The following is a 56,428-nucleotide window of genomic DNA, read 5'->3' as shown; positions in this document are numbered from 1 at the left end:
CCGCGCACCTCTTCGACGCCGAAGGCCGCCGGGTCGGACGGGACCTGGGCGAGCGATGCATCACGGTCAAGGCCGACCAGCTGCGCCGTGTCCCCGAGGTGGTCGCGATCGCGGGCGGGCAGCGCAAGGCGGCGGCGATCGACGCGGTGCTGCGGTCGGGGCTGGTCACCAGCCTCGTCACGGACACCTCGGCCGCCGACTACCTGATGACGGCGGGCACCACCCCCAAGCCCGCGCTGAGCCGCGCGGACCCGGACGGTCCCTGACCGGGATCATGGCATCGCCGCGGCAGCCGGGCTGACAACGCTGCCGCGGCGGGTGGGACGGCCTCCGGGCCGCCTCCCCGGCAGGGTCTCCTCGGCGTCCGTCCCGTCAGCGCTCCGATGCCCGTGCACGGTACGGGAGTTGGTGACGAGCCGGATCGGGGGGGACAGGTGGTGCGGCCCTCAGGAACGGGCCGGCAGGGCCGCGTCGATGAGGACGGCGGCCGCCTCCCGGGCGACCGCGCCCACCGACGGGTCGCGGTCCATCCGCGCGGACACCCCGCCACCGTCGTACAGCAGGTGCAGCCGGCGGGCGAGTGTCTCGGGGTCCGGGGCGCCCGCGTCCCGGGCGAGGTCGGTGAACAGGGCCCGGACCCAGGCCCGGTACGCGTCGGAGGCCTCCTCGATGGCGCTGCCGTGCTTGGCCTCCGCACTGGCCGCCACGAAGGCGCACCCGTGGTAGTCCTGCTCGGTGAACAGCTCGGCCTGCGCGTCGAAGACGGCCAGCAGCCGGTCCCGCGGGTTGTCGGCGCCGTCCACACCGCGCAGCAGCCGCTCGGTCAGCTTGGCGTGCCGGGAGTCGAGGTAGGCCCGGATGAGCTGTTCCTTGCCGCCGAAGGTGTTGTACAGCGAGGCCTTGGCGACCCCGGCGTGCTCGATGATCCGGTCGATCCCGACCGTCTGCACGCCCTCCGCGTAGAACAGCTCGTTCGCCGCCGAGAGCAGCCGCTCCCGTGCGGTGGGGGCCTTGGCAGCGGTCGACGTCTTCGTCATGCCACTCACGTTCCCGTCACTTCCAGACTTCCAGACTATGGCTGACCAGACCGGTCTACTCAGTCAGCGTGCCCGCGTGAGGCCCTCGGGCTGCTCCGCCCGGACCGACGCCGCCTGCGGGCCGCCGGACGCCACCTTCACCCCGGGCCCGCTCTGCGGCCTGCCATGCCGCAGCAGCAGGGCGGACAGGGCCAGCAGCGCCAGGGCGATGACCACCGCGCCGTACTCCTCGGAGGTCGGGACCAGCCCGCCCCCGTGCACCACCAGCGCGCCGGCGGCGACCGAGGGGACGCCCATGCCGAGGTAGGCGACGACGAACAGCAGGGACAGCACGCCCGAGCTCTCATGGGGCTTGGTCAGCGGCAGCACGGTGCGGATGCCGCCCTGGAAACCGCTGCCGAAGCCGACGCCCGCGACGGCCGTGCCGGCGAAGAACAGCGCCGGTGCGCTCAGGTCCACGGCGACCAGGGTGAGGGCCACGCCGGCCACGAGCGCGCCGATGCCGGTGTACATCATGGTCGCGGCCTGTGCCGTGCGCAGGGCGAAGACCGAGGCGGCCGCGACGAACGCGAGGACGAAGAGGCCGAGGCCGCCCCAGACGGCGGAGGTGGAGCCGACCAGGGTGCGGACCAGGGCGGGGCCCAGGGAGCCGTAGAACCCGGCGAGTGCCCAGACCGCGAAGATGACGGGGGAGGCGGCGAGGACCGCGCCGCGGACCGTGCGCGGCAGCCTGATCTCCGGCACCAGGCTGGCCAGGGCGCCCGGCTGCCTGGTGACGGTCTCGTCGATCAGGGCGACGGCGGCCGCCTGGGCCACGAACACGGCCAGCAGGCAGAGGTAGATCGCGTGGGTCGGGGCGGGCAGGTACTGCACGACGAAACCGCTGATCAGAGAGCCCGTCGCGGTGCCGAGGCCGGGGGCGAAGGCGTTCGCCAGGGTGCCGCGGGAGCGGTTGATGTCCATCATCGCGGCGCCGACGGCGCCGAGGGCGGCGCCGGTGGACAGGCCCTGGACGACGCGGGCGACGAGCAGTTCGCCGACGCCGCCGGCGGTGGTGAACAGCAGCATCGCGGCGGCCTGGGCGGCGATCGCAGCGATCAGGACCGGGCGGCGGCCGACGTGGTCGGACAGCTTGCCGAGGACCAGGAGGCCGGAGAGGACGGCGATCGCGTAGACGCCGAAGACGACCGTGGTGGTGATCGGGGTGAACCCCCATTCGGCCTGGTAGGTCGCGTAGAGCGGGGTGGGCGCGCTGGAGGCGGCGAGGAAGGAGACGACGACGGAGGCGAGCAGGTAGAACGCGGCGCGCGGCGGGATCGGCTTGCGCGTTGCCCTGGGGCGCTCGGCGCGCGCGGCCTGCGCGATTCGCTCGGTGCGCTCGGTGCGCTCGTGCGGTGCGAGATGGTTCATCGGAGATCCTTCGCGGGGACGGGGCCGAAGATCGTCGGTTCGGAGGTTCTTGTTGAGTAGACCGGTCTGTCTACCTGGCCTGGTCAACCGCATAGACAGGTCTGTCTATTCCGTCGGGCGAAGGATTCTTCGGAAAATTCTCCGCGCCGCAGCCGCGCTCAGGCGGCGTCGCCGGTCGCACGGGAAGCGCGACGGTACGCGGTGGGCGTGCTGCCGACGGCGTCCCGGAAGCGGGCGCGGAGGTTGGCGCCGCTGCCCGGGCCGCTCCGGGCGGCGCCCTGCGCGGCCAGGTCCTGGAGGACAGTTCCGGCGCGGCGGAAGCGGCCCGCTCGGCCTGGCCGCGGCAGGGGCTGGTCGAGGACTTCTCCGGCATCGTCGGGAAGACCGACGTACCCGTGCTGGTGCTGGTGCTGGTGCTGGTGCTGGTGCTGGTGCTGGTGCTGGCCGGCGGCGCGGACAAGGTCGACCCGCCGCAGGTGCTGCGCGAGCACCTGCTCCCCCTGCTCCCCAACGCGACCCGCACCGAACCGGACGGCGTGGGCCACCTGTCCCCGCTGGAGGAACCGGACCTGGTCGCCCGGCACCTCGAGGACTTCGATGCGCGCTCCGTGAGCCGTGCCGGGCGGCCCGGTTCGGCACGGGCGGCCCGGTCCTCACCCGTTCATGTGATGCCGGGGCGACAGGCACTCATGACAATCTCGACGCCGTCACATGGAGCGTCTTCATCGGCTGGACGCCGTCAACCCCGAGTATGTGTACGACAGTACGACAGGCCGTGCGCCGATCGCATCGGGAGGACGCGTTGACCACCGAACCCCAGTCCGTGCCGGGAGCCGAACCGCAGCCGGTGCTCGGTCCGTTGACCACCGCCGCGATCTTCCTGGTGCTCACCGTCCGCCCCGGCGGCGAGGAGACGGCACGGGAGGTGCTGGGCGATCTCCGCGCGCTGGAGCGCAGCTTCGGGTTCGGTACCCCGGAAGCCGCGCTGAGTTGTGTGGCGGGGGTCGGCTCCGCGGCCTGGGACCGCCTGTTCGACCACCCCCGCCCGGCGGGCCTGCACCCCTTCCGGCCGCTGCAGGGGCCCCGGCACACCGCGGTCGTCACCCCCGGCGACCTCCTCCTGCACATCCGGGCCACCCGGTTCGACCTGTGCTTCGGTCTTGCCGCCGAGATCATGCACCGGCTGCGCGACGCGGTGACCGTCGAGGACGAGGTGCCGGGCTTCAAGTACCTCGACGCCCGCGACCTGCTGGGTTTCGTCGACGGCACCGAGAACCCGGTCGGCGCCGCCGCCCGCCGGGCCGTCCTGATCGGCGCGGAGGATCCCCGCCATGCCGGCGGCAGCTATGTGGTCGTACAGAAGTACGTCCACGACCTCGGCGCGTGGAACGCGCTGCCCACCGAGACGCAGGAGCGGATCATCGGGCGTACGAAGGCCACCAACCTCGAACTGGAGGAGCCGGCCTCCCACGTGGACCTGAACACGATCACCGGACCGGACGGCGAGGAACAGCAGATCCTGCGGGACAACATGCCGTTCGGCAGCCCCGGCCGCGGCGAGTTCGGCACCTACTTCATCGGGTACGCCCGGACGCCGGACGTCATCGAGCACATGCTGCGCAACATGTTCCTCGGCACCGCCGACGCCCCCCACGACCGGATCCTCGACTTCTCCACCGCGGTCACCGGCACACTCTTCTTCGTGCCGTCCGACGACTTCCTGGACGATCTGCCGGCGCTCCCCGGAGCCGGCGAGAAAGGACAGTGACACCGATGTCCGCGCATGTGATCGTGCTGCCGGGCGGCGGCTACGTGCAGCACGCCCAGCACGAGGCCGAGCCGGTCGCCGAGTGGCTCACCGGACTGGGGCTCGGCCTGGCGGCGAGCGTCTTCCGGTATCCCCTCGACGTCCGGCATCCGGTGCCCCTCGAAGCGCTGCGCGCCGAGATCCGGCGCCTGCGCGCCGAAGGGGCCGACCGGATCGGGCTCGTGGGGTTCTCGGCGGGCGGGCATCTCGCGGGTCTCGCGGCCCTGGCCGCGGACCACGACGTACGGACATCCGTGCAGTTCGCCGTGCTCGGCTACGCCATCACCTCGATGGAGACCGAGACCTACCGGCCCTCCCGGATCGTCCTGCTGGGCGAGGACGCCTCGCCGGAGCTGCGCCGGGCCACCTCGCTCGACGCGCTGGTGACCCCGACGGCGCCGCCGTTCTTCCTCTGGCACACGGCGGAGGACCCGTACGTCCTGCCGGAGCACACCTACCGCCTGGCCACGGCCCTGGCCGCCAACGACGTGCCCCACACCGTGCACGTCTATCCCCACGGCCCGCACAGCCTGGGCCTCGCCCGCGGCGCGGGCGAGGCCTCGACCTGGACCCGCTCGGCGGCGGCCTGGCTGGCCGAACAGACCGGCCCCGCAACCCCTCCTGGACGCCACTGACATGACGACGAGTCCGCATCTGGTCACGCTCGACCTCACCGGGGTCGCCGACAAGGCCGGCCTCATGGAACGCGTCGCCTCCGTCCTGGGTCTGCCCGGCTGGTTCGGGCGCAACTGGGACGCCCTCACCGACAGCCTGCGCGACCCCTCGGTGTGGCCGCCGGAAGCCGCCGGCCGCGGGCTCCTGGTCGTCGTCACCGGGTGGCAGGGATACGCACGGACCCGGCCGGACGAGTGGGAGACCGCCCGGCGGGTGTTCACCGGCGCGTCCGCCGACGAACCCGCGCTGACCATCGCCCTCGCCCTCGGCTGACCTCGCCCTGTCCCTCGGCCGGCCTCGTCCCCGTCCCTCGGTCGGCCTCGTCCCCGTAGGTTCCTCCAAACGAGCTCTGACCTGCCTGGACCTTCGTCCCGGGCATGACGTACCGGTCCGCATGGGAGAATGAAGTACGTGCTTTTCCCCCTGGCCGGCCGGTCCGGGGGTCACCTCTGATCGACCGGGATGTGCGGCACGTGCGTTTCCTCAATGACATCCAGCCCCCGTACGACCTGACGTACGACGACGTCTTCATGGTGCCGAGCCGCTCCGCGGTCGGCTCGCGTCAGGGCGTGGACCTCAACTCGCCGGACGGCACGGGCACCACCATCCCGCTGGTCGTCGCCAACATGACCGCGATCGCGGGCCGGCGGATGGCCGAGACGGTGGCCCGGCGCGGCGGACTCGTCGTGATCCCGCAGGACATCCCGATCGACGTGGTCACCGATGTCATCACCTGGGTGAAGAGCCGCCACCTGGTCCTTGACACCCCGATCGTGCTGGCTCCGCACCAGACCGTCGCCGACGCGCTGGCCCTGCTGCCGAAGCGGGCGCACAACGCCGGTGTCGTCGTCGACGAGGACGGCCGCCCCGTCGGCGTCGTCACCGACCGGGACCTCACCGGCGTCGACCGCTTCACCCAGCTCGCCGAGGTCATGTCCCGCGACCTGCTGCTGCTCGACGCGGACATCGACCCCCGCGAGGCCTTCAACAAGCTGGACGGCGCCAACCGCCGCTACGCCCCGGCGGTCGACCGGGACGGCAAGCTGGCCGGCATCCTCACCCGCAAGGGCGCCCTGCGCGCCACCCTGTACACCCCGGCGACCGACGCGCACGGCAGGCTGCGGATCGCCGCCGCCGTCGGCGTCAACGGCGACTTCGCGGACAAGGCGAAGCAGCTGCTCGACGCGGGCGTCGACACGCTCGTCATCGACACCGCGCACGGCCACCAGGAGTCGATGATCAGCGCGATCAAGCTGGTCCGCGGCCTCGACCCGGACGTCCCGATCGCGGCCGGCAACATCGTCTCCGCGGAAGGGGTCAAGGACCTCGTCGACGCCGGCGCGGACATCATCAAGGTCGGCGTGGGTCCCGGTGCCATGTGCACCACCCGCATGATGACCGGTGTCGGCCGGCCGCAGTTCTCGGCGGTCCTGGAGTGCGCCGCCGAGGCGCGCAAGTACGGCAAGCACGTCTGGGCCGACGGCGGTGTCCGGCACCCCCGTGACGTCGCCATGGCGCTGGCCGCCGGTGCGTCCAACGTGATGGTCGGCTCCTGGTTCGCGGGTACCTACGAGTCCCCGGGCGACCTTCAGCAGGACGCCGACGGGCGGCTGTACAAGGAGTCGTTCGGCATGGCCTCCGCGCGGGCGGTACGCAACCGCACGTCGGACGAGTCGGCCTACGACCGGGCCCGCAAGGCGCTCTTCGAGGAGGGCATCTCCACGTCCCGGATGTTCCTGGACCCGTCGCGGCCGGGCGTGGAGGACCTGATCGACTCGATCATCGCGGGCGTGCGGTCGTCGTGCACCTATGCCGGTGCCGGGTCCCTGGAGGAGTTCGCGGCGAAGGCGATCGTCGGGATCCAGAGCGCGGCGGGGTATGCGGAGGGGAAGCCGCTGCACGCGAGCTGGAGCTGACCGAAGCGTTGTCGGGTGACGGTGCGTTGTGGCTGGTCGCGCCCGCGCGGCGGAGCCGCGCATCGATACGGCCCCGCGCCCCTGTCGGGGCGAACAGGCGCGCCCGTGCTCTACTTCGTGTACGGCTACCGCCGGTCCCGTCCTGCACCACCTGAGAGCTGAACGACCCCTTGCTGAACGATCTCGACGAACGCATCGTGCACGCCCTCGCCGAGGACGCCCGCCGCTCCTACGCGGACATCGGGCAACTGGTCGGCCTCTCCGCGCCTGCCGTCAAACGGCGCGTGGACCGGCTGCGCGCCACCGGGGCGATCACCGGATTCACCGTACGGGTCGACCCGGCGGCACTCGGCTGGGAGACCGAGGGGTTCGTCGAGATCTACTGCCGGCGCAACACGTCCCCGGAGACCATCCAGCGGGGCCTGGAGCGCTACCAGGAGGTGGTGGCCGCGTCGACGGTCACCGGTGAGGCCGACGCCGTCGTGCAGGTCTTCGCGTCCGACATGCGGCACTTCGAGAGGGTGCTGGAGCGGATCGCGGGGGAGCCGTTCGTGGAACGGACCAAGTCGGTGCTGGTGCTGTCGCCGCTGCTGCGGCGCTTCTCGTCGGGCGCGCCGGGCTGAGCCGGGCGTACCGCTGCGGTGCCTCCGGTGGGGTTGCCGGGGCGTTCGCGGGGTCTGATGTACTGGGGTGATGCCCCTGCCTCAGATGGACCCGTTGGATCTGCGCGTCATCGCGGCCCTCCAGGTGAACGGCCGGGCTTCCTGGCGATCGGTCGCGCAGGCGCTCGGCGAGGGCGAGCGGACGGTTGCCCGGCGGGGGACGCGCCTGCTGGAGAGCGGGCTGGTCCGGGTGGTCGGGCTGGAGAACTTCGCCGAGACGGTCGTGGTGCGGCTGCGCTGCCGGCCCGGCCGGGCGGCAGAGGCGGGCCGGGCGCTGGCGGCCCGTGAGGACGCGGTGTTCAGCTGCCGGGTGACCGGCACGGACGACGTGGTGGCGGAGCTGCAGTGCCCCGCGGCCCGGCTGGCGGAGCTGACCGGCGAGGAACTGTCCGCACTGCCCGGCGTCGCGGCGATCGCCACCGACCCGGTGCTGCACTACTACCGCACCGCGCGGGAGTGGCGCCCGGGGCTGCTGACGGCCGCGGAGGCGGCGGTCCTGGAGCCGGCGGCGGTGCCGGTGCAGGGGCCGACCCCGGCGCCGGTGGACCGTACGCCGGACGAGCGGGCGATCCTGCGGGCGCTGGCCCGGGACGGGCGCCTGACCCTGGAGGAACTGGCGGCGCTGGCGGGCGTGTCCAAGGCGACGGCCGGGCGGCGGCTCGAGGCGCTGCAGAGCAGTGCGCGCCTCGCGATCAGGGCCGTGGTCGAACCGGCCGCCCTGGGCTTTCCGGTCGAGGGCCTGCTGTGGGTGCGGGTGCGGCCGGCGGCGATGGAGGAGACGGCGCAGCGGCTGCTGAGTCTGCCGGCGGTGCGCTATCTGGCCGCGCTGGCGGGCGATTTCCCGCTGCTGGTGAACACCGCGCACGAGTCGCGGGAGGAGCTGCAGCGGTTCCTCGTCGACTCCGGGTGGGCGCGGGAGGTGGACCAGGTGCGGACGACGCTGGTGGTGGAGTCGCTGCGCAGGGCGGGGCCGACGGGATCGTTCACAACAGCGCCTCGCCATTGCGTTTTGACTCAGTCGAGCCGGACTGTGTGTCTCTTTGACTCATACCTTGCGTCCGGATGTCGATATTTCTCACACACTCCTTGACGGTGTTTTCCGGCCGCGCCTAGCATCCCGTGCCGTGGAGAGGAATTCCGTGCTGACCGCCCGCCGCGAGGTCGACCTGTGTCGCGTCGCGAGCGCCTGCTGTTGTCACGTGCGCTGACGCGCCCTCCCGGACACCTTCCCGGACCCGCGCCGGCCTGACCCGGCCCCGGTCCGCCTCCGGACCACCGCTCCCACCCCGTCCCGCGTTCGCGCGCCCTTTCGCGCGCCCCGCGTCCGCCCGGTCCCGCCCAGGGCTCCCGCGTGCCCGGACGCCGGCCCGGACCTCCCGCTGCGCGCCACTCCCGCTGTGCGCCACACCCTTCACGGAAGACACCCATGTCCGTCGACGCCTCGTCAGAATCCACCACCTCCCGCCATCCCGAGGACCCGGCCCACCCGGGCCTGGCCGCCGGCGCGGTCTCCGCCCTCGACGTGTTCGGCCAGTCGCTGGCCGCCACCGGCCCCAGCATCGCCATCGGCGGCACCATCCCCGCCGTCTACCTCACGGCGGGCAACGGCTCGCTGTGGTCGACAGCCGTGGGAACCGTCATCGCCCTGCTGATCGCCTGGGTGGTCGCGCAGTTCGCGCGCCGGGCCGCCAGCGCCGGTTCCCTCTACAGCTACGTCTTCCTCGGCCTCGGCCGCGGGCCCGCCTTCGTCACCGGCTGGGGCCTGGTCGTCGGCTACGTCGGTATCGCCGCCGCCTGCCTGGTCGGTGCCGCGGTCTACCTCGGGGCGCTGCTGGAGTCAGCCGGCGTCCCGGCGACCGGCACCACCGCCCAGCTGGTGCTGCTGTTCCTGGCCGCGGCCGCGGCCTCGGTCCTGCCGGTGCGGGGCGTCCGTCTGTCGACCCGCTTCGGCATCGTGGTCGAGGCCGTCTCGCTGCTGGTGATCCTGGTGGCGCTGGGTGCCGCCGTGGTCCACTTCGGACTCCGGTTCGACACCGCCCAGTTCACCGCGAAGGGCATCGACCTGAACACCGTGATGCCGGGCGCGGTGCTCGCCGTGGCGGTGTTCGTCGGCTTCGAGTCGGCGGGATCGCTCGGGGCCGAGTCCCGTGAGCCGTTCCGCGCCATCCCGCGCGCCGTCATCGGGACCGTCCTCGGCGCCGGCGTGCTCTACCTGGTCAGCACCTACGTCCAGGTGCTCGGCTACGGCTCGGCCGCCGACCTGGCCACCTCCGCCGCCCCGCTCAACGAACTCACCCGGGCCTCCGGAGTGGGCTGGCTGTCCCCGCTGCTCAACGCGGGGATCGTCGTCTCCGCCGTGGCCTGCGGCTCGGCCGGCGTCAACGCCGCCGCACGCAGTCTGTACAACCTCAGCAGGGAGGGCGTGCTGCCCGCCCTGCTGGGCCGCACCCACCCGGTGCACCGCACCCCGCACCTGGCCGTCCACCTGCTCGGTGCCGCCTCCGGGCTGCTGCCGCTGGTGCTGATCGCCACCGGCAGCGGCGAACTGGAGGTCTACGCCTGGACCGCGGCCTTCGGCACCTTCGGCTATCTGCTCGCCTACCTCCTGGTCGCCCTCGCCCTCGCCCTGCCGCTGCACCTGCGCCGCCGCCGCGAGCCGGTCGCCGCGGTGGCCGTGGTCAGCGTCCTCGCCGTGCTGGCGATCGGCTACGTCACCTACAAGAACCTGGTGCCCGCGCCCGCCTGGCCGGTCGACGTGCTGCCGTACGCCTTCGCCGGGATCGTCCTGGCCGGCCTCGGCTGGTACCTGTCCCTGCTGCGCCGCGACCCGGACCGGGCCCGCGCCCTGGGCAGCCGTACGATCAGCGCCCATCCGAGCGCGACGGCCGAGGAGCAGCCCGCATGACACAGCAGCAGCCCGACGACTCCCTGGCCGCGGCGCTCGCCGACGGCTCCCTGCGCGAGGTCGAGGTCGCCTGGTCCGACCCCTACGGCCGGGTACAGGGCAAGCGGATACCCGCGGCCCGCTACCCCGAGGCCGCGGCCGGCCGCGGCGTCGCCTTCTGCGACGGCTCGCTCGCCTGGAACGCCCTCGGCGAGGTGCAGACCGGCGCCGGACTCGGCGCCCCCGAACGGGGCTACCCGGACGCCTACGCCGTACCGGACCCGGCCACCTATCGGCCGCTGCCCTGGCGGCCGGGGGCGGGGCAGGTGCTGTCCGACGTGTACGGCCACGACGGCGCGCCCTCGCCGGCCTCGCCCCGCGCGGTGCTGCGCCGGGTCCTGGACCACCTGGCCGGGCTCGGACACAGCGTCCGTGCCGCCCTGGAGCTGGAGTTCTATCTGCTGCGCCCGGACGGCGGCCCGCTCCCGCAGGGCCTGCACGCCTACTCGCTGGAGCTGGCGAACGAACTCGACCCGCTGCTCGGCCGGTTCACCGACGAGCTGACCGCGTTCGTGCCCGTCGAGAGCGTGCTCACCGAGTACGGGCCCGGCCAGGTGGAGCTGAACCTCGCCCACCAGGACGCGCTGACCGCCGCCGACGACGCCTTCCGGCTGCGCTACGCGGTACGTGAACTGGCCCGCCGCGAGGGCCTGCTGGCGACCTTCATGGCCAAGCCGCTGAACGGGCAGTCGGGCAGCTCGGCCCACATCCACCTGTCGCTGTGGCAGAACGGCGAGCCCGCCTTCGCGCCCGAGGCGGGAGCGGCGAGCAAGACCGCGCGTGCCGCCGTGGCGGGGCTGGTACGGCACCTGCCAGGGCTGACCCTCTTCGGCGCGCCCACCGTCAACTCGTACAAGCGCTTCGAGCCCGGCGGCTTCGCCCCGCACCGGGCCGACTGGGGCGGCGACGACCGTACCGTCGCCGTCCGCTCACTGGTGGACACCCCGAGGTCCAGCCGGATCGAGCTGCGCACCCCCGGCGCGGACGCCAACCCGTACCTGGCGCTGGCCGCCGCGCTCGCCGCCGTCGCCGCGGGCCTGGAGGACGGCCTGGACCTGCCACCCGCGGACCGGGACCCGGCGCCGCTGCCCGCCACCCTCGCGGAGGCGGCGGCCGAGGCCCGAGCCGACCGGCGGCTGGCCGCGCTGCTCGGCGAGGACGTCGTGTCCGACTACGCCGTGCTCGCCGACTCCGAGTGGCACGACTCCACGACCCGGGTGACCACCTGGGAGACCGACCGCTATCTGAGGAACCTGTGAGCACCACCGAAGACCCGAAGCGCGGCCCGCACCCCACCACCCCGCCCGAACTGCTCGAAGAAGCCGCCCGGTTCCCCGCCCTGCGGGCCGTCTTCGAGCGGCGCGCCCGGCGCTTCCCGCTCGGCGGCACCCTCACCGGCCCGCTCGCCTTCGACTCCGCCCGGGAGCCGCTGGCGCTGAGCGCCGACGAGGAGGCGGTGCTGGTCGCCGCCGCGTCCGGGATCACCGGGGTGGTCCGCGAGGAGTGGTCGTTCCTGGACGAGGAGGGCCGCACCACCGGCGGCGACAAGCTCGCCAGCTTCACCGGCCGCACCTACCCGAGCCCGCTGGCCAACCACTCCACCGAGGTGTTCTGGACCAACGACGAGGGCACCTACCTGATCCCCCAGCGCGACCGCCGCCCGGACGCCTATCTGCAGAACCGGACCACCGACGAGCACCGCGGCTGGCTCGGCAACGCCGTGCGGCTGACCGAGGGCCGCCTTGACATCCCGCGCCGCCGCCCCAACCTGTTCGCCTTCAACCGGCAGAACATCAACCTGCCCGGCACCACCCTCTTCATCCCGATCGCCGACCTGACCCGGCAGTGCATCTCCGCGCTGCTGCTCTACTTCGACCGCCCGCACGGCTACTACCTGGTCGACCAGCGGCTCGGCAACGAACCCCTGCGCCCCTTCGCCGAGTCGGGCCTGCTGGACGACAGCCACCCGGTCGACCTCGCCGACTTCGAGCGCTGGCAGATGGTCGACGCGAACGGCGTCGAGTCCGGCCTGGTCGTCGCCAACCTGATGACGGCCACCCAGGCGCTGGGCCTCGGCGGCCACCCGTTCAACGGCGGCAAGGGCCGGGTCACCATGGGCGGCGAGCGGCACTGGCACGCCATCGGCGGCGCGGGCCCCGCCGGCGGCCTCGGCTTCCGCTTCCACCGGGTGCCGGACTGGGCGCCGGTCGGCGCGGGCGAGGAGATCCCGGTCGGCCTCGACGGCCTGTTCGAGGGCGCCGTACCGCCGTACCACGCCACCGTCGAGGACGCCGTCGACTTCGTGGTGGCCCTGCGCTGGGGTCCCACGGGCACCTTCACCGGCGGCGGACCCACCCCCTGGACCGACCCTGGCCTGGTCTCCCGGATCCCGCGCCCCTCCGCGGAGGCGATCGCGGCCGTCAAGACCTGGTTCCGCTACGTCTGGGACCACTACGGCCGGTTCCCCGCCACCATCGACCCGTTCCTGACCACCGTCTGGTACCAGGCGCACCACCTGGACACCGCCTTCTACGACGCCTACTACCCCGGCGAGGCCCTGCCCGCCCACGTCCGCGACCACCTGGACAGGTGGCACCGCTGATGCCCGAGCAGACCGTGCACGCCGTCGACCTGACCGACAACGACCGCTACGCCGAGGCCGTCCCCTACGCCGACTTCGACCGGCTGCGCCGCGAGGACCCGGTGCACTGGCACCCCGAGCCGGACGGACCCGGATTCTGGGCGGTCGTCGGATACGAGGACGTGGTGGCCGTCTCCCGGGACACCGCGACCTTCTCCTCCGAGACCGGGGCCACCGCCCTGGAGGACCTGGACCCGGACGCCCTGGCGACCCGCAAGTCCATGCTCGACATGGACCCGCCGCGGCACACCCGGCTGCGCCGCACCCTGGTCGGCGACTTCACCCGCCGCCAGGCGCTGCGCCACGAGGAGGACATCCGGGAGGTCGTACGGCCCCTGGTGCGGGCGGCACTCGACCGGGGCCGGTTCGACGCGGTCGAGCACCTGGCCACCGCCGTGCCGATCCGGGTGCTGTGCCGGATGCTGGGCGTGCCCGCCGCGGACGAGCCGCTGATGGTCGAGCTGAGCGACCGGCTGATCGCCAACACCGACCCGGACCTGAGCGAGGTGCAGCCGGACAGCCCCGAGTCCGAGCAATACCGGCTGCTGCCGTTCCGCAGCCCCGCGGCCCTGGAGATGCACGCGTTCGCGAACGCGCTGCGCGCCGAGCGCACCGCCCGTCCGCTGGACGACGTGGTGACCCGGCTCGCCCAGGCGCGGATCGACGAACTGCCGCTGAGCGAGCAGGAGTTCCAGGCGATGTTCCTGCTGCTCCTGGTGGCGGGCAACGAGACCACCCGCTCGGCGCTGTCCCTCGGCATCCAGGCCTTCCTGGACCACCCCGGCCAGTGGGAACTGCTGCTGGCCGGCGCGGACCTGGGCGCGGCGGTGGAGGAGGTGCTGCGCTGGACCACCCCGCTGCACCACTTCCGGCGTACCGCGACCCGCGACACCGAGCTGCGCGGCCGCCGGATCCGGGCGGGGGAGAAGGTCGTGGTCTGGTACACCTCGGCCAACCGGGACGAGGAGGTCTTCGCCGACCCCTACCGCTTCGACGTCACGCGTGACCCCAACCCGCACATCGCGTTCGGCCGGGGCGGCCCGCACCGCTGCCTGGGCGAGCACCTGGCCCGGGGGGAGATCCGGGTGGTGTTCGAGGAACTCCTGGCCCACCGGGTGACCCTGCACGCCGACGGGCCCGCCCGCCGGGTGCGGTCCAACTTCACCAACGGCCTCAAGTCGCTTCCGGTACGGGTGCACCGGCACGGGTGAGACGGCACCGGTGCACCGGCACGGGTGAGACGGCGCCGCTCCTACTCCGCGGTCTTCCTGGCCAGGGCGTTGTTCCCGATGGAGTTGTGCACGCTGAAGCTCACCGCGTCCGAGCGGTAGCGGTCGTCAGACCACTCCACCGGCCGGCCCTCGCGGGTCGTCGTCACGCGCCGCACCCGCAACAGCGGGCTCGTACGGCGGATGCCGAGCAGCTCCGCGTCCTGCGCCCCCGCCGCCACCGCGTCGATCACGTGCTCGCCGTACGCGAAGACCAACCCGGTCTCCTCGTACAGGCGTTGGGTGACGGACGGGCACTCGGGCTCTATCGCCTCGACCGCCGGCGAGATCCAGTCCGCGTACACCGTTCGCTCCAGCAACACCGGCTCGCCGTCCAGGCCCCGCACCCGGAGCACGTGCAACACCGGGGTGCCGGCGGGGAGCTGGAGGCGGACCGTGTCCTCCTGGGCGGCGGGCCGGTAGTCCTGGGACACCACGTGTCCCGTCGCCTCGCGGCCCATCGCCTTAGCCCACTGTGCGAAGCTGCGCAGCTCCGCGAAGCTCTGGCTGCGGCGGCTGGCCAGCACCACCCGGCGGGCGCCCTGGCGGGAGCCGATCAGCCCTTCGGCGGTGAGTGCGGCGACCGCCTGGCGGACCGTGCCGCGGGAGACGGCGTACTCCGCGGCGAGCTCCGTCTCCGAGGGCAGCCGGCTGCCGACGGTGTACTCCTCGCGGTCGATGGCCTGCCGCAGCTCGTCGGCGATCTCCTCGTGTCGCGCCGTCATGCTTCCCCTCTGGATAGGCCGCTGTGCACAGCGTGACCAGCCTAATCGACGTTCCTGGGTGATTCGTGTCAGCCCCGGACCGGCCAGGACTGTGCAGGGAATTGGGGGCCAGGGTTTTTCCGGAGTTCACAGTCCCGACATCCGCACCGGGCGTACTGTGAGCCAACTTGTTCAGACAAGTTCGCCCGGCGCCGGCCACAGCGCCACCCACCCTCGTGTGTACTCCTGGAGAGACCGTGACCGTGTCCCTGCCGAGAACCGCCCTCCTCGGCGGCTCCCTCGCCGCCGTAGCCGCGCTTGCCCTCAGCGCCTGCGGCGCCGCCCCCGACAACACGTCGTCCACCACCTCCGACGGCAAGAACGCCGCCACCGCCACCTCCGCCGCCGACCTCGGCGGCATGGACAAGCTGGTCGCCGCCGCCAAGAAGGAGGGCACGCTGCACATCATCGCGGTGCCCCGCGACTGGGCGAACTACGGCGCCATCATCGACGGCTTCAAGAAGAAGTACGGCATCAAGATCGAGGACGAGAGCCCCGACGGCTCCAGCCAGGACGAGATCACCGCCGTGACCTCGCGCAAGGGCCAGGACCGCGCGCCGGACGTGCTCGACCTCGGCTCCTCGTTCGCGCTCAGCGCCGCCCAGCAGGGGCTGCTCGCGCCGTACAAGGTGACCTCGTACTCCGACATCCCCACGGGCCAGGCGGACCCGCAGGCCCGCTGGTACAACGACTACGGCGGCTACATCTCCATCGGCTGCGACGCGAAGCGGGTCAAGACCTGCCCGACCACCTTCGCCGACCTGCTCAAGCCGCAGTACAAGGGCCAGGTCGCCCTCAACGGCAACCCGACCAAGTCCGGTTCGGCGTTCGGCGGCGTGTACGCGGCGGCGCTCGCCAACAAGGGCTCCTTCGACGACATCCAGCCCGGCCTGGACTTCTTCGCCAAGCTGAAGAAGAACGGCAACTACACGCCCGTCGAGTCCACCCCGGCCACCGTCGAGAAGGGCGAGACGCCCATCTCCATCGACTGGGACTACCTGAACGCCGGTTACGCCGACGAGTTCAAGTCCAAGGGCGTGGACTGGAAGGTCACCATCCCGAGCGACGGGCAGTACGCCCAGTACTACTCGCAGGCCATCAACAAGGACGCCCCGCACCCGGCGGCCGCCCGCCTGTGGCAGGAGTACCTGTACAGCACCGAGGGCCAGAACCTGTGGCTCAAGGGGTACGCGCGTCCGGTCCTGATGTCCTCGATGGAGACGGCCGGCACGCTGGACAAGACCGCCGCCGCCAAGCTCCCCGCGGTCACCGGCACGCCGACCTTCCCGACCGAGGCCCAGCAGGACAAGGCCAAGACGGTCATCGCGACGGGCTGGTCGAAGGCCGTCTCCGGATGACGGCCACGCTCACGCGGGCCGACGTGGCGTCCGCCGCTTCCCAGAAGCGGCGGCGCCGCGCCCCCGGCTGGCTCGCGGTCGTCCCGCTCCTCGCCTTCACGGCCATCGCCTTCGGGCTGCCGGCCGTGGCCATGCTGAACGGCGCGTTCACCGTCAAGGACCCGACCAGCGGGGTGTCCTCGTACACCGGGCGGAACCTCAGCGACTCCCTCCAGGGGCCGTACCTCACCGCCCTCGCCGGCAGCGTCAAGCTGTCCGCGCTCTCCGCCCTCATCGCCGCCGTCCTCGGGCTGCCGCTCGCGCAGGCCGTCGTCAGCTCGCGCTCCCGGGTACTGCGCGAGGCCGTCCTCACCGCCTCCGGAGTGCTCGCCAACTTCGGCGGCGTGCCGCTGGCGTTCGCGTTCGTCGCGACCCTCGGCAACGCCGGTGTGCTGACCACACACCTGCACCTCACGGACCACGGCTGGAACCTCTACAGCTTCTGGGGCCTGGTCCTCGTCTACCTGTACTTCCTGATCCCGCTGATGGTCCTCACCATCACCCCGGCCCTGGACGGACTGCGCGCCCAGTGGCGGGAGGCCGCGCTCAACAACGGCGCCACCGGCGTGCAGTACTGGCGGTTCGTGGCCCTGCCGGTCCTCGCGCCCTCGCTCCTCGGCGGGCTCGTACTGCTCTTCGGCAGCGCCTTCGCCGCCTACGCCACCGCCGCCGCGATGGTCGGCAGCGCGGTCCCGCTGGTCACCCTCCAGATCGCCGACGCCATCTCCGGCAACGTCCTGGTCGGCCAGGAGAACGTGGCCCTCGCCCTGAGCCTGGACATGGTGCTGGTGGCCGGTGTGGTGATGGCCCTGTACCTGCCCCTGCAACGACGGAGCGCCCGATGGCTCGACGCCTGACCCCCTGGCGCTGGGCCGTCCTCGGCCTGGCCGCCCTCTACTTCCTGGTCCCGCTGGGCGCCTCCGTCGTCTTCACGGTCGACGTGCCCGGCCAGGGCATCACCTTCGACGCCTACAGCCAGATCCTGTCCGCCGACGGCTTCCTCTCCAGCCTGGTGCTCTCGCTGGAACTGGCCGTCGCCACCATCGCCGTCGTGCTGCTGCTGATGGTGCCCGCCATGGTCGCCCTGCGGCTGAGCGCGCCCAGGCTGCGCCCGGTCGTCGAGATCCTCTGCTCGCTGCCGCTGGTGGTGCCGCCGATCGCGTTCGTCGCCGGCATCGCGACCGTGCTCAAGTGGGGCCCGGACTACCTCTCCAAGACCCCGCTGTTCGAGACGTTCGTCGCCATCCAGAACCCGACCTTCCCGGTCGTCCTGGTCCTCGCGTACGTCGTGATGGCACTGCCCTTCGTCTACCGGGCGCTGGACGCCGGGCTGCGCGCGATCGACGTGCGCACCCTCGTCGAGGCCGCCCGCAGCTGCGGCGCCAACTGGCCGCAGGCGCTCGTGCGGGCCGTGCTGCCCAATCTGCGCGGGGCGCTGCTCAACGCGGCCTTCCTCACCCTGGCCCTGGTGCTGGGCGAGTTCACGGTCGCCTCGCTGCTGGGCTACCAGCCCTTCGCCGTGTGGATCTACAACGTCGGCGGCTCGCAGGCCCAGATGTCCGTCGCCGTCTCCGTGCTCAGTCTCCTGGTGACCTGGGCCCTGCTCCTCGCGCTCGCCGGTGCCGGCGGCCGTGACCGAACCGCTTCCTCCCGGGGATGACACACCATGACCACCGCCACCCTTGAGAAGGCCGCGACCGTCGAATTCCGGTCGCTGCGGCGCGAGTTCGGCGCCACCGTCGCCCTCGACGGACTCGACCTGACCGTACAGCCGGGCGAGTTCCTGGCCCTGCTCGGCCCGTCCGGCTGCGGCAAGACCACCGCGCTGCGCATGCTCGCCGGCTTCGAACACCCCGACTCCGGCGCCGTCCTGGTGGACGGCGAGGACGTCACCCACGTCCCGGCGCACCGCCGTGACGCCGGGATGGTCTTCCAGTCGTACAGCCTCTTCCCGCATCTGAACGCCGTCGACAACGTGGCCTTCGGGCTGCGCATGCGCAAGGTGCGCACGAGTGAACGGCGGTCGCGGGCCGCCGAGTTGCTGGACCTCGTCGGGCTCGGCGACAAGGGGGAGCGGTTCCCGCACCAGCTCTCCGGCGGCCAGCAGCAGCGCATCGCGCTCGCCCGCGCGCTCGCCCTGCGGCCGCGGGTACTTCTGCTGGACGAGCCGCTGTCGGCGCTCGACGCCAAGGTCCGCCTCAGCCTCCGCGAGGAGATCCGCCGCCTCCAACAGGAACTCGGCATCACCACGCTGTTCGTGACGCACGATCAGGAGGAGGCGCTGTCCATCGCCGACCGGGTCGCCGTGATGCGCGCCGGGCGGCTCGAACAGTGCGCCGAACCCGCCGAGTTGTACGGTCGTCCGGCCACCGCCTTCGTCGCCGAGTTCGTCGGCACGATGAGCCGGATCCCGGGGACGCTCAAGGAGGACACCGTCGAGGTGCTCGGGCAGCGGCTGCCGGTCGACGGCCAGGCGCCCGGCGCGGGCGAGGTCGACGTCCTGGTCCGGCCCGAGGCGGTCCAGGTGCGCGCGGACGGGGCCGGTACGGCCACCGTCGTCGCCACCGCCTTCCTGGGCGCGGTCGTCCGGGTCACCGTACGGCTCGCCGACGGCACCGAGGCCAAGGCCGACCTGCCCGCCCACGAGGCCGCCGAGCTGGGTGCCGGATCCGCGGCGAGCGTGTCCCTGCCCGAGCGGCCGGTGCTCGTGGCGGAGCGCGCCCAGAAGTAGCGCATCCACCAGCCAGTAGTGCATTCACCAGCCATCAGTGAGGAATGACAACAACGTGACCCCCCACCCACGACTCCCGCTCCAGGCCGTCCTGTTCGACATGGACGGAACGCTCGTCGACACCGAGCGACTGTGGTGGGAGGCGGTGGAACAGGTCGCCGGGCGGCCGCTCACCGAGGCCGACGAACCGGAGGTGCTCGGCCGGCCGGTGGAGTACACCGCCGGCTGGCTCGCCGCGGCCACCGGCCGCCCGGCCGCGGCTCTGGCGGCCGGGCTGCACCGGGAGTTCGCGGACCGCGTCCGCACCGGCATCGTGCCCCGCCCGGGCGCCCTCGACCTGCTGGACGCGCTGGCCGCGGCCGGCGTCCCCACCGCCCTGGTCACCGCGTCCCCACGCGCGGTCGCCGACCTCGTCCTCGACGCCCTCGGCGCCGGCCGGTTCGCCACCTCGGTCACCGCCGACGACACCGGACGCACCAAGCCGGCCCCCGATCCGTACCTGGCCGCCTGCCGCGCCCTCGGCGTCGACCCGGCGGCCTGCGTCGCCGTCGAGGACACCGAGACCGGGGTCGCCTCGGCCGAGGCCGCCGGCTGTGCCGTCCTGGCCGTGCCCTCGCTCGCCCCGATCGGCGGCGCGCCCGGCCGGACCGTCCGTGACACGCTGGTCGGGGTCACCCCGAAGGAGCTGAACGAGATGGCCGCACCGGAACTCCGGGTGATGTCCTGGAACCTGTGGCTCGGCGGCAGCCGGATCGACGACCACCGTGCCAAGCAGGTCAAGGCGATCATGGACGCGGGCGCCGACGTCGTCGGCCTCCAGGAGACCGCCGGGACCAGCGCGCGGGAAATCGCCGAGGCCCTCGGCTGGCACCACCACACGGCGGGCGAGAACCTCGGGATCATCAGCCGCTTTCCGATCACCGCCCGCCTCGGCGACCCGGACGTCGGCTTCTACGGAGCCGCCGGGGTGCGGATCGCCGTCCGGCCCGGCCACGAGGTCGAGATCTGGACCGCGCATCTGCACTACACGCCGTACGGGCCCTACGAGTTCCACTTCGACGGGCTGGGCGCCGACGAGCTGACCGCCCACGAGGAGGTGCGGCTCGGGCAGATGCGGGAGGCCCTGCGGTGGATCGGGGACGGGGACGTACCCGTGGTCCTGGTCGGGGACTTCAACTGCCCGTCCCACCTGGACTGGACGGTCATCGGGTGGCCCGTGACCAGGGCCGCCGAGGATGCCGGGTTCCGTGACTCCTACCGGGAGGCGCACCCGGACCCGGCCGCCGCGCCCGGCCACACCTGGTCGCCCATCCACCCCGTCCACGAGGACGGCAGCGGGCGGCCCGAACCGCAGGACCGGATCGACTACGTGCTGCACAGGGGGCTGCGCGTGCTCGACTCCCGGACCTGGGTCACCGGCTCCCCGGCGCCCTGGCCCGAAGTGGCGGGCAACGACTGGCCCTCCGACCACGCGGCTGTCGTCACCACGTTTGCCGTCGAGCCCTGATCAGGGGTTACCCGGGGCAACCATTGCGGTCGGGGGGACGATCCCGTAAGTTGTGCGGGCCCCCCTTACTGGCTGGTAACACCGGTAGGTAACCCATGCGCTGGCCCGTCGGGCAACCCACCACCGTCCGTGCGCGGATCGTGGCGCTCGCACTCGCCCCAGCCGTCGCGCTGACGGCCCTGTGGAGCTTCGCCATGGTGTCCGTCACTGCCGAGCTACGCGCGCTGATCCGGCTCCAGGGGGTGTACGACGACTTCGGCACCCCCGTCGACACCGCCGTCGGGCAGATCCAGATCGAACGGCGGCTGTCGGCGGCCTACCTGGGCGCCCGCCCGGACCCGGCGGCCGGCGCCGACCTGCTCGCCCAGCAGCGGCGCACCGACCGGGCGGTGGACGCCATGCGGGACGCGATCCGGGACGGCGACCGCGGGCGCCTCAGCGACCGGCAGCGCGCGGCGCTCGACGCGATGGTGACCGCCACCGGCAGGCTGGAGAGCCTGCGCGGGCAGGTGCTGTCCCGGAAGATCTCCTGGGACCGCGCCGTGGCCGGCTACAGCGACCTCGTGGCACCCGGCTTCGACGTCGAGTCCACCCTCACCGCACTCCAGGCCGGACAGCTGGCCCGGGAGTCACAGGTCGTCATCGAGCTGGTTCGGGTACGGGAGTTCGTCTCCCGCGAGGACGCGCTGGTCGCCGGGGCGCGGGCCGCCGGACGGCTCACCGACGCGCAGTACGGCACCCTCACCGCGACCATCGAGGACCGGCGGGTCTTCGAGCGGACCTATGTCCCGGACCTGCCGCCGGACTCGCGGGCGCTGTTCGAGACGTTCCAGAGCAGCGCGCTGCACCGCTCGCTGGTGCGCGGCGAGGACGCGCTGCTGCGGGCGGGCGCGCACCGGGCCGGTGCGGCCGTCGCCGCGGACACCTGGCGGTCCACCACCGACCGGGCCGTCAAGCAGTACATGCTGCTGTGCACACGGGCGGCCGAGAACTCCGCCGCCCGCGGACGGGCCTTCGCCTTCAGGGAGCTGGACAAGACGCTCGTCGTCGGCGTTCTCGGGCTGGTGGCGGTGGGACTGTCGCTGTGGTTCGCGGTGCGCGGGGCGCGCCGCATCTCACGCCGCCTGGAGACCCTGCGGGACGCCGCCGACCTGCTGACGGCGCGCCAACTGCCCGCCCTGATGGAGCGGCTGAGCGCCGGCGAGGACGTGGACGCGGTCACCGAGGCGCCGCCGCTGGCCGCCGGGGAGGCCGGGAACGACGAGATCGGGGACGTCGGCCGGTCGTTCAACCGGGCCCGGCTGGCCGCCGTCGAGGCCGCGGTCCAGCAGGCCACGCTGCGGCGGGGCCTGTTCGCGGTCCTCCTCAACATCGCCCGCCGCAACCAGGCCCTCGTCCACCGCCAGCTGAAACTCGTCGACACGCTGGAACGGCGCACCGACGACCCGGTCGTCCTGGGCGAGCTGTTCCGCATCGACCACCTCACCACCCGGATGCGCCGGCACGCGGAGAGCCTGATCATCCTCTCCGGCGCGGCCCCCGGACGACGCTGGCGGCGGCCCGTGCCGGTCGCCGACGTGGTGTCGTCGGCGGTCGGCGAGATCGAGGACTACCCGCGGGTCGTGGTGCCGCCGATGCCCGAGGTGGGCGTGGCCGCGGACGCCGTCGCCGATGTCGTGCACCTGCTCGCGGAGCTGCTGGAGAACGCCACGGTGTTCTCGCCGCCGCACACCCGGGTCACCCTGCGCACCGGCCGGGTCGGCCACGGCTTCACCCTGGAGATCGACGACCGGGGCCTCGGCCTCGACGCCGACCAGCTCGCCGAGGCCCGCCGCACCCTCACCGCCCCCGACGCCTTCGACCCGACCCGCCACGACCGGCTCGGCCTCTACGTCGTGGGCCGCCTGGCCGCCCGGCACGGCATCGAGGTGACCCTGCAGGAGTCGCCGTACGGCGGGACGACCGCGGTGGTGCTGCTGCCGGGGGAGGTGCTGGCGGAGGTGGCGCCGGACAGCGGCCGCCGGGGAGGCTCGCTCGGGCGGCGGGCATCCGCGGCGGAACCCGGGCGACCGCCGGCACCCGGGGGAGGCCGACCGGCATCGGCGGTCGGCGTTCTGCCGGCATCCGGGGACACGGCGACCGCGGGGGAGGCGGCGACGCCCGGCGCGCGCGGACCTGGCCGCGAGGCGGAGCCGCCGCCGGGCCGGACAGACGCCTCGCCTCCCGAGACGCCTTCGGCCCGGACGGACGCCTCGTCTCCCGAGATGCCTTCGGCCCGGACGGACGACCTGTCTCCCGAAGCGCCGCCGGCCCTGCCGACCCGCACTCGTCAGACCTCCCTCGCCCCCGAACTGCGCGCCGGCCCGCAGGCCCAGGCCCGGCCGGTCGAGCGCGATCTGGACGCCGACGAGATGCGAGCGGTCTTCGGCGCCTTCCAGCGAGGCCTGGAGCGGGGGCGCAGGGGAATGCCGACCGGCACCGAGGAGCCGAACCACACCGAGGAAGGGACCCGTGCCGACGATGACCAGTAACGACCACCCCCAGCCCCCCGACCCGGCCTCTGCCTCGGCTTCCGCCCCGGCCCCGGTATCGGGTTCCGCCTCTGCCTCGGGTTCGGCCCCGGCTTCGGCTTCGACCCCGGCCTCTGCCTCGGCATCCGCCCCGGCCCCGGACGCCGCCCCCGGCCCACAGCCCCCTGTCGGCCCGGGACCCGGTGACCGGCCCGGGAGCGATCTCGGCTGGCTTCTCGACGATCTCGTCGCTCGGACCGACCACGTCCGGCAGGCCGTGCTGCTCACCGCCGACGGACTGCCGCTCAGCCACTCCGAGGGGATGCGGCGGCGGGACATCGAGCACCTCGCGGCGGTGTGTTCCGGCTTCCACAGCCTGGCCCGCTCGGCGGGGGACCGGTTCGGTGCCGGGGAGGTGCGGCAGACCATGGTGATGCTCGACGACGCCTATCTCTTCGTCACCCCGGCCGGACACGGCAGCCGGCTCGCCGTCCTCAGCGACGTCCGCACCGACGTCGGCCAGCTGGCCCACGAGATGGCCCTGCTCGTCCGCCGCCTCGGCCGGCACCTGGACGCCGCCGCACGCTCGGCCCCCTGACGACCGCGGTGAGCGACGAGCACTGGTACGAGGACGAGACCGGCTCGCTGGTCCGCCCCTACACCGTGACCCGGGGCCGTACCGAACCCTCCGGCCGGCACTCCATCGATCTGATGTCCCAGGTCACGGCGGTGGACATGGGCGCGGACGCGGGCCGCCCGTACGTCGACCATGCCCGCACCGCCCTGCTCGCCCTGGTGCGGCGCGGTGCCCGGCCGGTCGTGGAGCTCGCCGCGGACGCCGACCTGCCGCTCACCGTCGTACGCGTGCTGCTCGGCGATCTCGCCGAGGCCGGCCTGGTGCGGATCGACGCACCGCGCCGGGTGGAGCCGGCCGGCCCCGCCGCCGACCCCGAACTGCTGAAGGAGATCGTGGAGCGGTTGCGAGAGCTCTGAGCTCCGGCCCCGCGCAACGAATCGCCGCCGGGCCCCCGCCGCACGCAACGAACCGCTCACCGGCACGCAACGGCTCCTTCTTGTCCGGCCCGGCCCGCCGACCGTACGGTCTAACTGGCCCCCCAGACCACCCTCCGTACCCGGTGAGGACACGCATGCGCACCGCCCTGCTCCAGAGCTCCGGCCGCCCCGGCTCGACCGTCGAGAACCTCAAGGTGCTCGACGAGACCGCCGGCCGGGCCGCTGCCGCGGGCGCCGCGCTGCTGGTCGCCCCGGAGATGTTCCTGACCGGCTACGCGATCGGCGACGACATCGCCCGCCTCGCCGAGCCCGCCGACGGCGACAGCGCGGACGCGATCGCCGAGCTGGCCCACCGGCACGGTCTGGCGATCGCCTACGGGTACCCGGAGCGCGACGGCGACCGCGTGCACAACTCCGCCCAGCTGGTCTCCGCCGACGGCACCCGGCTCGCGAACTACCGCAAGTCCCACCTCTTCGGCGGCTTCGAGCGGGACCACTTCACCCCGGGCGACCAGCCGGTCGTCCAGGCGGAGCTGAACGGCCTCACCGTCGGGATCATGATCTGCTACGACGTGGAGTTCCCGGAGCTCGTCCGCGCCCATGCCCTGGCCGGCACCGACCTGCTCCTCGTCCCGACGGCGAACATGCACCCGTTCGAGCTCGTCGCCGAGTCCCTGGTCCCGGTGCGGGCCTGGGAGAACCAGATGTACGTGGCCTACGCCAACCGCATCGGCCAGGAAGGCGAGTTCGAGTTCTTCGGGCTCTCCGCGCTGGCCGGACCCGACGGAGTCGCCCGCGCCCGGGCCGGCCGCGGCGAGGAACTCGTCCTCGCCGACGTCGACCCCGCCCTCCTCGCCGCCTCCCGCGAGGCGAACCCGTACCTGAAGGACCGCCGCCCCGGCCTCTACGGGTCCCTGAGCTGACCTCCTCCCTCCCGCCCTTCTGCTCTTCTCTTCTTCCAGCTTTTCGCAAGGAGTCCGTACCCCATGACGTCCACGGTGCCCAACGCCGTCGAGCACGCCGACGAGCAGCAGCCGCCGATCACCATGTTCGGCCCGGACTTCCCCTACGCCTACGACGACTTCCTCGCCCACCCCGCGGGCCTCGGCCAGATACCCGCGACCGAGCACGGCACCGAGGTCGCGGTCATCGGCGGCGGCCTGTCCGGCATCGTGGCCGCGTACGAGCTGATGAAGATGGGCCTGAAGCCGGTCGTCTACGAGGCCGACGAGATCGGCGGACGGCTGCGGACCGTCGGCTTCGAGGGCTGCGACCCCTTGCTTACCGCCGAGATGGGCGCGATGCGCTTCCCGCCCTCCTCCACCGCCCTCCAGCACTACATCGACCTGGTGGGCCTGGAGACCCGGCCCTTCCCCAACCCCCTCGCGGAGGTGACCCCTTCGACCGTCGTCGACCTCAAGGGCGAGTCGCACTACGCCGAGACGATCGACGATCTCCCGCAGGTCTACCGGGACGTCGCCGCCGCCTGGAACAAGTGCCTGGACGAGGGCGCCGACTTCTCCGACATGAACCGCGCGATGCGTGAGCGGGACGTGCCGCGCATCCGCGAGATCTGGGCGAAGCTCGTCGAGAAGCTCGACAACCAGACCTTCTACGGCTTCCTCTGCGACTCCGACGCCTTCAGGTCCTTCCGGCACCGCGAGATCTTCGGCCAGGTCGGCTTCGGCACCGGCGGCTGGGACACCGACTTCCCCAACTCCATCCTGGAGATCCTGCGGGTCGTCTACACCGAGGCCGACGACCACCACCGCGGCATCGTCGGCGGCTCCCAGCAGCTGCCGCTGCGGCTCTGGGAACGCGAGCCCGAGAAGATCGTGCACTGGGCGTACGGGACGTCGCTCGCGAAGCTGCACGAGAACGGCGAGCCCCGCCCCGCCGTGACCCGGCTGCACCGCACCAGCGGCAACCGGATCACGGTGACGGACGCGAACGGCGACATCCGCACCTACCAGGCGGCGATCTTCACCGCCCAGTCCTGGATGCTGCTCTCCAAGATCGCCTGCGACGACTCGCTCTTCCCGATCGACCACTGGACCGCGATCGAGCGCACCCACTACATGGAGTCCTCGAAGCTGTTCGTGCCCGTCGACCGGCCGTTCTGGCTGGACAAGGACGAGGAGACGGGCCGGGACGTCATGTCGATGACCCTCACCGACCGGATGACGCGCGGCACCTACCTCCTCGACGACGGCCCGGACAAGCCCGCCGTCATCTGCCTCTCCTACACCTGGTGCGACGACAGCCTGAAGTGGCTGCCGCTGTCCGCGAACGAGCGGATGGAGGTCATGCTGAAGTCGCTCGGCGAGATCTACCCGAAGGTCGACATCAGGAAGCACGTCATCGGCAACCCGGTGACCGTCTCCTGGGAGAACGAGCCCTACTTCATGGGCGCGTTCAAGGCCAACCTGCCGGGTCACTACCGCTACCAGCGGCGCCTGTTCACGCACTTCATGCAGGACCGGCTGCCCGCGGACAAGCGGGGCATCTTCCTCGCGGGCGACGACATCTCCTGGACGGCCGGCTGGGCCGAGGGCGCCGTCCAGACCGCGCTGAACGCGGTCTGGGGCGTCATGCACCACTTCGGCGGGGAGACCGACGCGGTCAACCCCGGCCCCGGTGACGTCTACGACGAGATCGCGCCGGTGGAGCTTCCCGAGAACTGAGCGGCAGCGCCCCGTAAGGGACGCGGGGCTGTATCCATAGTGCGGCTCCGCCGCGTGGGCGCGACCAGCCACGACGGCGCCGCAGACGACAGACAGCCTGTTGCAGGGAGCCCTCAGACCCCGGCAGCCCGAGCCTTCTCGTACACCTCGGCGGCGACGTCCTTGAGCTCCTGGGCGTCCCGCGGGGTGGACTCGAGGTCGATCAGGATCTCCTCCAGGCCGACCGCCGCGTGTGCCACGAGGTCCTCGACGATCTGGTCGGCGCTGCCCTGGAAGGGACGGCGGTCGGAGCCGTCGTACGCCTTGGGCGTGTACGTGGCGTTGACCCGCACGACCGTCTGGAGCGGTTCCGTCCGGCCGCGTTCGGCCGCCAGGTCCTGCACCCCCTGCCACTGCGCCGCGAGCTGCTCGGCGCCCATGCCCACCGGCAGCCAGCCGTCGGCGCGGTCGACCAGCCGGGTCAGGGCCTTCTTGTTGGACGCCGCCAGCAGGATCGGGATCGGCCGGGCCGGCTTGGGGCCGACCACGGCGGAGGCGATCTTCGTGAGCTGTCCGTCGTGACGCACCGGGTCGGGGCCCCACACCGCCCGGCACACGTCGATGAGCTCGTCGAGCACCTTGCCGCGCTCCACGAACGGCCGGATTCCGGCGGCCGCGTACTCGTCGAGGGACCAGCCCGTGCCGAAGCCCGCCAGCACCCGGCCGCCGCTCGCCGCGTCCAGCGTGGCGAGGGACCTGGCCAGTTGGAAGGGGTTGTGCAGCGGCGCCACCAGGACACTGCTGCCCAGCCGCACCCGCTCGGTGGCCGCGGCGGCCAGGGTCAGCGTGACCAGCGGTTCGGCGACGCTCCGGTACTCGTCGGGCCAGGGGAGGCCCGGGACGTTGTACAGGCCCTGGGTGGCGGGCTCCGGGAACAGGGCCCGCTCGAAGACCCACAGGCTGTCGTAACCGATCTGCTCGGCTGCGCGCGCCACGTCGGGGACGTCGGTGCCGAGGGAGTACTGCCGCATCTGGGGGAGGCCGAAGCCGAGCCGGGTGGTCATACCGGTGCTCCTTTGCAGTCGGGTGCCAGCCGTCAACGTAAGGCGGAGGCCCGGGGATTCCGGCGAAGGCTCACGGCCGATCGGAACCGGCCACCTCAGTCCCGCAGCGGCGTGAGCAGCATCCGGCCCGCCAGACCCACGGCCGCGTCCAGCCGCTCGGTGAACTCCTCGACCAGGTCCTCGAACCTGCGCAGCGCCCACAGTGCCCGGGCCGCCGACCAGGTCGCGTCCCGAGCCCGCTCCAGGCTCCAGGAACCGAGCAGATGGGTCAGCGGATCGGCGATCTGGAGCACGTCGGGCCCCGGCATCAGATCCTCGCGGATGCGCTCCTCCAGCGAGACGAGCAGTTCGCCCACGCGGTCGAACTCGTCCTCCAGGTCGGCCGGTTCACAGCCGAGCGTGCGGCAGGCGTCGACCACGGCCAGCGCCAGGTCGTGCCCGATGTGCGCGTTGATCCCGGCCTGCGCGAACTGCAGCGGGCGCACCCCGGGATGGCGGCGGAACTGGAACAACGGCCGCCAGCAGGCCGGGGGTCGGCGGCCCGCCGCCTCCGTGGCCACGGCGGCCAGGTAGCGCTCGGCGAACCGCACGTCGAGGGTGGCCGCGGCCCCGGGGTCCGTGAACCGGCCCGCGTCCAGGCGCCGTTCGACCTCCTCCGTGACGGTGAGGTACACCCGGTTGAAGACCGCGATGCCGTCCCGCTCGGGCAGGTCCGCGTCCAGGGCGCGCATCCGGGCGACGACGGTGCCGACCGGAGCGGTGAGGTGGTGCAACTGCGCCATGGGGGAAGGGTCCCAGCCCCGGCCCGGCGCGCGTGCCGACGGGCCCGGCGCTTCCCCGGAACGGGGGAACGGACCCGCCGCATGGGAAGGGGTGCGCGCCGCGCGGAAGGAGGTGCCGCCCGCCTACGGCTGGGTGTCGTCGTAGGCGCTGGTGCCCTCGTCGAGGAGCGGTTCCCGGCCCTTGAGGTGGGCCGGGGCCAGGGCGCGCAGGCCGTGGTAGCCGATGACGACCACCAGGGTGCCGAGGGCGATGCCGCTGAGGGAGAAGGTGTCGGTGAACTTCAGGCTCACGTTGCCGACGCCGATGATGATGCCGGCGGCGGCCGGGACCAGGTTGAGCGGGTTGCGCAGGTCGACCTTGGCATGCAGCCAGATCTGGGCGCCGAGCAGGCCGATCATGCCGTAGAGGATGACCGTGATGCCGCCGAGGACCCCGCCCGGGATCGCGGCCACGATCGCACCGAACTTGGGGCAGACGCCGAAGAGCAGCGCGAAGCCGGCGGCGGCCCAGTAGGCGGCGGTGGAGTAGACGCGGGTCGCGGCCATCACGCCGATGTTCTCGGAGTAGGTGGTGTTGGGCGGGCCGCCCACGGCGGTGGAGAGCATCGAGGCGACGCCGTCGGCCGAGATCGCCGTGCCCAGCCTGTCGTCCAGCGGGTCGCCGGTCATCTCGCCGACGGCCTTGATGTGCCCGGTGTTCTCGGCGACCAGGGCGATGACGACGGGCAGGGCGACGAGGATCGCCGACCACTGGAAGGACGGGCCGTGGAAGGACGGGAGCCCGATCCAGTCGGCCCTGCCGACGCCGGAGAGGTCCAGACGCCAGTGGTCGGTGACCTTGCCGCCCGGGCTGATGGAGTGGATCCGGCCGAAGATCCGGTCGAGGGCCCAGGAGAGGGCGTACCCGAAGACCAGGCCCAGGAAGATCGCGATGCGGGACCAGAAACCACGCAGACAGACGACGGCCAGACCGGTGAACGCCATCACCAGCAGGGCGGTCCACTGGTCCTGCGGCCAGTAGGTGGAGGCGGTGACCGGCGCGAGGTTGAAGCCGATCAGCATGACCACCGCGCCGGTGACGATCGCCGGCATCGTGGCGTGGATGATCCGCGCCCCGAAGCGCTGCACCGCCGCACCCACCAGGAACAGCGCCGCGCCGACCACGAAGACCGCGCCGGTCACGGTGGCGCTGGTGCCGCCCTGGGCGCGGATGACGGCGGCCACCCCGACGAAGGACAGCGAACAGCCCAGGTAGCTGGGCACCCGGCCGCGCGTCGCCAGCAGGAAGATCACGGTCGCGACGCCGGACATCATGATCGCGAGGTTGGGGTCGAGGCCCATCAGAACGGGCGCCACGAAGGAGGCGCCGAACATGGCCACCACGTGCTGGGCGCCGAGCCCGACCGTGCGCGGCCAGGAGAGCCGTTCGTCGGGCCGTACCACCGCTCCCGGCGCGGGCGTGCGCCCGTCGCCGTGCAGTTTCCAGCGCACGCCGAGATCCATGGTGGGCTTCGCTTTCTTTGTACGTGAAGACGGTCCGAACCATTGTCACGGCTACCTGGCGGTTCTACGCTCACACGGTCCTATTCGTGAACCATGTTCATAAGTCTGAATAGACGATCGGAGTGCTCGGTGAGTGGAAGATCCCGCGCGGCCGTTCTGCTGACGACTCTGGTGGCGTTCGGAGCGGTCCTCGTCCCCTCCGCCCATGCCGCGGCCAAGGCCCCGGACACCGCCGTCCTCGACGGTGCCCGACTCCAGCGCACCAAGGCCGAACTGCGCGACGGCGACCCGCAACTGCGGCGCGCGCTGCGCGACCTGACGAGCCGCGCCGACACCTGGCTGGACCAGGGCCCCTGGACGGTCGTCGACAAGCCCAGGCCCGCCCCGGGCGGTGACGTCCACGACTACCTCAGCCAGGCCCCCTACTGGTGGCCCACCACCGCACCCACCGCCGACAACCCCTGGGGCTGCCCCTACGTCCAGCGCGACGGCCAGCGCAATCCCGAGGTCGACAGCGGCACCGACCGGCAGGACGTCGAGAAGGTCTTCGACTCGACGTACGACCTCTCCCTGGCCTGGTACTACACCGGAAAGCGGGAGTACGCCGAGAAGGCCGGACAGATCCTGCGCACCTGGTTCCTCGACCCGGCGACCCGGATGAACCCGAACCTGAACCACGCCCAGTTCATCCCGTGCAAGTACGACGGCCGGGCCATCGGGATCATCGACTTCTCCCAGTCGTACACGAGCGTGGTCGACGCGCTGGCGATCCTCGGCACCGGGGCACCCGGCTGGAGCGCCGGGGACCGGGCGGGGATGCGGAGCTGGAACACGGACTTCCGCGACTGGCTGGAGAACAGCGCCTTCGGCAAGCAGGAGGGGGCCGCCGCCAACAACCACGGCACCTTCTACGACATGCAGCTCGCCGCCCTCGCCTATGCGACCGGTGACAAGGCGCTGGCCAGGCAGACCGTGCTGGACGCGCGTGCGAAGCGGATCGACCCGCAGATCGCGGCGGACGGCAGCCAGCCGCAGGAGCTGGCCCGCACCAGGAGCTGGCACTACTCGACCTTCGACCTGGTCGCCTACACCCGGCTCGCGGCCATCGGCCGGCACGTCGGCGTGAACCTGTGGACCTACCAGGGGCCGGACGGGCAGAGCCTGTCCAAGGCCGTGGACTACCTGTTGCCGGCCGCGACCGGCGCCGCCGCCTGGCCGTATCCGGAGCTGGAGTTCCACCGCTACGCGGCGAGCGACGTCGTGCACGCGGCGGCCGACGCCGGCGACAAGGCGGCCCAGCAGGCGGTACGGCGGCTCGAGACGCCGCCCGGCGGTGACCTCTGGGCGCTGCGGCCGGCCGCCGAGCAGCTGGACTCGATCGCGGGCTGACCGGCCCCTTAAAGGCCGGGGCTCCTGAGCGTCCGCTTAGGATGGAGTGTCCCCACCGCTTCGTCCAGTGCTCAGGAGCCCCACCCGTGACCGCCGAAGCCCTGCCCGCACCCGCCCTCTCCCACGGCCGGCTGCTGCCGGTCAGCGTCCACTTCGACGACCTCGACGCGCTCGGGATGCTGCACAACGCCCGTTACCCGCTGCTGGTGGAGCGCGCCTGGACCGAGTTCTGGCAGGAGCACGGCGTCCGCTTCGACGGCGACTGGGCCACCGCCGGGGATGCCTGCAACGTGGTCAAGGAGCTGCTGATCAGCTACGAGGCGCCGGTCACCAGGTCGGGCACCTACGCCGTCCACCTGTGGCTGGAACGGCTCGGTGGCACCGGCCTGACCTACGGCTTCCGCTTCTGCTCGCCGGACGGCGCGACCACCTACGCGCAGGGCACCCGGGTGCTCGTCCGGCTGGACCCGGCCACCCTGCGCCCCGCGCCGTGGAGCGAGGCGTTCAGGGCCGTGGGTCGGGAACTGCTGCGGTCTGCGGGCTGACCTCCGAACGACCGCCCCGCGCCCCGGCGCGCAGCACGCCCGCGAACGCCACCAGCCCCAGTGCCAACACCGTGACCAGGCAGAACGACACCACCAGACTGGTCGCCTGGGCGATTCCGCCGATCAGGCTGGGCGCGATCAGGCCCGAGGTGTAGGTGATCGTCGCCACGCCCGCTATCGCCTGGCTCGGGTTCGGCCCGGCGTGCCCGGCCGCCGCGAAGCACAGCGGTACGACGACCGCGATACCGAGGCCCATCAGCGCGAACCCGGTCATCGCCACCGCCGGCTGCCCGGCGAGGACCACCAGCAGCCCGCCGAACGCTGCCAGCACACCCCCGGCGCGCACGGTGCGGACCGCGCCGAAGCGGTTCACCACCGCGTCCCCGCTGATCCGGGCCACCGCCATGGCCAGCATGAACCCGGTGGTGGTGGCCGCCGCGAGCCCGGCCGAGCTGTCCATCCGGTCCCGCAGGAACACCGCCGACCAGTCCAGGCTCGCCCCCTCCGCGAACACCGCGCAGAAGCCCACCGTGCCGATCAGCAGCGCCGACCGGGGCGGCAGCGTGAACCGGGGCGGCGGCTCCTCGTCCTCGCCGGCCCGGACGTCCAGGACGAAGCCGGCCGCCAGCACGCCGAGCACCGTGAGGACGGCCGCCGCCAGGGCGAAGTGCACGCGCGCGTCCGTGCCCAGATGCGCGGCGAGAGTGCCCGCGGCCGAGCCGATCAGGGTGCCCGCGCTCCACATGCCGTGCAGCCCCGACATGATCGACCTGTCGAGCAGCCGCTCGATCTCCACGCCGAGCGCGTTCATCACCACGTCCGCCATGCCAGCGCTGGCGCCGTACACGAACATCGCCAGGCACAGCAGATACAGGTTGGTGGCGAGCGACGGCAGGACCAGCGCCAGCGTCCACATCGCGATCAGCCCGCGCAGCGCCGTACGGCTCCCGAAGCGGTGGCTGATCCGGCCGGCCAGCGGCATCGAGCACGAGGCGCCGAACGCCGTGAACGCGAGGGCGAAACCCAGCTGTCCGGCGCTGAGCGAGGCATGGTCCTGGACCCATGGCACCCGGGTCGCGAACGAGCCGGTGACGGCACCGTGCACGGTGAACACGGCCGCGACGGCGTACCGCGCGCGCTTCACCCCGTGCTGCTCGTAACCCATGTCTCTCATGGTCCTGCCCCTCCCCGGCCGGATACCGCCCCGCTGTCCGCCGTAAACTATCAGGGACCCTGCCTGATAGATAGAGAGTCATGTGGCCGTCCTGGGCCATCCGGATCTGGGAGGATGCCCGTCATGCCCGCATCACCGAGCACCGCCCGGGCCATCAACGACCGGCTCGCGCTGAGCCTGCTCCAGCAGGAAGGCCCGCTGACGGCAGGGCAGTTGAAACAGCTGACCGGGCTCTCCCGGCCGACCGTCGCCGACCTCGTCGAACGGCTCGCCGCCTCCGGCCTGATCACGGTGGTCGGCGAGTCGGGCGAGCAGCGCCGGGGGCCGAACGCCCGGCTGTACGGCATCGTCGCCGACCGCGCCTGTCTGGCCGCCCTCGACGTGCGTACCGACAGCGTCTCGGTGCTGGTCTCCGACCTGGTGGGGCGGGTGCTGGCCGACGGGTCGGTGCCGGTGGCGCCGGAGGCGGGGGAGGCGGCGGCCGTGGAGCGGGCGGTGGAGCTGGTGGAGCGCGCGGTCAAGGAGGCGGGGGCGTCCGGGGACGCGGGGCAACTGCACACCGTGGGCATCGGGGCGCCCGGGCTCATCGATCCGGCCACCGGTGAGCTCCGCGACTCGGCCGGCCTGCCCACCTGGCACCGCCGGCTGGTCGCCGCCCTCCAGGAACGCTTCCCGCAGGCCCGGGTCGGTGTCGAGAACGAGACCAACCTGGCCGCCCTCGCCGAGCAGCGGGAGGGTGCCGCCCGGGACCGCGACACCTTCGTCCTGCTCTGGCTGGGCGACGGCTGCGGCGCCGCCGTCGTCCTGGACGGCAGCCTGCGCCGGGGCGCCTCGGGCGGCACCGGCGAGATCGGCTTCCTGCCGGTACCGGGCACGACCGGCCTGCCCACGGCTACGGACTGCTCCGGCGGCTACCACTCGCTGGTGGGCGCGGCGGCGATCGTGGAACTGGCACGGGAGTACGGAGTGGGGTCGGGAGACCTTTCCGCCGACCGCATGGTCGAGGAGGCGGCACGCATGACAGCGGACGGCGACCCGATCGCGCCCCGAAGGGGCGCGGGGAACTGCGCGACCAGCCACGATGGCGCCGCGCCCGACCCTCGACCGCACCCGGCACACGGCCGATTCCTCGACGCCCTCGCCGACCGCATCGCCGTGGGCGTCGCCGCCGTCGTCGCCGTCCTGGACCCCGGCTGTGTGGTCCTCGGCGGCGAGATCGGCCCCGCCGGGGGCGCGGCGCTCGCCACCCGGGTCGAGGCGCGGCTCCGCCGTATGTCCCCGCTGGCCACCGAGGTACGGGCAGGCACCCTGGGCGGCGCGGCCGTCCTGCGCGGCGCTCTGCTCACCGCTCGCGAGCGCGCCCAGGACGAACTCTTCGCGGCGCCGGACCGCTGATCCCGCGCTGCGCGCCGGGACGGGCCGCCCGGGTTGGGCGGACCCGGCGACGGGCAAGGGCCGTCGTCACCGCCACCGGGCCCGCCCGAAACCCTAAAAGGACTAGACCAGTAGGGTCAATAGGTGTGACTCAAAGTCAAGAGTCCTGGTCCGAGGCCCAGTTGTGCACACGGCAGTCGGTCCGGGAAGTCCAGCGGCATGAGCTGTGAGGCACCCCACATGGTTCCCCTGCATGGACCACGATCGGGCGTGGCAAACTGGCCGTGTACCAGAAGCAGCGCACTCCGGGGTCGGTGAAAGTCCGAACCGGCGGTTACAGTCCGCGACCCGTCCGCTTCCAGCGGCCGGTTGACCAGGTGAAATTCCTGGACCGACGGTTAAAGTCCGGATGGGAGGCAGTGCGCGGCGGGCGAGCATGTACGTGTGCGCGCCGCCGTATCTGGTCTCGTCCCTCGCGGACGGGGCCTTGTCGGCGTCGCCCTCGGTGTGCTTGTCCGTACATTCTGTCGTCCGTCGACAGGCCCCGGAGTCCGTGCCCTATTGAGGCAGGAGGACCCGGGAAGTGTTCACCGGAATCGTCGAAGAGCTGGGTGAGGTCACCGCCGTCGAGAACCTCGGCGACGCGTCCCGTTTCCGGCTCCGTGGCCCCGTAGTGACCGAGGGTGCGCAGCACGGCGACTCCATCGCCGTGAACGGCGTCTGTCTGACCGTCGTGGAGCACGAGGGCGACGAGTTCACCGCCGACGTCATGGCGGAGACCCTCAAGCGTTCCTCGCTCGGCGCCCTGGACGTCGGCTCCCGCGTCAACCTCGAACGCCCCACCGCGGTCGGCTCCCGCCTCGGCGGCCACATCGTGCAGGGCCACGTCGACGGCACCGGTCAGGTGCTGGCGCGCACGCCCTCCGAGAACTGGGAGATCGTCAAGGTCTCGCTCCCGGCCGACCTCGCGCGGTACGTCGTCGAGAAGGGCTCGATCACGGTGGACGGCATCAGCCTCACCGTCGTCGAGGCCGGCTCCGACTACTTCACCGTCAGCCTCATCCCCACCACCCTCGACCTGACCACGCTCGGCCGCAAGCAGCCCGGCGACCCGGTCAACCTCGAGGTCGACATCGTCGCCAAGTACGTGGAGCGCCTGCTCGCGAACACGCAGGGAGCAGGCCGGTGAACTGGCTGAACTCCGAGGCCTTCGTCCTGTTCGGCCAGCACATCCTCTGGTCGGACATGATCGGCAACATCCTCGGCCTGGCCGCCCTCGCCCTCGGCTGGCGCCGCAACCTGTGGAGCTGGCCGGTGCAGTTCGCCTCCGGCCTGATCCTCTTCGGCGCCTTCTTCGGCCACCTCACCGGCAGCGCCGGCAAGCAGGTCGTCGTCATGGTCGTCGCGCTGTACGGCTGGTGGCAGTGGAACCGCGACAAGGGCCGGACCGAGGACGGCGGTGACGGTCACATCGTCCCGCGCTTCGCCACCTGGCAGGAGCGCGGCGCGATGGTCGCCGCCGCGGCCGTCGGCACGGTCGCCGTCGCCCTGCTCTTCAAGGCCTACCCGTCCCTGTCCTGGGACCCCTGGCCGGACGCCTACATCTTCGTCGGCACCGTCGTCGCCATGTACGCCCAGGCCCGCGGCATGGTCGAGTTCTGGATCGCCTGGCTCCTGGTCGACGCGGTCGGCGTCCCCCTCAACTTCACCAACGGCTACGCCTTCTCCGGCTTCGTCTACGTCATCTACGGCGCGCTCGTCCTGTGGGGCCTGCGCGACTGGTGGCTGCGCTCCCGCCAGGGCACGCGGCCCGCTCTGGAAGGAGCACCCGCATGACCGCGGCACCGATCCTGTACAGCACCGACGGCGTCGAGGACCTCACGCTCGACCCGGTCGAGCAGGCCATCGCCGACATCGCGGCCGGCCGCCCCATCGTGGTCGTCGACGACGAGGACCGCGAGAACGAGGGCGACCTCGTCATCGCCGCCGAGAAGGTCACCCCCGAGATCGTCGCCTTCATGATGAGCGAGTGCCGCGGCCTGATCTGCGCCCCCATGGAGGGCGAGGAACTGGACCGGCTCCAGCTGCCGCAGATGGTCGGTGACAACACCGAGTCGATGAAGACCGCGTTCACCGTCTCCGTGGACGCCTCCGGCGCGCACGGCGTCACCACCGGCATCTCGGCCGCCGACCGCGCCACCACGCTCCGGCTGCTGGCGAGCGGCCAGGCCGAGCCGACGGACCTCGTCCGCCCCGGCCATGTCTTCCCGCTGCGCGCCCGGCCCGGCGGTGTCCTGACCCGCAACGGCCACACCGAGGCCGCCGTCGACCTCGCCCGCCTCGCGGGCCTGCGCCCGGCCGGCGCCATCGTGGAGATCGCCGGCGAGGACGGCCGGATGCTCCGCCTCCCGGAGCTGATCCCGTTCGCCCGCAAGCACGGCCTGACGATCATCTCCATCGCGGACCTGGTCACCTACCGCCGGGCCGCCGAGCCGACCGTCCGCCGCGAGGCCGAGGTCAACCTGCCCACCAAGCACGGCACGTTCACGGCGTACGGCTACCGCTCCACCACCGACGGCATCGAGCATGTCGCCCTCGTCCACGGCGAGATCGGCGACGGCGAGGACGTCCTGGTCCGCGTCCACTCCGAGTGCCTCACCGGGGACGTCTTCGGCTCCGCCCGCTGCGACTGCGGACCCCAGCTCGACGCCGCCCTGGACCGCATCCAGGACGAGGGCCGGGGCATCGTCGTCTACCTGCGCGGACACGAGGGGCGGGGTATCGGGCTGCTGTCCAAGCTGCGCGCGTACGAACTCCAGGAGCGCGGCCGCGACACCCTCGACGCCAACCTCGAACTCGGCCTGCCCGCCGACGCCCGCGACTACGGCGCCGGCGCCCAGATCCTGACCGACCTCGGGGTGCGCAGCGTCCGCCTGATGACCAACAACCCCGACAAGAGCGACGCGCTGCTGAACCACGGGCTCAAGATCAGCGGGCGCGAGCCGATGCCCGTACAGGCGGGCGAGCACAACCTCCGCTACCTGCGCACCAAGCGGGACCGGATGGGCCACGACCTGCCCTGGCTGGACACGCCACCCGCGATGTCCACCTGCGCCAACCAGTAGACCGTGGCCACCTGACGGCCACCGGTAGAGAAACAGCACTGAGGAGAGACGTGAGCGGCAAGGGTGCACCTGAACTGTCCGTACGCAATGTCAGCGACCTGCGGGTCGCCGTCATCGCGTCCCAGTGGCACGAGAAGGTGATGGACGGACTGGTGGACGGCGCCCTGCGCGCCCTGCGCGACCTGGGGATCGACGAGCCGACCCTGCTCCGGGTCCCCGGCAGCTGGGAGCTCCCGGTCACCGCGAAGGTCCTCGCCGGGCGCGGCTACGACGCGATCGTCGCCCTCGGCGTCGTCATCCGCGGCGGCACCCCGCACTTCGAGTACGTGTGCCAGGGCGTCACCCAGGGCCTCACCCAGGTCACCGTCGAGACCGGAGTCCCGGTCGGCTTCGGCGTGCTCACCTGCGACGACGAGGCGCAGGCCCTGGACCGCGCCGGTCTCGCAGGCTCCAACGAGGACAAGGGCCACGAGGCGGTGACGGCGGCGGTGGCCACGGCGGCCACCCTCCGCTCAGTATCTGAACCCTGGCACTGAGCGACGCGGCGATTGGCGTAGTCTGGCGCTCACCATGTCCAACAAGACTTTCGAGGAGCTCTTCACCGAGCTCCAGCACAAGGCCGCCCACGGCGACCCCGCCACCTCCCGCACCGCCGAGCTGGTCGGCAAGGGCGTCCATGCCATCGGCAAGAAGGTCGTCGAGGAGGCCGCCGAGGTCTGGATGGCCGCCGAGTACGAGGGCAAGGAAGCGGCCGCCGAGGAGATCTCGCAGCTGCTCTACCACGTCCAGGTGATGATGGTCGCCCGCGGCATCTCGCTGGACGACGTCTACGCCCACCTGTAAGAACCCCTTTCAGACATCCCTTTTCGAACCCCTTTCGAAGCGAAGGAAGCCGACCTCATGCTGCGCATCGCCGTCCCCAACAAGGGTTCCCTGTCAGGACCTGCGGCGGACATGCTGCATGAGGCCGGCTACCGGCAGCGCCGGGAGTCCAAGGAACTCCGCATCGTCGACCCGGTCAACGACGTCGAGTTCTTCTACCTCCGTCCCCGCGACATCGCGATCTACGTCTCCTCCGGCCGTCTCGACATCGGCATCACCGGCCGCGACCTGCTCGTCGACTCCGGCGCCAACGCCGAGGAGATCCTCCCGCTCGGCTTCGCCCGCTCCACCTTCCGCTTCGCCGCCAAGCCCGGCGAGGCGACCGGCCTGGCGGACCTGAAGGGCAAGACGGTCGCCACCTCCTACGAGGGGATCGTCGCGGGGCACCTCGCCGACAACGGCGTCGACGCCTCCGTCGTCCACCTGGACGGCGCCGTCGAGACCGCCATCGAACTGGGCGTCGCCGAGGTCATCGCCGACGTCGTCGAGACCGGCACCAGCCTGCGCAACGCCGGCCTTGAGGTCTTCGGCGAGCCGATCATGAAGTCCGAGGCGATCGTCGTCCGCCGCACCGGCGCCGACGCCGAGGAGCCCAAGGTCCAGCAGTTCCTGCGCCGCCTCCAGGGCGTCCTGGTCGCCCGGACCTACGTGATGATGGACTACGACTGTCGCGTCGAGCAGCTGGAGAAGGCCGTCGCCCTCACCCCCGGCCTGGAGTCGCCGACCGTCTCCCCGCTGCACAACGAGGGCTGGGTCGCCGTCCGCGCCATGGTCCCCACCAAGGACGCCCAGCGGATCATGGACGACCTGTACGACATCGGCGCCCGCGCCATCCTGACCACGGCCATCCACGCCTGCCGCCTCTGAGGGCCCGCGCGATATGTCCGAGCTTCCTTCGCTGCCCGTCACCTTCCGGCCGGGCCTCACCCGCGTGATCCTGCTCACCGCAGGTGTCGCGATCTTCGTCACCATATCCGGGGTCGCCCTGCTCCTGGAGCAGCTGGGCCCGGGGGAGAAGCTCAGCTTCGTCGTCACCGGTGCGCTGATCTTCTGGGTGCTGGCCCAGCTGGCCCGGGTGAAGGTGGTCGCCGACGAGTCCGGGGTCACCGTCGTGAACATCGCCGGCAAACGGCGCCTGGCGTGGGCGGAGATCCTCCAGGTGAACCTCCGCCCGGGTGACCCGTGGGTGTTCCTCAACCTCAGCGACGGCACCAGCCTGCCCGCCCTCGGCATCCAGCCGGGCATCGCCAAGCAGCACGCCATCGCCGACGCCAGGGCCCTGCGCGCCCTCGCCGAGGCCCGCACGAGCCACGACCCCGAACAGCATCAGGGCTGAAATCACGCAACTTCGGGGCCGTCTCCGGGCCGTCGCCCCTGCCGCAGCGGCCCCTGTCTTGATTAATCTGTTGGCGGAGGCTTTTCACGTCCCGCCTCCACCCCTGTCGCGCGCCCGGCGCACAGGGGTTCCTGCTACCCGAGGAGTGACCCTCTCCGGCGATGGACGGATCGTCCTGTAGTACCTGCGCCGCCCCCTCCCGACATACCGCGGACCGCCTTCCCGGAGTCCGCGAAGCTTCGGAGGCGGCGGCATCATGACCACCCCCCTGCTGCTCCTGGCAGCCGCGTTCCTGCTCATCCTCGCCAACGGCTTCTTCGTCGCCGCCGAGTTCGGCCTGGTGACCGTGGAGCGGCCCGAGGCCGAGAAGGCCGCCGCCGACGGCGACAAGCGCGCCCGTACGGTCGTCGAGTCGCTGAAGGAGCTGTCCTTCCAGCTCTCCGGCACCCAGCTCGGCATCACCATCACCTCCCTGGTCGTCGGCATGCTCGCCGAACCGGCACTGGCCGAGCTGCTGCACGGCCCGCTCACCGCGACCGGCCTCCCCGACGGCGCCGTCTCCGGCATCGCCGTCGTGGTCGGCATGCTGCTCGCCTCGGCGATCCAGATGGTGATCGGCGAACTCGTGCCCAAGAACTGGGCGGTGTCCAAGCCCCTCCAGGTCGCGCGCGTCGTCGCCGGCCCGCAGGCCCGCTTCTCCCGCCTGTTCCGCCCGGTCATCGCCGCCCTGAACACGGTCGCCAACCGGCTCGTCCGCGCCCTCGGCGTCGAACCCGCCGAGGAGCTGGCGTCCGCCCGCACCCCCGGCGAACTGGTCTCCCTGGCCCGGCACTCCGCCCAGGCCGGCGCGCTGGAACAGGACACGGCCGACCTGTTCGTCCGCACCCTGTCCCTGGGCGAGCTGACCGCCCAGCACGTCATGACCCCCCGGGTGAAGGTCAGCGCGCTCCAGGACACGGCGACCGCCGAGGACGTCGTCAACCTCACCCGGGCCACCGGACTGTCCCGCTTCCCGGTCTACCGGGAGAAGATCGACGAGATCGTCGGCATGGCCCACCTCAAGGACGCGCTGGCCGTCTCGGTCCACGACCGGCTGCGCACCCCGGTCGGCCGCATCGCCCGCAAGGCCCTGCTGGTCCCCGAGACCCTCCCGGTCCAGCCGCTCCTGGCCCGGCTGCGCTCCGAGCAGCCCATCGCGGTCGTCGTCGACGAGTACGGCGGCACGGCCGGCGTGGTCACCCTGGAGGACATCGTCGAGGAACTCGTCGGCGAGGTCCGCGACGAGCACGACAGCCCGGACGCACCGGAACTCGCCGCCGCCCCCGCCCAGGACGGCAAGCCCGCCTGGGACGTCGACGGCAGCGTCCGTGTCGACATCCTCCAGCGGATAGGCCTCGACGTGCCCGAGGGCCCGTACGAGACGGTCGCCGGCCTGGTCGCCGACCTGCTCGGCCGGATCCCGGCGCCGGGCGACCGGGCGGAGCTGCCCGGCTGGCGGCTGTCTGTCCGCAGGGTCGGCCACTACCGCGCGGAACGGGTCCGCCTGGTCCGCACCGCCCCCGCCGTCGCGGAGGCCGCCCGATGAGCGTCCTCCAACTGGTCTTCGCCGCGCTGCTGGTACTGGCCAACGGCTTCTTCGTCGGCGCCGAGTTCGCCCTCGTCTCCGTCCGCCGCAGCCAGATCGAACCGCTCGGCACGGCCCGGGCCCGCCAGGTCCTCTACGGCCTGGAACGCCTCCCGCAGATGATGGCCGCGGCCCAGTTCGGCATCACCGTCTGCTCGCTGACGCTGGGCGCGGTGGCCGAACCGACGGTGGCCCACCTGCTGGAGCCGCTGTTCGAGGCCGTCCACCTGCCCGACGGCATGATCCACCCGCTGGGCTATGTGCTCGCGCTCGCCGCGGTCGTCTTCTTCCACCTGGTCATCGGCGAGATGGTGCCGAAGAACCTCGCGATGGCGGCGCCGGAGAAGGCGGCGCTGTGGCTGAGCCCAGGCCTGGTGGCGTTCGCCCGCGTGTGCCGGCCGATCACGGTCGCGCTCGGCGCCTGCGCCCAGGGCATCCTGAAGCTCTTCCGAGTGGAGCCGAAGGACGAGGTCGAGGCCGTCGTCACCAGTGAGCAGCTCAACCGGCTCCTGGAGGACTCCGGCCAGGCGGGTCTCCTCGACCCCGAGGAGCGGGAGCGCCTGGAGGACGCGCTGGAACTGGGCTCCCGCCCGGTGACGGACGTGCTCCTGCGCCGCGAGTCCCTGATCACGGTGCCGCCGTCGGTCACCCCGGGCCAGATCGTCGAGCTCACCGCGCGCACCGGCTACTCCCGCTTCCCGGTCGCGGCCGAGTCCGGCGCCTTCATGGGCTACGTCCATGTGAAGGACGTCCTGGACCTGGAGGACTCCGACCGTGCGGTGCCGCAGCAGATATGGCGCCCGATGACGACGCTCCGGGCCGAGCTGCCCCTGGACGACGCGCTGACCGTGATGCGCCGGGCGGCGACCCACCTGGCCCAGGTGGCCGACGCGAACGGCAGGGTGCTGGGGCTGGCGGCGCTGGAGGACGTCCTGGAGCTGCTCGTCGGCGAGGTGACAGACCCGGCACACCGGGATCGGCCGACAACACCGCCGAGAACTCCGGAGCCGAGGGCGAGCGGGGAGCCGGAGGAGGTCATGGCCGGGTGAGGTCGTAGTTCGGCTGCGGGTGCGTGGGGGCTGGTCGCGCAGTTCCCCGCGCCCCTTACGGGGCACGTCATAGCTGCGGGCAGGCGTGCCGCAGGGCGGCACGGGTGGGCGCTGGGGGTCCCCCCGGCCGAAGGCTGGGGGAGGCACCCTGCCAGCGCCGGTGAGCGTCCCCACCCCCCGGCCCCAGCCCACCCGCACCTACATACCGGCCGCCGGATCCTGCGGCCCCCTCCCCGACAGCACTTCCCCGTACGCCTGCATCAGGTCCGGCAGCCGCAGCGTCGCCAGGTCGTCCCGCGACAGCACCCCCGGATACGCGGACAGCCGCAGATCCCGGTACGCACAGCTCTTCTCGTACAGCGTCCGCAGGAACCGTCCGTTGCCCAGCTCGTCGATCCAGCCCTGGTCCACCACGTGCCCGGCGATCGACCGCAGCTCGTCCAGCGCCTCCTCGTCCCACGCGTCCCCGTTCTCGGCGGCGAGCACCTCGCCGATCGAGGTCAGTTCGAGGGGGCGGTAGGAGGGAAAGTCCACCCGGGTCGTGAAGCGCGAGGACAGCCCCGGGTTGGCGGCCAGCAGCCGGTCCATGCCCTCGGGGTAGCCGGCCAGGATCACCACCAGGTGGTCGCGGTTGTCCTCGGCCCGCTTCAGCAGCACCTGCAGTGCCTCGTCGCCGTACGCGTCCCCCTTGCCGTAGCCGGAGTTGGAGAGGGAGTAGGCCTCGTCGACGAACAGCACCCCGCCGATCGCGGAGTCGATCAGCTCGTTCGCCTTCACGGCGGTCTGGCCCAGGTACTCACCGACCAGGTCGGCCCTCTGCGCCTCCACCAGGTGGTCGCCGCCCAGCAGCCCCAGCGCGTAGAACACCCGGCCCAGGATGCGGGCGACGGTGGTCTTCCCGGTGCCCGACGGCCCGGAGAAGACGAAGTGGCGTTTCGGCGGCTGCACCGGCAGCCCCTGACCGGCCCGCAACCGGGCCATGTTCAACTGCGCGGACAGCGCCTTGACCTGCCGTTTCACGGGTTCCAGGCCGACCATGCGCTCCAGTTCGGCGAGCGCCTCCTCTAGTAACGCGGGGTCGGTCGGCCCGGCCGGCAGCGGAGGCGACGGCACGACCTTCTCGCGCACCGCCGGGTCGATCACCGACGGCATCGCCCCGGCCGGCGGCTCCGGTTCCCCGAACCGCAGATCCCGCCCCTCGGTGCCGAAGAGCGGGTCGAGCATGTCGGGCCCGTCCACGACGTCCTGCCCGGCGCCGGTGAGGGTGATCGCCGCGAAGTCGGCAGTGTCGTCGTACCCGTCGCCCTCGGCTATCGCGGCCAGCCGTGCGGAGGTGTCCATGAAGGCGGGGTCGACGCGGTGCACGGCCCGGTAGAGGGGGAGCGCGGCGGCGCTGCGGCCGGTGCCCTCGTGCGCCCGCGCCAGCCAGTAGCGCAGCTCCTTGCGCTGCGGCTGCTCGCTGCGGCACCGCATCAGCGCCGCGGAGAGCAGCGGTTCGGCCTGGCCGTACATTTCGAGGCGGACCCGGGCCATGCCGCCGAACAGGCCCGCCTCGATGCCAAGCATGGGGTCGTCGAGAAGCGGGTCGGTGTGCCGTACCAGCTGCTCCCAGTCCTTGACCAGGTAGGCCCGGCAGGCGTGCAGGAAGCGGACCTGGGGGTCGGCGTCCACCGGCGGGAGCCCGGCGAGGGCCCGGTCGAGCTCCGGGACGTGCCTGCCGTCCAGCCAGTGCGAGGCGTGGGCGAGGAGGAGATCGCGCGGGCTCTCCAGTACCGGCTGCACCCACCAGCCCAGCCAGTACCAGGAGTTCAGCGTGCGGCGATGTCGGCCGCGCTGTTCGCCGAAGCGGTCCCGGTGCCGGAACATCCGCAGCAGCGCGGTCGTCGTGTCGACGCGCAGCGCGTGCAGTCCGAGCCAGCCGTCGGCCATCCCGGGATCCATCCGCACCGCAGTGCGGAACTCCTCCTCCGCCTGCGGATAGGCGCCCATCGTGTAGGCGTCCACGCCTCGCAGCCAGGCGAGGTCGGCCGGGGCCTCGGGGCCCTGCGTGCCGAAATCCATCACGTCCCCCACAAACCGTGCCCCCGTGGTTGGCCCCCGGGCTCCCCCCGATGGCCGCCGTTGGTCGAACCGCTGTGCCGCGGACCGGAGTTGCAGGTGCGCGAAGCAGCCGTTCGAAGGTCGCACCGAGGGCATCGTACCTGCGGTTCCACCGCCCGCCGAAGGGTGCCGCACAGGCCGTTTGGCGAGGTGGGGGCAGAGAGGGCGCACAGGGCTTGGTGACCGAGGGTGAGCGGAAGGGTGCACGCGGCGCACACAAAAGGGGTAAAGGGCAGAACGAAGCCCCCGATCACGGGGGAACAACCGGGGGCTTCGCGTCTGCAGGGCGGCTGCCAATGGCCGCACATTCAGAACGTAAGTCCTGTACGGCCCCCGGGTCAAGCCGAGTTGAGGTACTCGGGCAACTTCTTGGAGGCGCGTCTTCACAAGTTCAGCACACAGCGGACGGTCCGTCACGGTGGGTGACATCCTGGTCCGGTCCAACTGTCTTCGCAGGCCCCGACAGCACCTCATATCCCTTCTGTGACTGTGTCACCAGAAGGTCGGCGTAGGGCCTCGAAGGGTCCTCGGAAAAGTGTTCGCGTTCCGCCCTGACCCACTCGGCCCAGAAGTCCCTTTGTTCCGCGCCGTCCCGCGCCCTGCCCCGCGTCCAGGACTCCTCGTGCGGCAGCTCCATCCACAGCAGCCGCGCCAGAAAGGGGCGCAGTGCCCGGCGGCCGGCACCGACGCCCTCGACGAGGATCACCGGGGCCGGCGGCAGCGGGCGGGGCGGGCCGAAGCGGCGGGTGCGCCAGTCGTAAGGGGAGTAGTGCGCCGTCCCGCCGCGGCCGAGTGGCTCGATCACCTGGGCCAGCAGGCGGCCGGTCCACGCGAACAGCTCCTCGTGGCTGGCGATGTCGTCGAGGTGCAGCACCGGCGCCCCGCCCAGCGCGGTGGCCAACTGTCCGGCGAACGTGGTCTTTCCGGACCCGGCGTGCCCGTCGACGCCGACGAGGCGGACCGGCCCGCAGGAGGGCGGCAGGGCCCGGAGTGCGGAGGCGAGGTGGTGAATGGCTGTTCCCAGGTGTGCTGCGGTGCGGGGGTGTTTTCCGGAAACATTCTAGTAGTGCGGCGCATAGCGGGCGTTTGCGGCCCCGGGGAAGTCGCGACTTGAACTAATTTCCGGCCGTTCTCCACCGCCCCCATTGATATTTCCGACCGGCTGACCGATATGTCGATCTCGCGTGTTTCCGGTGTGCCCGGCCCTGAGTAGGGTGCCTTCAGCGTGCACGCGTCGAACGGGGACGGACAGGGGAAGATGGCCGCGGAGTTATTCGAAGGGCAGTACGTATGGCATCCGGCGGCCGACGACCGCTTGCTCGCGAGCGTATGTGTGGACGTGCGCGCCGGAAGATATCTGAGTGCCCGTGAGGCGCTGGCCGAGACGCGTGCCGACTTCGCCCTGCGCGCCCACCGCTCCCTGGTCCTCGCCTCCGAGGCGGCCGGCACCGACCTGGTGGAGCGGTGGCTGGCCGAGGAACCGGGCCCCGAGTCCACGCTGATGTGGGCCCGGGTGGCCGTGCAGCGGGCGATCCGGGCGGCCGACGCCCGTGACGAGCGCGCCGAGGCGCTGGAGCGGATCGCTCTCGCCGCCTGCGACCGGGCCAGCGCCATGAACCCCGCCGATCCCACGCCCTGGGCCGCCAAGCTGGCCATGGCCCGGCTGCACCGCCCGCACGACCCCGCCCCCGGCGGCCTGCTGACCTCCCCGCCCGGTCCCTGGCGGCTGTTCGCACACACCCTCGCCCTCGACCCCTGGCACCGCGAGGCCCACCACCGCTTCCTGTCCTTCTTCTTCACCCGGTACGGCGGCTCGGTCAACGCGGCCTGGGACGTCGCCGCCTTCCTCGCCCAGCGGGCCCCCGCAGGCTCGGCGCTGCGGGTGCTGCCGCTGGTCGCGCTGGTGGAGAGCCACAACCCCACCCAGCTGCTCGCCGAGCGGGTCTGGGAACAGCCCCAGTGGCGCAGCACCGCGTTGTCGACCTACCACAACTGGCTGCCCACGGTGGCCGGATACCGCTTCACCCCGGTGCTCGACCTGGCCTACCTCGCGCATGCGCTGGTCATGGCCCGGTGCGAGTTCGAGGCCCGGGCGGTCTTCGCCGCCATGGGGCCGTACGCCTCACGCATGCCCTGGAGCGTCTTCGGCGAACCGGCCGACCAGCTCTCCCGGGCCCGCCGCGCCTGCGGCCTGCCCATCCCCTCCTAGAGCCCCAGAGAAAGGTCGGCACGTGTCAGAACGCACAGCGGACCCCGTCACGCTCGACGACGACGCGACCCTGCACGCGATGGGTTATCCGCGGAAACTCACCCGCCGATTCCAGGCCTTCGACAATTTCGCCATCTCCTTCACCATCATCAATATTCTCTCCGGTATTTTCTCGTCCTTCGGATTCGGTATGAACGCGGGCGGCCCCCGCATTCTCGTGTTCGGCTGGATCGGCGTCTGTGTGATGGTCCTGTGCATCGGCGCCGCGATGGCGGAAGTCGCCTCCGCTTATCCGACGAGCGGTGCCCTGTATTTCTCCGCCGGTAAACTCGCCAAACGCCACAAGGGCGCCTGGTCCTGGTACACGGGCTGGCTGAACTTCGTGGGCCAGATCGGCGGCACCGCGGCCACCGGCTATGCGGCCGCCACCTTCATCCAGGCCTTCGTCGCCCTCCAGTGGCCCTCGTACACGCCGACCACTCACCAGACGGTCCTGATCACGGCCCTGATCATCGTCGTCCAGGGGCTCGCCAACACCTACACCGTGCAGCTCGTCGCCGTACTGAACCGGATTTCCGTCTGGTGGCTGCTGATCGGACTCGTGGTGATCGTGAGCACACTGATCGTGATGCCGGACCGCCATCAGTCCGCGTCCTTCGTGACGCATTTCGTGAACAACACCGGCTTCACCAACGGCCTTTACGGCGGCCTGCTCGGGCTCCTGGTCACCAGCTGGACCTTCACCGGCTTCGACGGCAGCTTCCACATGTCCGAGGAAACCGTCCAGGCGACCCTCAACGCCCCCAGAGGGATCATCCGGTCCATCGGCTATTCGGCGATCACCGGCCTGGTCCTGATGCTCGCGCTGGTGTACAGCATCGGCGACTACGCCAAGGTGGCGAGCTCCTCCGCGCCGCCCGTCCAGATCCTCATCGACGGACTCGGCATGGGCTGGGCCAAGGCGATGCTGCTCGTCGTCATCGGCGCGATGCTCTTCTGCGGCCTCGCCAACCTCACCAGCAACACCCGGCAGATCTTCGCCTTCTCCCGGGACGGCGCCATGCCCGGCTCCCGGCTGTGGCACTCGGTGTCGCCCCGCACCCGGACCCCCGTCAAGGCCGTCTGGCTGGCGGTGGCCTGCTCGGTAGCCCTGGTGGTGCCGGGCTGGTGGTCGCACACGGCGTTCACCGCGATCGTCAGCGTCAACGTCGTCGGCCTGTTCCTCGCCTACGCCGTGCCGGTGTTCCTCCGGTTGCGCCTGGGCGACGAATTCCAGCCGGGGCCGTGGAACCTGGGCCGCTGGAGCAGCCCGGTCGGCTGGCTGGCGGTGACCTGGATCCTGCTCAGCAGCGTCCTGTTCATGCTGCCGCAGGCCTCGCCGATCACCGTCGACTCGTTCAACTACGCGCCGATCGCGCTGGCCGCCGTCCTGGTCGTGGCCACGGTCTGGTGGTTCGCCACCGCCCGCCGCCGCTTCCAGGGCCCGGTCAGCTACGGCCGCCCCGACGAGGTCGCCGCGATGGATCTCATCTGAGCCGTCCGGACGGAGCTCTTCCGAACGGTCCGAAGGAGGCCCCGGCGACCGCGCCGGGGCCCTTTCGGTGGACGAGACCGATATTGGTGGGCGTGGCATGAGCGGAAGTGCTGGCAGGGGCATGGCGCCTGCTCCATAGTTGCCCCACAGCCTCTTGCTCCGGATCAGCCGTGACGCGCACACCTGGGGGTCCTCCACCCATGAGCAGAGCCGAACAGCCGTCCCGCAGAACCGTTCTGGCAGCCGCCGCCACCGTCGCGGCGGCGGCCGTGACCCAGGGCGTGGTCCCCGCGGTGCCCGCGGTCGCCGCGCCGGAGACCGACGCCGACGAGACCGCCCGGACCGAGACCCGCCGGGCCGGCACCGGCCGTCCCGGCCACGGCCGGGACGGGACCCGCCCCATCGACTACCGCTCCTGGACGACCTACAGCGACTGGAAGACCGGCACCGTCAAGGGCGTCGGCGCCGTCGCCGGCGACCGGCCCGGCGTGGTGATCGGCACCCCGGCCGGTACCACCTCCTACACCGACCCCCACACCGGCACCACCGCCGGCTGGGAGTACGCCACCTGGACCGGCCCGGTGCACCAGCCGGCCATCCCCGCCACCGAGACCATCGCCTCCTGGAACGCGGACACCCCGGCCGGCACCTGGATCAAGGTCGAGCTGCACGGCACCTACTCCGACGGCACCGAGACCCCCTGGTACGTGATGGGCCGCTGGGCGGCCGGCGACCAGGACATCAAGCGGACCTCGGTGGACGGCCAGACGGACGGCAAGAGCACCATCTGGACCGACACCTTCGCCGTCGACGACGCCACCACGGGCCTGCGCCTCACCTCGTACCAGCTGCGCCTGACCCTCTACCGCAAGCCCGGCACCAAGCTCACCCCGACCGTCTGGCGGCTCGGCGCCATGGCCTCCGACATCCCGGACCGCTTCACCGTCCCCGCCTCCACCCCGGGCCTGGCCCAGGAGCTCAAGGTCCCGCGCTACTCCCAGGAGATCCACAAGGGCCAGTACCCCGAGTACGACAACGGCGGCGAGGCCTGGTGCAGCCCCACCTCCTCGCAGATGATCGTCGAGTACTGGGGCGGCCGCCCCACCCCCGCACAGCTGGCCTGGGTCGACCCGTCGTACACCGACCCCCAGGTCTGCCACGCGGCCCGCTACACCTACGACTACCAGTACGGCGGGTGCGGCAACTGGCCGTTCAACGCCGCCTACGCGTCGACGTACCCGGACCTCCAGGGCGTGATAACGCGACTGGCCTCGCTCACCGACCTGGAGACCCTGATCGCGGCCGGCATCCCGGCCATAACGTCACAGTCGTTCCTGGCGGCCGAGCTGACGGGTGCCGGTTACGGCACCTCCGGGCACCTGATGACCGTGATCGGCTTCACCGCGGACGGCGACGTGATCGCCAACGACCCGTTCTCGGCCACCGACGACGCGGTCCGACGGGTCTATCTGCGGCGGGAGTTCGAGAACATCTGGCTGCGGACCAAGCGGTACAACGCCAGCGGCAAGGTCGTCTCCGGCACCGGGGGCGTCTGCTACCTGTACTTCCCGGCCGCTCCGACCCCGGCCCAGCTCAAGGCGCTCGCGGCGGTCGGAGTGCGCTGACCGGGTAGGACGGCGGCCTCCGGGCACCCCGGGGGCCGCTTTCCTGTGACCAAGCTCTCCGCCGCAAAAGCCGCAATCAATGGAATGGTGGACGTCATGACCACGCACTCCGCCACCGCCGCCCGCGCCCGTACCGGCGGACCCAAGGACGACGGCCCGAAGGTTCTGGAACACGTCATGGGCTGGACCCTTGTCGTGGTCATCGCCATGTTGGTAACCCAACTCGGTCTGCTGTGACCTGACACACGACCCGACCTGACATACTGCGGATGTCCCGCAGCCCGTTGAGACCAGGGTCGAAATTGAATATCAGTCAACAGCGTGCCGCCGCCCGTCCCCGGGCGCGCGGCACCGAGCGTTCCGTGGCTCGTCGAGCTGAACTCATCGCCATCGGGCGGAAGTTGTTCGCCGACACCTCCTACGACGCGCTCTCCATGGACGACATCGCCAAGCAGGCGCATGTCGCCAAAGGGCTGATCTACTACTACTTCCAGTCCAAGCGCGGCTACTACCTGGCGATCATCCAGGACTCCGTCGCCGACCTGGTCACCTATGCCGCGAGCGGCCTGGAGCTGCCCCAGGCGGACCGCGTCCACCGGACCATCGACAGCTATCTGCGCTACGCCGAGCACCACCAGGCCGCGTACCGCACGATCGTCAGCGGCGGTGTCGGCTTCGACACCGAGGTGCACGCCATCCGGGACGGGGTGCGCGAGGCGATCGTCGCGACCATCGCCGAGGGTGCCTACGGCCGCACCGACATCGCCCCGCTCGCCAGGACCGGCCTGCTCGCCTGGCTGTGCAGCGTGGAGGGCGCCACCCTCGACTGGATCGACCGGCCCGTGCTCTCCCGTGAAACCCTGTGCGAGCTGCTGGTCAAGACGCTCGGCGGCACCCTGCGCGCCATCGAGGAACTGGACCCGTCCTACCGCGCCCCGGCCCCGGCCCGCCGGGACACCTGACGCGGAAGGGGCGGAGGGCTCGTGGTCCCCCCGCCCCATGGTCCCCCGTGAAGGGGGCTAGTTGATGGCCTTGATCAGCTCACCGTTGGTGGTGTCGCCGCTCAGCTCCCAGAAGAAGGTGCCGCCGAGGCCCTGCTGGTTCTTGTAGGTCATCTTGGTCGCGATGGTCGCCGGGGTGTCGTAACTCCACCAGTCGCTGCCGCACTTGGCGTACGCCGTGCCGCCCACCGTGCCGGTCGCCGGGCACTTGGTCTTGAGCACCTTGTAGTCGTCGATGCCCTGTTCGTACGTCCCCGCCGCCGGGCCGGTCGCCGTTCCTCCGGGGGCCGCCTGCGTGACGCCGGTCCAGCCGCGGCCGTAGAAGCCGATGCCGAGCAGCAGCTTGGCCGCCGGGATGCCGAGGCCCCTGAGCTTGGCGATGGTCGCCGAGGTGTAGTAGTTCGCCGTCGGGATGCCGGAGTAGGAGTTCAGCGGCGAGTGCGGGGCCGTCGGGCCGGTCGAGGCCCAGGCGCCGAAGTAGTCGTACGTCATCGGGTTGTACCAGTCGACGTACTGCGCCGCACCCGCGTAGTCCGCCGCGTCGATCTTGCCGCCGCTGGTGGCGTCGGCGGTGATCGCGGCCGTGACCAGTGAGCTGCTCCCGAACTTCGAGCGCAGGGCCGCCATCACGTTCCTGAACGCGTCCCGGCCGCTGGTGTCGCAGGTGTTGCCGCAGGCGTTCGGGTACTCCCAGTCGATGTCGATGCCGTCGAAGACACCCGCCCACTTGGAGTTCTTCACCAGGTCGTAGCAGGACTGGGCGAAGGCGGTGGGGTTCTTGGCGGCCTCGCCGAAGCCGCTGGACCAGGTCCAGCCGCCGAAGGACCAGAGGATCCTGAGGTTCGGGTGCTTCTTCTTCAGCTTCAGCAGCTGGTTGAAGTTGCCGCGCAGCGGCTGGTCCCAGGTGTCCGCGACGCCGTCCACGGACTCGGCTGCGGTGTAGGTCCGGTCGGTCGCCGCGTACGAGTCGCCCATCGCGCACTTGCCGCCGGTGACGTTGCCGAAGGCGTAGTTGATGTGGGTGAGCTTCGCGGCGGAGCCGGAGGTCTCGACGTTCTTGACCAGGTACTTGCGGTCGTAGGTACCCCATTCCGTGAAGTAGCCGACGACCTTGGAGCCGGCCTGCACCTGGGGAGCGGACGGGGCGGCCGCGGACGCGGTGCCCGCGCCGGCCAGCAGCCCGGCGCCGAGGACGGCGCAACAGGCCGCGGAGAGCAGCGCCCGGAAGCGGGAGCGGTGAGTGGTGTGCATCGGGTGTCTCCTCCTGGGGGAGAGGGGAACGCGCGCCGATTGGCATGAACGCGGTAAAGCGTTGGTCATGAACCTTAGGAGGACTAGACCAGTCAGGTCAATGGTTCGGACCAATTTCGCGGGTTTCGGATGTTGTCCTGGAATTCCTGAAGTAAGCGGTCGTTAACTGGTGACGGGAGGTCCCTGATCGGGCATACTCACTGCGCAGCCGCAGGTCAGCAGCTTCCGAGACCCGGAACGCCGACCTCGGCCGCACTCGAACGACAGGCGGAGCAGCCCCTATCCCGCGGGCCGTGACCGCTGCTGCCCGACAGGGAGGAGACCGACGCCATGTCCGACCGCGACCCGCAGCCGGTGGAGCGTCAACTGCCCACGGACGAGGCGAGAGACCTGCTCGCGCTGGTCCGCGAGATCGCCCGGCGTGAGATCGAGCCCAAGGCGGCCGAGGAGGAGGACACCGGGCGCTTCCCGCGCGAGGTCTTCACCCTGCTCTCCGGGTCAGGCCTGCTCGGCCTGCCCTACGACTCCGAGTACGGCGGCGGCGACCAGCCCTACGAGGTCTACCTCCAGGTCCTGGAGGAGCTGGCCGCGGCCCGTCTCACCGTCGGCCTCGGCGTGAGCGTGCACACCCTCGCGAGCTACGCGCTCGCCGCCTACGGCACCAAGCAGCAGCAGGTCGAGCACCTGCCCGCGATGCTCGGCGGCGGACTGCTCGGCGCCTACTGCCTCTCCGAGCCGGCCTCCGGTTCGGACGCGGCCTCCCTGCGCACCAGGGCCGTCCGGGACGGCGACTCCTGGGTGATCAACGGCACCAAGGCCTGGATCACGCACGGCGGCATCGCCGACTTCTACACGGTCATGGCCCGCACCGGCGCCGAGGGCTCGCACGGGATCACCGCCTTCCTGGTCCCCGGCGACGCCGAGGGCCTCAGCGGTGCGGTGCCCGAGAAGAAGATGGGCATGAAGGGCTCGCCCACCGCCCAGGTCCACTTCGACGACGTCCGGGTCTCCGACGACCGCCGCCTCGGCGAGGAGGGCCAGGGCTTCGCCATCGCCCTCTCGGCGCTGGACTCCGGCCGGCTCGGCATCGCGGCCTGCGCGATCGGCGTGGCCCAGGCGGCCCTGGACGAGGCGGTCGGCTACGCCACCGGGCGACGGCAGTTCGGCCACCCCATCTCCGACTTCCAGGGCCTGCGCTTCATGATCGCCGACATGGCCACCCAGATCGAGGCCGGCCGGGCCCTCTACCTCGCGGCGGCCCGGCTGCGCGACGCGGGCCGCCCGTTCGCCAAGCAGGCCGCCATGGCCAAGCTGCACTGCACCGACACCGCGATGAAGGTGACCACCGACGCCGTCCAGATACTCGGCGGCTACGGCTACACCGCGGACTTCCCGGCCGAGCGCTACATGCGCGAGGCCAAGGTCCTGCAGATCGTCGAGGGCACCAACCAGATCCAGCGGATGGTCATCGCCCGTCATGTGGCGGGGCCGGAAAGTCGCTGAACTCGCTGAACTGCCCGCGTGTGACCGTCGGCGCCGCCAGCCTGACCCACTCCGGGTCGTGGCGGCCCGGCAGGGCGCGGCCCCGGTCGGCCCAGGTCCGCAGCAGATCGCGGTAGATGGGCGGATCCTGCGGCTGGGGCGGCGGAAGCGACGCCACGGGCGGAGGCACGAAGATCCGGCTCTGACGGCCGAGAGCGGTGTAGGTGGTCGTCATGCCCGGCCAACGCGGCGGCGGCCGCCCTGGTCACCGATCTCCCGAATCGTGCGTGAGTTCGTGGACGTCCGCTCCCGGATCTGGTCTCTCCCCGTTTTCTGACGTACCGTCAGCCGGACCGTCTCCAGCCTCCGGGGAGGCCTGCCATGGCCGACGACCGTCCCGTGCCGCTCGACGAGTACCCCGTGCACCAGGTCCCGCTCTCCATGAAGCACGTCGCCACCGGGGACCGGAACGCCTACGACCGCTGCATCTTCCACGTCCTCGACCACGACGGCCGCGCCCTGCTCATCCTCGGCCTCGGCGTCTACCCGAACGTCGGAGTGATCGACGCCTACGCCACCCTGCGCACCGGGGACACCCTGCACGCGGTCCGCGCCGCGGACGCCCTGGGCGACGACCGGATGCGGCTCGCGGTCGGCCCGCTGCGCATCGAGGTCGAGGAGCCGCTCCGGCGCTTCCGTCTCCGCTGCGACGACTCCGTCTGCTACGACCTCACGTGGACCGCCGACTTCCCGGCCCTGTGGGAGCCGCACCACCTCCAGCGCCGGGGCGACCGGCTGACGTTGGAGGGCCGCAGGTTCGTGCAGGCCGGGGGAGTCTCCGGGGTGATCCGGGCCGGCGGGGAGGAGTACCGCGTCGACCCGGCCGGCTGGACCGGCACCCGGGACCGCAGCTGGGGCGTCCGCCCGATCCCGGGGGAGGACGGCGGGCGGCTCGCCGCGGAGCACCCGACCGAGGGCTTCCACTGGATCTGGAGCCCCGTCCGCTTCGAGGACCGCTTCCTGATGGTCGTCACCCAGGAGGACGCCGACGGCTACCGCACCCTGAACGACGCCACGCTGGTCCGCGCGGGCCACCGCGACCGCCAACTCGGCTGGCCGAACACCGAGATCACCTACCGGTCCGGCACCCGTCACCCCGAGCGTGCCGTCGTCCACCTCGGCGACCCGCGCAAACCCCGGGAACTGGAGGTGGAGATCCTCGCCTCCTCGCCGCTCGCGGTCGGCGCCGGCTACCCGCCGGCCGACGACTGGCAGCACGGCACCTGGCAGGGCCGAGCCTGGACGGACCGCCGCACCTACGACCTGACCGCGCCGCACCCGCGCGCGGCCTACGGCGTCACCGACCACTCGGCCCGCTTCCGCCTCGACGGACAGATCGGCCACGGCATCTTCGAGCACGGCTCGTTCGGCAGACACGATCCCAGCGGCTTCACCGGCTTCGACTCGGTGGCGCCCTGAAGGAGGAGGCCGGGATGACGGCGAAACCGCGCCCACGCACCACGACGCGCGACCCGGAGGACCTCACACGCCGGCTGACCGCCTGGCTGGACACCCGGCTCCCGGGCGCCAAGGCCGTCGGCGTCACGGTCCCCGCCTCCAACGGCATGTCGAGCGAGACCCTGCTCTTCGAGATCGAGCACCCCGAACCGCCGCTGCATGCCTGCGCGTTGAGGCTGGCGGCGGACCCGTCGGCGTACACGGTCTTCCCGTCCTACGACCTCACCCGCCAGTACCGCACCATGCGGCTGGTCGCCGACCGCACGGACGTGCCCGTGCCCCGCGTCCTGTGGCTGGAGGAGGACCCCGGACCGCTCGGCGCGCCCTTCTTCGTGATGGAGCGGGTCGAGGGGCGCGTCCCGCCCGACGTCATGCCCTACACCTACGAGGGGAACTGGCTGCACGCGGCGACCGACGCCGAACGAGAGCACCTCGAAGCCGCCTCCGTCGGCCTGTTGGCCCGGCTGCACGACCAAGTCCCCTTGGACGAGCTGGAGTTCCTGGCCCTCCCCGGGGGCGGCGACGCGCTGGACCGGCATGTCGAGTCCCAACGGCGCTACTACGACTGGGTGGTGGCCGGACTCGCCCGCTCACCCCTGATCGAGGCCGCCTTCGACCGGCTGGCGGACCTGTGGCCGCGCGAGCCCGGCACACCGGTCCTCTGCTGGGGCGACGCCCGGATCGGGAACGTTCTCTACGACGGCTTCGACCCCGTCGCCGTCCTCGACTGGGAGATGGCGGCACCGGCCCCGCGCGAGGTGGACCTCGGCTGGACCGTCTACCTGCACCGCTTCTTCCAGGATCTCACGGCCGCCGCCGGACAGCGGGGGCTGCCCGGGTTCCTGCGCCGCGACCACGTCGAGGCCCGCTACGCCCGGCTGACCGGCCACACCCCGCGGGACATGGACTTCTACA

At 72.0% G+C, this 56,428-nt stretch carries 53 protein-coding genes, 1 pseudogene and 1 riboswitch (2 of these 55 only partly in view); of the genes and pseudogenes, 42 read left to right on the top strand and 12 right to left on the bottom strand.

Going from position 1 to position 56,428, the window contains the following annotated elements:
• Window positions 1-266: the 3' portion of a sugar-binding transcriptional regulator gene (locus tag ACFWPS_RS17470; RefSeq protein WP_383705906.1), read on the top strand. It extends 778 nt beyond the left edge of the window; 266 of the gene's 1,044 nt are visible here — the last part of the coding sequence; its start codon lies off the left edge, out of view; the stop codon is at window positions 264-266.
• A 180-nt stretch (window positions 267-446) separates the two neighbouring features.
• Here the strand turns inward: ACFWPS_RS17470 and ACFWPS_RS17465 are convergent, their stop codons facing one another.
• From ACFWPS_RS17465 to ACFWPS_RS17455, 3 genes are all read right to left on the bottom strand, one after another.
• Complete coding sequence (locus tag ACFWPS_RS17465) at window positions 447-1,037, bottom strand: TetR/AcrR family transcriptional regulator (RefSeq protein WP_383705904.1); 591 nt, start codon at window positions 1,035-1,037, stop codon at window positions 447-449.
• A 63-nt stretch (window positions 1,038-1,100) separates the two neighbouring features.
• Window positions 1,101-2,447 (bottom strand): MFS transporter, encoded by a 1,347-nt coding sequence (locus ACFWPS_RS17460; RefSeq protein ID WP_383705903.1) that lies wholly within the window; start codon window positions 2,445-2,447, stop codon window positions 1,101-1,103.
• Window positions 2,448-2,605: 158 nt separating this feature from the next.
• Window positions 2,606-2,938 (bottom strand): hypothetical protein, encoded by a 333-nt coding sequence (locus ACFWPS_RS17455; protein ID WP_383705901.1) that lies wholly within the window; start codon window positions 2,936-2,938, stop codon window positions 2,606-2,608.
• Window positions 2,939-3,249: 311 nt separating this feature from the next.
• Between ACFWPS_RS17455 and ACFWPS_RS17450 the strand changes: the two genes are divergently transcribed.
• From ACFWPS_RS17450 to ACFWPS_RS17400, 11 genes are all read left to right on the top strand, one after another.
• A complete protein-coding gene (locus tag ACFWPS_RS17450; protein ID WP_383705899.1) occupies window positions 3,250-4,215 on the top strand; it encodes a Dyp-type peroxidase in 966 nt (321 codons plus the stop codon).
• A gap of 5 nt (window positions 4,216-4,220) precedes the next feature.
• Window positions 4,221-4,889 (top strand): alpha/beta hydrolase, encoded by a 669-nt coding sequence (locus ACFWPS_RS17445; RefSeq protein WP_383705897.1) that lies wholly within the window; start codon window positions 4,221-4,223, stop codon window positions 4,887-4,889.
• A gap of 1 nt (window position 4,890) precedes the next feature.
• The gene (locus ACFWPS_RS17440) at window positions 4,891-5,202 is read left to right on the top strand and encodes a barstar family protein (RefSeq protein ID WP_383705895.1); all 312 of its coding nucleotides are present in this window, start codon (window positions 4,891-4,893) and stop codon (window positions 5,200-5,202) included.
• A 200-nt stretch (window positions 5,203-5,402) separates the two neighbouring features.
• Window positions 5,403-6,845 (top strand): GuaB1 family IMP dehydrogenase-related protein, encoded by a 1,443-nt coding sequence (locus tag ACFWPS_RS17435; protein ID WP_383705893.1) that lies wholly within the window; start codon window positions 5,403-5,405, stop codon window positions 6,843-6,845.
• A gap of 170 nt (window positions 6,846-7,015) precedes the next feature.
• On the top strand, window positions 7,016-7,468 hold the full coding sequence (locus ACFWPS_RS17430; RefSeq protein WP_046726552.1) for an Lrp/AsnC family transcriptional regulator: 453 nt from the start codon (window positions 7,016-7,018) through the stop codon (window positions 7,466-7,468).
• A gap of 70 nt (window positions 7,469-7,538) precedes the next feature.
• Window positions 7,539-8,597, top strand: coding sequence for an Lrp/AsnC family transcriptional regulator (locus tag ACFWPS_RS17425; RefSeq protein ID WP_383705891.1), 1,059 nt, complete (start codon window positions 7,539-7,541; stop codon window positions 8,595-8,597).
• Window positions 8,598-8,631: 34 nt separating this feature from the next.
• Complete coding sequence (locus ACFWPS_RS17420) at window positions 8,632-8,715, top strand: putative leader peptide (protein WP_383705944.1); 84 nt, start codon at window positions 8,632-8,634, stop codon at window positions 8,713-8,715.
• A gap of 218 nt (window positions 8,716-8,933) precedes the next feature.
• Entirely contained in the window at window positions 8,934-10,412 is a 1,479-nt protein-coding gene (locus ACFWPS_RS17415; RefSeq protein WP_383705889.1) for an APC family permease, read from the top strand.
• Window positions 10,409-11,710, top strand: a complete 1,302-nt coding sequence (locus tag ACFWPS_RS17410; protein ID WP_383705887.1) for a glutamine synthetase family protein — start codon at window positions 10,409-10,411, stop codon at window positions 11,708-11,710. Before ACFWPS_RS17415 ends, ACFWPS_RS17410 begins: the two co-directional genes overlap by 4 nt.
• Window positions 11,707-13,053, top strand: a complete 1,347-nt coding sequence (locus ACFWPS_RS17405) for a hypothetical protein (RefSeq protein ID WP_383705885.1) — start codon at window positions 11,707-11,709, stop codon at window positions 13,051-13,053. Before ACFWPS_RS17410 ends, ACFWPS_RS17405 begins: the two co-directional genes overlap by 4 nt.
• Entirely contained in the window at window positions 13,053-14,303 is a 1,251-nt protein-coding gene (locus ACFWPS_RS17400) for a cytochrome P450 (protein ID WP_383705883.1), read from the top strand. The genes ACFWPS_RS17405 and ACFWPS_RS17400 overlap by 1 nt, the downstream gene beginning before the upstream one ends.
• Window positions 14,304-14,344: 41 nt before the next feature.
• On the opposite strand, the gene ACFWPS_RS17395 is transcribed toward ACFWPS_RS17400, so the two are convergent.
• Window positions 14,345-15,085, bottom strand: a complete 741-nt coding sequence (locus ACFWPS_RS17395; protein ID WP_383705881.1) for a GntR family transcriptional regulator — start codon at window positions 15,083-15,085, stop codon at window positions 14,345-14,347.
• Window positions 15,086-15,321: 236 nt separating this feature from the next.
• On the opposite strand from ACFWPS_RS17395, the gene ACFWPS_RS17390 reads away from it, so the two are divergent.
• The 10 genes and pseudogenes from ACFWPS_RS17390 to ACFWPS_RS17345 all read left to right on the top strand — a co-directional run bounded on the left by ACFWPS_RS17390 (window position 15,322) and on the right by ACFWPS_RS17345 (window position 26,967).
• A complete protein-coding gene (locus ACFWPS_RS17390) occupies window positions 15,322-16,482 on the top strand; it encodes an ABC transporter substrate-binding protein (RefSeq protein ID WP_383705879.1) in 1,161 nt (386 codons plus the stop codon).
• On the top strand, window positions 16,479-17,378 hold the full coding sequence (locus ACFWPS_RS17385; protein ID WP_383705877.1) for an ABC transporter permease: 900 nt from the start codon (window positions 16,479-16,481) through the stop codon (window positions 17,376-17,378). The genes ACFWPS_RS17390 and ACFWPS_RS17385 overlap by 4 nt, the downstream gene beginning before the upstream one ends.
• Window positions 17,363-18,181 (top strand): ABC transporter permease, encoded by an 819-nt coding sequence (locus ACFWPS_RS17380; RefSeq protein WP_383705875.1) that lies wholly within the window; start codon window positions 17,363-17,365, stop codon window positions 18,179-18,181. The genes ACFWPS_RS17385 and ACFWPS_RS17380 overlap by 16 nt, the downstream gene beginning before the upstream one ends.
• A gap of 6 nt (window positions 18,182-18,187) precedes the next feature.
• On the top strand, window positions 18,188-19,252 hold the full coding sequence (locus ACFWPS_RS17375) for an ABC transporter ATP-binding protein (protein WP_383705873.1): 1,065 nt from the start codon (window positions 18,188-18,190) through the stop codon (window positions 19,250-19,252).
• A gap of 55 nt (window positions 19,253-19,307) precedes the next feature.
• Window positions 19,308-20,759 carry an HAD-IA family hydrolase gene (locus ACFWPS_RS17370; protein WP_383705871.1) on the top strand — a complete coding sequence of 484 codons (1,452 nt, stop codon included), beginning with the start codon at window positions 19,308-19,310 and terminating at the stop codon, window positions 20,757-20,759.
• 95 nt (window positions 20,760-20,854) lie between these two features.
• Window positions 20,855-23,290, top strand: coding sequence for a nitrate- and nitrite sensing domain-containing protein (locus ACFWPS_RS17365; RefSeq protein WP_383705869.1), 2,436 nt, complete (start codon window positions 20,855-20,857; stop codon window positions 23,288-23,290).
• 196 nt (window positions 23,291-23,486) lie between these two features.
• Window positions 23,487-23,867: pseudogene (locus ACFWPS_RS17360) on the top strand (roadblock/LC7 domain-containing protein); the annotation flags it as partial.
• Window positions 23,868-23,875: 8 nt separating this feature from the next.
• Complete coding sequence (locus ACFWPS_RS17355; protein ID WP_383705867.1) at window positions 23,876-24,262, top strand: DUF742 domain-containing protein; 387 nt, start codon at window positions 23,876-23,878, stop codon at window positions 24,260-24,262.
• Between the two features lie 155 nt (window positions 24,263-24,417).
• The gene (locus ACFWPS_RS17350; RefSeq protein ID WP_383705865.1) at window positions 24,418-25,206 is read left to right on the top strand and encodes a carbon-nitrogen hydrolase family protein; all 789 of its coding nucleotides are present in this window, start codon (window positions 24,418-24,420) and stop codon (window positions 25,204-25,206) included.
• Window positions 25,207-25,269: 63 nt separating this feature from the next.
• The gene (locus ACFWPS_RS17345; protein WP_383705863.1) at window positions 25,270-26,967 is read left to right on the top strand and encodes a flavin monoamine oxidase family protein; all 1,698 of its coding nucleotides are present in this window, start codon (window positions 25,270-25,272) and stop codon (window positions 26,965-26,967) included.
• A 113-nt stretch (window positions 26,968-27,080) separates the two neighbouring features.
• Here ACFWPS_RS17345 and ACFWPS_RS17340 read toward each other — a convergent pair whose 3' ends face one another.
• From ACFWPS_RS17340 to ACFWPS_RS17330, 3 genes are all read right to left on the bottom strand, one after another.
• On the bottom strand, window positions 27,081-28,010 hold the full coding sequence (locus ACFWPS_RS17340; protein ID WP_383705861.1) for an LLM class F420-dependent oxidoreductase: 930 nt from the start codon (window positions 28,008-28,010) through the stop codon (window positions 27,081-27,083).
• 95 nt (window positions 28,011-28,105) lie between these two features.
• The gene (locus ACFWPS_RS17335; RefSeq protein WP_383705859.1) at window positions 28,106-28,792 is read right to left on the bottom strand and encodes a DUF5995 family protein; all 687 of its coding nucleotides are present in this window, start codon (window positions 28,790-28,792) and stop codon (window positions 28,106-28,108) included.
• Between the two features lie 123 nt (window positions 28,793-28,915).
• The gene (locus ACFWPS_RS17330; RefSeq protein ID WP_383705857.1) at window positions 28,916-30,295 is read right to left on the bottom strand and encodes a uracil-xanthine permease family protein; all 1,380 of its coding nucleotides are present in this window, start codon (window positions 30,293-30,295) and stop codon (window positions 28,916-28,918) included.
• 129 nt (window positions 30,296-30,424) lie between these two features.
• Here ACFWPS_RS17330 and ACFWPS_RS17325 point away from each other — a divergent pair, with 129 nt between their 5' ends.
• Together ACFWPS_RS17325 and ACFWPS_RS17320 are read left to right on the top strand one after the other, a co-directional pair.
• Complete coding sequence (locus ACFWPS_RS17325) at window positions 30,425-31,684, top strand: alginate lyase family protein (RefSeq protein ID WP_383705855.1); 1,260 nt, start codon at window positions 30,425-30,427, stop codon at window positions 31,682-31,684.
• 86 nt (window positions 31,685-31,770) lie between these two features.
• Complete coding sequence (locus ACFWPS_RS17320; protein ID WP_383705853.1) at window positions 31,771-32,229, top strand: acyl-CoA thioesterase; 459 nt, start codon at window positions 31,771-31,773, stop codon at window positions 32,227-32,229.
• Here the strand turns inward: ACFWPS_RS17320 and ACFWPS_RS17315 are convergent.
• Window positions 32,189-33,394 carry an MFS transporter gene (locus ACFWPS_RS17315; RefSeq protein ID WP_383705942.1) on the bottom strand — a complete coding sequence of 402 codons (1,206 nt, stop codon included), beginning with the start codon at window positions 33,392-33,394 and terminating at the stop codon, window positions 32,189-32,191. The two genes, ACFWPS_RS17320 and ACFWPS_RS17315, sit on opposite strands and share 41 nt — an antisense overlap.
• Before the next feature lie 132 nt (window positions 33,395-33,526).
• Between ACFWPS_RS17315 and ACFWPS_RS17310 the strand changes: the two genes are divergently transcribed.
• The 10 genes from ACFWPS_RS17310 to ACFWPS_RS17265 all read left to right on the top strand — a co-directional run bounded on the left by ACFWPS_RS17310 (window position 33,527) and on the right by ACFWPS_RS17265 (window position 42,793).
• Window positions 33,527-34,798 (top strand): ROK family transcriptional regulator, encoded by a 1,272-nt coding sequence (locus tag ACFWPS_RS17310; RefSeq protein ID WP_383705851.1) that lies wholly within the window; start codon window positions 33,527-33,529, stop codon window positions 34,796-34,798.
• Window positions 34,799-35,073: 275 nt separating this feature from the next.
• Window positions 35,074-35,204, top strand: a riboswitch (FMN riboswitch).
• A 156-nt stretch (window positions 35,205-35,360) separates the two neighbouring features.
• Complete coding sequence (locus ACFWPS_RS17305; protein ID WP_383705849.1) at window positions 35,361-35,966, top strand: riboflavin synthase; 606 nt, start codon at window positions 35,361-35,363, stop codon at window positions 35,964-35,966.
• A complete protein-coding gene (gene pnuC / locus ACFWPS_RS17300) occupies window positions 35,963-36,613 on the top strand; it encodes a nicotinamide riboside transporter PnuC (protein WP_383705847.1) in 651 nt (216 codons plus the stop codon). Before ACFWPS_RS17305 ends, pnuC begins: the two co-directional genes overlap by 4 nt.
• Window positions 36,610-37,902 (top strand): bifunctional 3,4-dihydroxy-2-butanone-4-phosphate synthase/GTP cyclohydrolase II, encoded by a 1,293-nt coding sequence (locus ACFWPS_RS17295; protein WP_383705845.1) that lies wholly within the window; start codon window positions 36,610-36,612, stop codon window positions 37,900-37,902. The genes pnuC and ACFWPS_RS17295 overlap by 4 nt, the downstream gene beginning before the upstream one ends.
• 50 nt (window positions 37,903-37,952) lie before the next feature.
• Window positions 37,953-38,438: a 6,7-dimethyl-8-ribityllumazine synthase gene (ribH, locus tag ACFWPS_RS17290; protein ID WP_383705843.1), complete on the top strand. Its 486-nt coding sequence runs from the start codon at window positions 37,953-37,955 to the stop codon at window positions 38,436-38,438.
• Window positions 38,439-38,472: 34 nt separating this feature from the next.
• Complete coding sequence (locus ACFWPS_RS17285; protein ID WP_030946750.1) at window positions 38,473-38,745, top strand: phosphoribosyl-ATP diphosphatase; 273 nt, start codon at window positions 38,473-38,475, stop codon at window positions 38,743-38,745.
• A gap of 57 nt (window positions 38,746-38,802) precedes the next feature.
• On the top strand, window positions 38,803-39,651 hold the full coding sequence (gene hisG / locus ACFWPS_RS17280) for an ATP phosphoribosyltransferase (RefSeq protein WP_383705841.1): 849 nt from the start codon (window positions 38,803-38,805) through the stop codon (window positions 39,649-39,651).
• A gap of 13 nt (window positions 39,652-39,664) precedes the next feature.
• Window positions 39,665-40,120, top strand: a complete 456-nt coding sequence (locus ACFWPS_RS17275; RefSeq protein ID WP_383705839.1) for a PH domain-containing protein — start codon at window positions 39,665-39,667, stop codon at window positions 40,118-40,120.
• Between the two features lie 256 nt (window positions 40,121-40,376).
• Complete coding sequence (locus ACFWPS_RS17270; RefSeq protein ID WP_383705837.1) at window positions 40,377-41,705, top strand: hemolysin family protein; 1,329 nt, start codon at window positions 40,377-40,379, stop codon at window positions 41,703-41,705.
• The gene (locus tag ACFWPS_RS17265; RefSeq protein ID WP_383705835.1) at window positions 41,702-42,793 is read left to right on the top strand and encodes a hemolysin family protein; all 1,092 of its coding nucleotides are present in this window, start codon (window positions 41,702-41,704) and stop codon (window positions 42,791-42,793) included. Before ACFWPS_RS17270 ends, ACFWPS_RS17265 begins: the two co-directional genes overlap by 4 nt.
• A gap of 198 nt (window positions 42,794-42,991) precedes the next feature.
• On the opposite strand, the gene ACFWPS_RS17260 is transcribed toward ACFWPS_RS17265, so the two are convergent.
• Both ACFWPS_RS17260 and ACFWPS_RS17255 read right to left on the bottom strand, forming a co-directional pair.
• Window positions 42,992-44,854, bottom strand: a complete 1,863-nt coding sequence (locus ACFWPS_RS17260; RefSeq protein ID WP_383705833.1) for an AAA family ATPase — start codon at window positions 44,852-44,854, stop codon at window positions 42,992-42,994.
• Between the two features lie 430 nt (window positions 44,855-45,284).
• Window positions 45,285-45,794, bottom strand: coding sequence for a hypothetical protein (locus tag ACFWPS_RS17255; RefSeq protein WP_383705831.1), 510 nt, complete (start codon window positions 45,792-45,794; stop codon window positions 45,285-45,287).
• A 357-nt stretch (window positions 45,795-46,151) separates the two neighbouring features.
• Here ACFWPS_RS17255 and ACFWPS_RS17250 point away from each other — a divergent pair, with 357 nt between their 5' ends.
• From ACFWPS_RS17250 to ACFWPS_RS17230, 5 genes are all read left to right on the top strand, one after another.
• Window positions 46,152-47,102: a hypothetical protein gene (locus tag ACFWPS_RS17250; RefSeq protein WP_383705940.1), complete on the top strand. Its 951-nt coding sequence runs from the start codon at window positions 46,152-46,154 to the stop codon at window positions 47,100-47,102.
• A gap of 79 nt (window positions 47,103-47,181) precedes the next feature.
• A complete protein-coding gene (locus ACFWPS_RS17245) occupies window positions 47,182-48,636 on the top strand; it encodes an amino acid permease (RefSeq protein WP_383705938.1) in 1,455 nt (484 codons plus the stop codon).
• Between the two features lie 200 nt (window positions 48,637-48,836).
• Window positions 48,837-50,261, top strand: a complete 1,425-nt coding sequence (locus ACFWPS_RS17240) for a peptidase C39 family protein (RefSeq protein ID WP_383705829.1) — start codon at window positions 48,837-48,839, stop codon at window positions 50,259-50,261.
• A 96-nt stretch (window positions 50,262-50,357) separates the two neighbouring features.
• Window positions 50,358-50,498, top strand: a complete 141-nt coding sequence (locus ACFWPS_RS17235) for an SCO1431 family membrane protein (protein ID WP_308310962.1) — start codon at window positions 50,358-50,360, stop codon at window positions 50,496-50,498.
• Window positions 50,499-50,563: 65 nt separating this feature from the next.
• Window positions 50,564-51,223, top strand: a complete 660-nt coding sequence (locus ACFWPS_RS17230; protein WP_383705827.1) for a TetR/AcrR family transcriptional regulator — start codon at window positions 50,564-50,566, stop codon at window positions 51,221-51,223.
• A 57-nt stretch (window positions 51,224-51,280) separates the two neighbouring features.
• Here ACFWPS_RS17230 and ACFWPS_RS17225 read toward each other — a convergent pair whose 3' ends face one another.
• Window positions 51,281-52,513 (bottom strand): glycoside hydrolase family 18 protein, encoded by a 1,233-nt coding sequence (locus ACFWPS_RS17225; protein WP_383705825.1) that lies wholly within the window; start codon window positions 52,511-52,513, stop codon window positions 51,281-51,283.
• Between the two features lie 330 nt (window positions 52,514-52,843).
• Between ACFWPS_RS17225 and ACFWPS_RS17220 the strand changes: the two genes are divergently transcribed.
• Window positions 52,844-54,016: an acyl-CoA dehydrogenase family protein gene (locus ACFWPS_RS17220; RefSeq protein WP_383705824.1), complete on the top strand. Its 1,173-nt coding sequence runs from the start codon at window positions 52,844-52,846 to the stop codon at window positions 54,014-54,016.
• On the opposite strand, the gene ACFWPS_RS17215 is transcribed toward ACFWPS_RS17220, so the two are convergent.
• Window positions 53,979-54,230 (bottom strand): hypothetical protein, encoded by a 252-nt coding sequence (locus ACFWPS_RS17215; RefSeq protein WP_383705822.1) that lies wholly within the window; start codon window positions 54,228-54,230, stop codon window positions 53,979-53,981. The genes ACFWPS_RS17220 and ACFWPS_RS17215 overlap by 38 nt on opposite strands.
• Before the next feature lie 146 nt (window positions 54,231-54,376).
• Here ACFWPS_RS17215 and ACFWPS_RS17210 point away from each other — a divergent pair, with 146 nt between their 5' ends.
• Together ACFWPS_RS17210 and ACFWPS_RS17205 are read left to right on the top strand one after the other, a co-directional pair.
• Complete coding sequence (locus ACFWPS_RS17210; RefSeq protein WP_383705820.1) at window positions 54,377-55,474, top strand: hypothetical protein; 1,098 nt, start codon at window positions 54,377-54,379, stop codon at window positions 55,472-55,474.
• A 14-nt stretch (window positions 55,475-55,488) separates the two neighbouring features.
• Window positions 55,489-56,428: the 5' portion of a phosphotransferase family protein gene (locus ACFWPS_RS17205; RefSeq protein ID WP_383705818.1), read on the top strand. It continues 164 nt past the right edge of the window; only the first 940 of its 1,104 coding nucleotides appear in the window; the start codon lies at window positions 55,489-55,491; the stop codon falls past the right edge of the window.

It is taken from the genome of Streptomyces sp. NPDC058457, assembly GCF_042720695.1.
GTDB lineage: Bacteria > Actinomycetota > Actinomycetes > Streptomycetales > Streptomycetaceae > Streptomyces.
Note: the sequence above shows the minus strand (reverse complement) of the source record. Positions and strands in the feature narration are given on the sequence as shown.

Coding starts and splice junctions, on each gene's coding strand:
- ACFWPS_RS17345 (WP_383705863.1), top strand. CDS start 25,270: ATGACGTCCACGGTGCCCAACGCCGTCGAGCACGCCGACGAGCAGCAG.
- ACFWPS_RS17445 (WP_383705897.1), top strand. CDS start 4,221: ATGTCCGCGCATGTGATCGTGCTGCCGGGCGGCGGCTACGTGCAGCAC.
- ACFWPS_RS17285 (WP_030946750.1), top strand. CDS start 38,473: ATGTCCAACAAGACTTTCGAGGAGCTCTTCACCGAGCTCCAGCACAAG.
- ACFWPS_RS17245 (WP_383705938.1), top strand. CDS start 47,182: ATGGGTTATCCGCGGAAACTCACCCGCCGATTCCAGGCCTTCGACAAT.
- hisG (WP_383705841.1), top strand. CDS start 38,803: ATGCTGCGCATCGCCGTCCCCAACAAGGGTTCCCTGTCAGGACCTGCG.
- ACFWPS_RS17365 (WP_383705869.1), top strand. CDS start 20,855: ATGCGCTGGCCCGTCGGGCAACCCACCACCGTCCGTGCGCGGATCGTG.
- ACFWPS_RS17270 (WP_383705837.1), top strand. CDS start 40,377: ATGACCACCCCCCTGCTGCTCCTGGCAGCCGCGTTCCTGCTCATCCTC.
- ACFWPS_RS17465 (WP_383705904.1), bottom strand. CDS start 1,037: ATGACGAAGACGTCGACCGCTGCCAAGGCCCCCACCGCACGGGAGCGG.
- ACFWPS_RS17425 (WP_383705891.1), top strand. CDS start 7,539: ATGCCCCTGCCTCAGATGGACCCGTTGGATCTGCGCGTCATCGCGGCC.
- ACFWPS_RS17275 (WP_383705839.1), top strand. CDS start 39,665: ATGTCCGAGCTTCCTTCGCTGCCCGTCACCTTCCGGCCGGGCCTCACC.
- ACFWPS_RS17295 (WP_383705845.1), top strand. CDS start 36,610: ATGACCGCGGCACCGATCCTGTACAGCACCGACGGCGTCGAGGACCTC.
- ACFWPS_RS17375 (WP_383705873.1), top strand. CDS start 18,188: ATGACCACCGCCACCCTTGAGAAGGCCGCGACCGTCGAATTCCGGTCG.
- ACFWPS_RS17415 (WP_383705889.1), top strand. CDS start 8,934: ATGTCCGTCGACGCCTCGTCAGAATCCACCACCTCCCGCCATCCCGAG.
- ACFWPS_RS17340 (WP_383705861.1), bottom strand. CDS start 28,010: ATGACCACCCGGCTCGGCTTCGGCCTCCCCCAGATGCGGCAGTACTCC.
- ACFWPS_RS17315 (WP_383705942.1), bottom strand. CDS start 33,394: ATGGGTTACGAGCAGCACGGGGTGAAGCGCGCGCGGTACGCCGTCGCG.
- ACFWPS_RS17265 (WP_383705835.1), top strand. CDS start 41,702: ATGAGCGTCCTCCAACTGGTCTTCGCCGCGCTGCTGGTACTGGCCAAC.
- ACFWPS_RS17310 (WP_383705851.1), top strand. CDS start 33,527: ATGCCCGCATCACCGAGCACCGCCCGGGCCATCAACGACCGGCTCGCG.
- ACFWPS_RS17400 (WP_383705883.1), top strand. CDS start 13,053: ATGCCCGAGCAGACCGTGCACGCCGTCGACCTGACCGACAACGACCGC.
- ACFWPS_RS17330 (WP_383705857.1), bottom strand. CDS start 30,295: ATGGATCTCGGCGTGCGCTGGAAACTGCACGGCGACGGGCGCACGCCC.
- ACFWPS_RS17380 (WP_383705875.1), top strand. CDS start 17,363: ATGGCTCGACGCCTGACCCCCTGGCGCTGGGCCGTCCTCGGCCTGGCC.
- ACFWPS_RS17240 (WP_383705829.1), top strand. CDS start 48,837: ATGAGCAGAGCCGAACAGCCGTCCCGCAGAACCGTTCTGGCAGCCGCC.
- ACFWPS_RS17260 (WP_383705833.1), bottom strand. CDS start 44,854: ATGGATTTCGGCACGCAGGGCCCCGAGGCCCCGGCCGACCTCGCCTGG.
- ACFWPS_RS17215 (WP_383705822.1), bottom strand. CDS start 54,230: ATGACGACCACCTACACCGCTCTCGGCCGTCAGAGCCGGATCTTCGTG.
- ACFWPS_RS17460 (WP_383705903.1), bottom strand. CDS start 2,447: ATGAACCATCTCGCACCGCACGAGCGCACCGAGCGCACCGAGCGAATC.
- ACFWPS_RS17350 (WP_383705865.1), top strand. CDS start 24,418: ATGCGCACCGCCCTGCTCCAGAGCTCCGGCCGCCCCGGCTCGACCGTC.
- ACFWPS_RS17395 (WP_383705881.1), bottom strand. CDS start 15,085: ATGACGGCGCGACACGAGGAGATCGCCGACGAGCTGCGGCAGGCCATC.
- ACFWPS_RS17220 (WP_383705824.1), top strand. CDS start 52,844: ATGTCCGACCGCGACCCGCAGCCGGTGGAGCGTCAACTGCCCACGGAC.
- ACFWPS_RS17225 (WP_383705825.1), bottom strand. CDS start 52,513: ATGCACACCACTCACCGCTCCCGCTTCCGGGCGCTGCTCTCCGCGGCC.
- ACFWPS_RS17410 (WP_383705887.1), top strand. CDS start 10,409: ATGACACAGCAGCAGCCCGACGACTCCCTGGCCGCGGCGCTCGCCGAC.
- ACFWPS_RS17210 (WP_383705820.1), top strand. CDS start 54,377: ATGGCCGACGACCGTCCCGTGCCGCTCGACGAGTACCCCGTGCACCAG.
- ACFWPS_RS17235 (WP_308310962.1), top strand. CDS start 50,358: ATGACCACGCACTCCGCCACCGCCGCCCGCGCCCGTACCGGCGGACCC.
- ACFWPS_RS17335 (WP_383705859.1), bottom strand. CDS start 28,792: ATGGCGCAGTTGCACCACCTCACCGCTCCGGTCGGCACCGTCGTCGCC.
- ACFWPS_RS17440 (WP_383705895.1), top strand. CDS start 4,891: ATGACGACGAGTCCGCATCTGGTCACGCTCGACCTCACCGGGGTCGCC.
- ACFWPS_RS17385 (WP_383705877.1), top strand. CDS start 16,479: ATGACGGCCACGCTCACGCGGGCCGACGTGGCGTCCGCCGCTTCCCAG.
- ACFWPS_RS17250 (WP_383705940.1), top strand. CDS start 46,152: ATGGCCGCGGAGTTATTCGAAGGGCAGTACGTATGGCATCCGGCGGCC.